The sequence below is a fragment of the Candidatus Nanosyncoccus nanoralicus genome (assembly GCF_004138405.1).
GTDB lineage: Bacteria > Patescibacteriota > Saccharimonadia > Saccharimonadales > Saccharimonadaceae > Nanosyncoccus > Nanosyncoccus nanoralicus.
Genome location: NZ_PRLL01000003.1, coordinates 1 through 44,420 on the forward strand (window position 1 = coordinate 1; position 44,420 = coordinate 44,420).

Annotated in this window: 39 protein-coding genes and 1 tRNA gene; 34 read left to right on the top strand and 6 right to left on the bottom strand. The window is 40.6% G+C overall.

Annotated features, from left to right (window positions below; translation table 11 throughout):
* Nucleotides 1-191: 191 nt before the first annotated feature.
* Nucleotides 192-1,541, bottom strand: coding sequence for a cell division FtsA domain-containing protein (locus tag G3KMM_RS00760; RefSeq protein ID WP_129604146.1), 1,350 nt, complete (start codon nucleotides 1,539-1,541; stop codon nucleotides 192-194).
* Nucleotides 1,542-1,718: 177 nt separating this feature from the next.
* On the opposite strand from G3KMM_RS00760, the gene nusA reads away from it, so the two are divergent.
* Nucleotides 1,719-2,822 carry a transcription termination factor NusA gene (nusA, locus tag G3KMM_RS00765; protein WP_129604151.1) on the top strand — a complete coding sequence of 368 codons (1,104 nt, stop codon included), beginning with the start codon at nucleotides 1,719-1,721 and terminating at the stop codon, nucleotides 2,820-2,822.
* Between the two features lie 37 nt (nucleotides 2,823-2,859).
* Here nusA and G3KMM_RS00770 read toward each other — a convergent pair whose 3' ends face one another.
* The 3 genes from G3KMM_RS00770 to G3KMM_RS00780 are packed head-to-tail and all read right to left on the bottom strand — an operon-like array spanning nucleotide 2,860 to nucleotide 6,090.
* Nucleotides 2,860-3,543: a pseudouridine synthase gene (locus tag G3KMM_RS00770; RefSeq protein WP_129604157.1), complete on the bottom strand. Its 684-nt coding sequence runs from the start codon at nucleotides 3,541-3,543 to the stop codon at nucleotides 2,860-2,862.
* Nucleotides 3,544-3,570: 27 nt separating this feature from the next.
* Nucleotides 3,571-4,377: a response regulator transcription factor gene (locus G3KMM_RS00775; protein WP_129604162.1), complete on the bottom strand. Its 807-nt coding sequence runs from the start codon at nucleotides 4,375-4,377 to the stop codon at nucleotides 3,571-3,573.
* Nucleotides 4,378-4,386: 9 nt separating this feature from the next.
* Nucleotides 4,387-6,090: an ATP-binding protein gene (locus tag G3KMM_RS00780; protein WP_129604167.1), complete on the bottom strand. Its 1,704-nt coding sequence runs from the start codon at nucleotides 6,088-6,090 to the stop codon at nucleotides 4,387-4,389.
* Between the two features lie 47 nt (nucleotides 6,091-6,137).
* Here G3KMM_RS00780 and G3KMM_RS00785 point away from each other — a divergent pair, with 47 nt between their 5' ends.
* Genes G3KMM_RS00785 through obgE form a run of 4 tightly spaced genes read left to right on the top strand, consistent with a single transcriptional unit; the run spans nucleotide 6,138 to nucleotide 12,056 of the window.
* Entirely contained in the window at nucleotides 6,138-7,871 is a 1,734-nt protein-coding gene (locus tag G3KMM_RS00785; RefSeq protein ID WP_129604173.1) for a hypothetical protein, read from the top strand.
* 9 nt (nucleotides 7,872-7,880) lie between these two features.
* On the top strand, nucleotides 7,881-9,560 hold the full coding sequence (mltG, locus tag G3KMM_RS00790; RefSeq protein WP_129604178.1) for an endolytic transglycosylase MltG: 1,680 nt from the start codon (nucleotides 7,881-7,883) through the stop codon (nucleotides 9,558-9,560).
* 19 nt (nucleotides 9,561-9,579) lie between these two features.
* On the top strand, nucleotides 9,580-10,698 hold the full coding sequence (locus G3KMM_RS00795) for a CHAP domain-containing protein (RefSeq protein WP_129604183.1): 1,119 nt from the start codon (nucleotides 9,580-9,582) through the stop codon (nucleotides 10,696-10,698).
* 20 nt (nucleotides 10,699-10,718) lie between these two features.
* Entirely contained in the window at nucleotides 10,719-12,056 is a 1,338-nt protein-coding gene (obgE, locus tag G3KMM_RS00800) for a GTPase ObgE (protein ID WP_129604188.1), read from the top strand.
* 72 nt (nucleotides 12,057-12,128) lie between these two features.
* Here obgE and G3KMM_RS00805 read toward each other — a convergent pair whose 3' ends face one another.
* Nucleotides 12,129-12,503 carry a hypothetical protein gene (locus tag G3KMM_RS00805; protein WP_129604193.1) on the bottom strand — a complete coding sequence of 125 codons (375 nt, stop codon included), beginning with the start codon at nucleotides 12,501-12,503 and terminating at the stop codon, nucleotides 12,129-12,131.
* A 50-nt stretch (nucleotides 12,504-12,553) separates the two neighbouring features.
* Here G3KMM_RS00805 and G3KMM_RS02785 point away from each other — a divergent pair, with 50 nt between their 5' ends.
* The 7 genes from G3KMM_RS02785 (at nucleotide 12,554) to G3KMM_RS00845 (ending at nucleotide 18,797) form a co-directional block, all read left to right on the top strand.
* The gene (locus tag G3KMM_RS02785) at nucleotides 12,554-13,594 is read left to right on the top strand and encodes a hypothetical protein (RefSeq protein WP_164998458.1); all 1,041 of its coding nucleotides are present in this window, start codon (nucleotides 12,554-12,556) and stop codon (nucleotides 13,592-13,594) included.
* A 300-nt stretch (nucleotides 13,595-13,894) separates the two neighbouring features.
* A complete protein-coding gene (gene trmD / locus G3KMM_RS00820; RefSeq protein ID WP_129604199.1) occupies nucleotides 13,895-14,572 on the top strand; it encodes a tRNA (guanosine(37)-N1)-methyltransferase TrmD in 678 nt (225 codons plus the stop codon).
* Between the two features lie 32 nt (nucleotides 14,573-14,604).
* Nucleotides 14,605-16,686: an ATP-dependent DNA helicase RecG gene (gene recG / locus G3KMM_RS00825; protein WP_129604202.1), complete on the top strand. Its 2,082-nt coding sequence runs from the start codon at nucleotides 14,605-14,607 to the stop codon at nucleotides 16,684-16,686.
* A 20-nt stretch (nucleotides 16,687-16,706) separates the two neighbouring features.
* Nucleotides 16,707-17,525, top strand: a complete 819-nt coding sequence (locus tag G3KMM_RS00830; protein ID WP_129604205.1) for a hypothetical protein — start codon at nucleotides 16,707-16,709, stop codon at nucleotides 17,523-17,525.
* A gap of 20 nt (nucleotides 17,526-17,545) precedes the next feature.
* The gene (locus tag G3KMM_RS00835) at nucleotides 17,546-18,121 is read left to right on the top strand and encodes an RsmD family RNA methyltransferase (protein WP_129604208.1); all 576 of its coding nucleotides are present in this window, start codon (nucleotides 17,546-17,548) and stop codon (nucleotides 18,119-18,121) included.
* 93 nt (nucleotides 18,122-18,214) lie between these two features.
* Complete coding sequence (locus G3KMM_RS00840) at nucleotides 18,215-18,691, top strand: hypothetical protein (protein WP_129604211.1); 477 nt, start codon at nucleotides 18,215-18,217, stop codon at nucleotides 18,689-18,691.
* A gap of 22 nt (nucleotides 18,692-18,713) precedes the next feature.
* A tRNA-Leu gene (locus tag G3KMM_RS00845) sits at nucleotides 18,714-18,797 on the top strand.
* Between the two features lie 99 nt (nucleotides 18,798-18,896).
* Here G3KMM_RS00845 and G3KMM_RS00850 read toward each other — a convergent pair.
* A complete protein-coding gene (locus tag G3KMM_RS00850; protein ID WP_129604214.1) occupies nucleotides 18,897-19,394 on the bottom strand; it encodes a GNAT family N-acetyltransferase in 498 nt (165 codons plus the stop codon).
* 97 nt (nucleotides 19,395-19,491) lie between these two features.
* Between G3KMM_RS00850 and G3KMM_RS00855 the strand changes: the two genes are divergently transcribed.
* From G3KMM_RS00855 to G3KMM_RS00960, 22 genes are all read left to right on the top strand, one after another.
* Nucleotides 19,492-20,076, top strand: a complete 585-nt coding sequence (locus G3KMM_RS00855) for an alpha/beta fold hydrolase (RefSeq protein ID WP_129604217.1) — start codon at nucleotides 19,492-19,494, stop codon at nucleotides 20,074-20,076.
* A gap of 251 nt (nucleotides 20,077-20,327) precedes the next feature.
* Entirely contained in the window at nucleotides 20,328-20,993 is a 666-nt protein-coding gene (locus G3KMM_RS00860) for a hypothetical protein (RefSeq protein WP_129604220.1), read from the top strand.
* Between the two features lie 67 nt (nucleotides 20,994-21,060).
* The gene (locus G3KMM_RS00865; protein WP_129604223.1) at nucleotides 21,061-21,396 is read left to right on the top strand and encodes an ASCH domain-containing protein; all 336 of its coding nucleotides are present in this window, start codon (nucleotides 21,061-21,063) and stop codon (nucleotides 21,394-21,396) included.
* Nucleotides 21,397-21,415: 19 nt separating this feature from the next.
* Nucleotides 21,416-23,491, top strand: a complete 2,076-nt coding sequence (locus G3KMM_RS00870; protein ID WP_129604226.1) for an excinuclease ABC subunit UvrB — start codon at nucleotides 21,416-21,418, stop codon at nucleotides 23,489-23,491.
* A gap of 87 nt (nucleotides 23,492-23,578) precedes the next feature.
* The gene (locus G3KMM_RS00875) at nucleotides 23,579-24,355 is read left to right on the top strand and encodes an ABC transporter ATP-binding protein (RefSeq protein WP_129604229.1); all 777 of its coding nucleotides are present in this window, start codon (nucleotides 23,579-23,581) and stop codon (nucleotides 24,353-24,355) included.
* Nucleotides 24,345-26,537 carry an FtsX-like permease family protein gene (locus G3KMM_RS00880; protein ID WP_129604232.1) on the top strand — a complete coding sequence of 731 codons (2,193 nt, stop codon included), beginning with the start codon at nucleotides 24,345-24,347 and terminating at the stop codon, nucleotides 26,535-26,537. The genes G3KMM_RS00875 and G3KMM_RS00880 overlap by 11 nt, the downstream gene beginning before the upstream one ends.
* 14 nt (nucleotides 26,538-26,551) lie before the next feature.
* Nucleotides 26,552-26,662: a UvrB/UvrC motif-containing protein gene (locus tag G3KMM_RS00885; RefSeq protein ID WP_129604235.1), complete on the top strand. Its 111-nt coding sequence runs from the start codon at nucleotides 26,552-26,554 to the stop codon at nucleotides 26,660-26,662.
* Entirely contained in the window at nucleotides 26,662-27,336 is a 675-nt protein-coding gene (locus G3KMM_RS00890; RefSeq protein WP_129604238.1) for a response regulator transcription factor, read from the top strand. Before G3KMM_RS00885 ends, G3KMM_RS00890 begins: the two co-directional genes overlap by 1 nt.
* A gap of 2 nt (nucleotides 27,337-27,338) precedes the next feature.
* Nucleotides 27,339-28,424, top strand: a complete 1,086-nt coding sequence (locus G3KMM_RS00895; protein ID WP_129604241.1) for a sensor histidine kinase — start codon at nucleotides 27,339-27,341, stop codon at nucleotides 28,422-28,424.
* Between the two features lie 52 nt (nucleotides 28,425-28,476).
* Complete coding sequence (locus G3KMM_RS00900; protein ID WP_129604243.1) at nucleotides 28,477-29,244, top strand: ABC transporter ATP-binding protein; 768 nt, start codon at nucleotides 28,477-28,479, stop codon at nucleotides 29,242-29,244.
* Nucleotides 29,245-29,272: 28 nt separating this feature from the next.
* Nucleotides 29,273-31,396 carry an FtsX-like permease family protein gene (locus tag G3KMM_RS00905; protein ID WP_206660626.1) on the top strand — a complete coding sequence of 708 codons (2,124 nt, stop codon included), beginning with the start codon at nucleotides 29,273-29,275 and terminating at the stop codon, nucleotides 31,394-31,396.
* Nucleotides 31,397-31,481: 85 nt separating this feature from the next.
* Nucleotides 31,482-31,829, top strand: a complete 348-nt coding sequence (locus G3KMM_RS00910) for a hypothetical protein (protein WP_129604248.1) — start codon at nucleotides 31,482-31,484, stop codon at nucleotides 31,827-31,829.
* A gap of 7 nt (nucleotides 31,830-31,836) precedes the next feature.
* Nucleotides 31,837-32,124, top strand: coding sequence for an Asp-tRNA(Asn)/Glu-tRNA(Gln) amidotransferase subunit GatC (gene gatC, locus G3KMM_RS00915; RefSeq protein ID WP_129604251.1), 288 nt, complete (start codon nucleotides 31,837-31,839; stop codon nucleotides 32,122-32,124).
* A 47-nt stretch (nucleotides 32,125-32,171) separates the two neighbouring features.
* Nucleotides 32,172-33,584 carry an Asp-tRNA(Asn)/Glu-tRNA(Gln) amidotransferase subunit GatA gene (gene gatA, locus G3KMM_RS00920; protein ID WP_206660627.1) on the top strand — a complete coding sequence of 471 codons (1,413 nt, stop codon included), beginning with the start codon at nucleotides 32,172-32,174 and terminating at the stop codon, nucleotides 33,582-33,584.
* Entirely contained in the window at nucleotides 33,584-34,003 is a 420-nt protein-coding gene (locus G3KMM_RS00925; protein WP_129604255.1) for a hypothetical protein, read from the top strand. The genes gatA and G3KMM_RS00925 overlap by 1 nt, the downstream gene beginning before the upstream one ends.
* Nucleotides 34,004-34,014: 11 nt before the next feature.
* Nucleotides 34,015-35,475, top strand: coding sequence for an Asp-tRNA(Asn)/Glu-tRNA(Gln) amidotransferase subunit GatB (gatB, locus tag G3KMM_RS00930; protein WP_129604258.1), 1,461 nt, complete (start codon nucleotides 34,015-34,017; stop codon nucleotides 35,473-35,475).
* A gap of 126 nt (nucleotides 35,476-35,601) precedes the next feature.
* Nucleotides 35,602-36,663 carry a methionine adenosyltransferase gene (gene metK / locus G3KMM_RS00935; protein WP_129604260.1) on the top strand — a complete coding sequence of 354 codons (1,062 nt, stop codon included), beginning with the start codon at nucleotides 35,602-35,604 and terminating at the stop codon, nucleotides 36,661-36,663.
* Nucleotides 36,664-36,720: 57 nt separating this feature from the next.
* Nucleotides 36,721-38,865, top strand: a complete 2,145-nt coding sequence (locus tag G3KMM_RS00940; protein ID WP_129604263.1) for an ankyrin repeat domain-containing protein — start codon at nucleotides 36,721-36,723, stop codon at nucleotides 38,863-38,865.
* Between the two features lie 139 nt (nucleotides 38,866-39,004).
* Nucleotides 39,005-41,107, top strand: coding sequence for an elongation factor G (fusA, locus tag G3KMM_RS00945; protein WP_129604265.1), 2,103 nt, complete (start codon nucleotides 39,005-39,007; stop codon nucleotides 41,105-41,107).
* A gap of 132 nt (nucleotides 41,108-41,239) precedes the next feature.
* Nucleotides 41,240-42,430, top strand: coding sequence for an SPFH domain-containing protein (locus G3KMM_RS00950; protein ID WP_129604268.1), 1,191 nt, complete (start codon nucleotides 41,240-41,242; stop codon nucleotides 42,428-42,430).
* Nucleotides 42,431-42,439: 9 nt separating this feature from the next.
* Nucleotides 42,440-43,936, top strand: coding sequence for a TFIIB-type zinc ribbon-containing protein (locus G3KMM_RS00955; RefSeq protein ID WP_195157071.1), 1,497 nt, complete (start codon nucleotides 42,440-42,442; stop codon nucleotides 43,934-43,936).
* 129 nt (nucleotides 43,937-44,065) lie between these two features.
* A partial coding sequence (locus tag G3KMM_RS00960) for a GTP-binding protein (protein WP_195157072.1) occupies nucleotides 44,066-44,420 on the top strand: 355 nt, incomplete at its 3' end.

The following is a 44,420-nucleotide window of genomic DNA, read 5'->3' on the forward strand; positions in this document are numbered from 1 at the left end:
TTTCTGTTTCTTAAATTTATATATTAACTACGAGTATCAAAATAGTTGATGTATATCTAAAAGTTTTTTGTATTTTTCTTCTCTTTGGTGTAATTTTTTGGACAGTTGGTTATATTATCTTTGGAAAGATATTAAAAAAAATAAGGTTTAGGAAAATTATAATTTATAAAATCAAGATTTTATAAACAATACTAATTCTGTAATAGTTTTGCTAATTTTGCTCTTAATCCAGTAGGTTCATCTGTTCCCGCCAAAGTATCAATAGCGACTCTAAGCAAGCCAAAAGCCGTAATGAATGAGTAGTCAAGGTTTTCTTCTGTGGAATTCTCTATCCCGGGAATATCAACGTCATCAAGTAGATGCACAAGTGGTCGCCTTGAAAAAGGTAAATCGGTATACCAATCACTTGTTGCAAGTTCTTCCTGCAACGCAGATAATCCAGCCCCACCACCGCAGAGTAAAATTTTTGTTGGTAGTGCTTCTACCAGGGGGAAATCCTCTAATGCTACCGTAACGCCACCTAGCCACACTTCAATATTATCCGCAATTGCCTTGTTAATTTTTCTAGATCGTTCAGGCGTAGATAGGATTGTCTGAATTTCATTCCTGTGTTCTGCTTCCGCTACAGTCTCTTCACGGTGTCTCAAAGTTAATTGATCTAACGAAACTCCCCCAATCTGTAGTTTTATAGCCTCTGCAGTATCATAATCAAGGCCAGTCTTCGTAGCAATTTGATGGGTAAAGCTGCGGCCGCCAATTCCAAACATTTTTGTTCCTTCGACACCGCCATCATCAACTACTGCAATATCAGTGGTTCCACCACCAATGTCCATCACAATTGCCGAAAAATTTGAGTCTAGTTCATTCCCGAGACAGGCACGACATACTGCAAAAGGTTCTACTGCGACAGCTAAGAGATCCAAATTAAGCTCCGCACAGACCTTTTCAATCGCTGAAATATGTACAAGCGGTGCAAATGCTGTATAAAACTGAATCATTAAATCAGATCCCTTAAAACCAATTGGATTTGAAACCTTATATCCGTCAATTGACAGGGAAACAATCGCAGAATTAATTAGTCGAACCTCAACTTCAGGATTATCGGTCTCAAGCGCAATTTCTTGTCTCGCCTGCTCGCCGGCCTTATCCTGAACCTTTTGAATGATCTGTTGCATTTCATTATCAGAGATTGGCTTATTGCTGTCTTTGCGCTTATATCTCACTGTCCTGGTATTACCTTTAATTAGCTCCCCAGCAATCCCCACTACGCAAGTCCTTGAAACTACGCCGGCCATTTCCTCGGCACGAGATAGGGCTTTTTCGCAAGTTGAAACCACTGCTTGGATATCGGCAATTGCCCCTGCATACATATTTCCCATACTCTGGTGCTCTTTAGCTACACCAATAATATTTAGATTGTCGTCGCTAGTTTTTTCGGCAATCACAGCCTTCACAAATTCTGTACCAATATCAAGGGCCAACAAAATATTCTCGGGCTTAATTTTATGCGCTGTTGTTGTCTCTTGTTTAGTACCTTGCATAACTCTCTTTATTTAGTTAATCTTATTATACCACAAGCAGAATATTTTCTGTTTGCTATTCTGAGTGAAGTTTGCTATAATAAAAACATACTTGAATATTCTATCCGGCCGAAAGGTCGGATATTTTAGACTCAAGCTCGATAGATAAATAATTTATATGAAAATAGAAAGGATTAAATGGAGGGATTAGATCTTAAACAAATGTCCTCAATGGTCAAAGTCATCTCAGAGGAAAAAGGCTTACCAGAGGAGGTAGTCTTAAATATTATTGAAACCGCTATTGCTGCCGCTTGGCGCAAAGAAGAAGGTGATAAGGATATGAACGTTCGCGCTGTCCTTAATCTTGACAATGGTGAAGCTGAAGTATATGTTGCTAAGGAAGTCATTGAAGATGGTCTAGCATATAATCCAGCCACCGAAATCCCAGCCGACCTTGCTGGCGGTAAGGAAATTGGCGAAATTGTTGAAGAATCACACAAGGTTACCACCTTTGGTCGTGTTGCTTCTATGACCGCCAAACAAGTCATCGTTCAGCGTCTTCGCGAAGCAGAGCATGACGCTATTCTCACTGCTTATGAAGATAAAGTTAATACTCTTATTAATGGTACAATTTCCCGCGTCGAACCACGCCTTGTTCGCGTAGATCTTGGTAAGGCTACTGGTTTAATGCTAAAGCAAGATCAGATCGAGGGTGAATATTATAAAGTAGGTTCACGCATTAAAGTTCTCATTAAGGCTATTGAGCGCAATGAACGTGGCGCTGACTTACTGGTTTCTCGTGGTTCATCTGAATTCATTAAGCAGCTTTTCGTACAAGAAGTTCCTGAAATTGAAAATGGTACTGTTGAAATTCATGCCATTGCGCGTGAGCCGGGTCGTCGTACCAAGATTGCAGTTTCTTCATCCGTCCCTGGCGTAGATCCTGTCGGTACCTTCGTGGGTGGTCGTGGCGTCCGTGTTCAGGCTGTGATGAATGAAATTGGTGATCGTGAAAAAATTGATATTGTCAACTGGAGCGATAATATGTCTGAATATATTCGTGAAGCACTCAGTCCAGCTGAAATTATTAAGGTCGAGCTTGAAGATAAGCGTGCCAAGGTTTATGTCTCAGAAGACCAGCAGTCGGTAGCTATTGGTCGCCAGGGGCAAAACGTACGCCTTGCTTCTAAGCTAACTGGTATTGAGCTTGATATCGAACTTGCAGAGGCTCCAAAGAAGAAAAAGCGTGGCAACGCTGAGGATTCTCTCCTTTCTGCCCTCGAAGACAGTTCTGAAGAGTAATCAAATAGACCCCTAACGGGGTCTATTTTTTTGATCATTATTTTTTAACTTCCAGGTATTGACCAGGCTTCAAATCACCAAGTTGATATTTACCAAATTCAATACGGTGAAGCGTTGTAACTTCATAGCCAAGCGCCGCAAACGTGCGACGAATTTGGCGATTCCTACCTTCACTCATCTCAACCTGAAGATTTTTCCCAGTTATCTGGCCACTCTCATCCGGAAGTTTGGTTAAAAATAACTTACTTACTCCGTCTGGCAATGTTATACCAATGTCAGAAATCATCTGCTGATGTAACGGGGCTATTGCGTGATCAAGCTCCACGATATAGGTCTTAATTTTGAAGAATTTTGGATGCGTCATCTCAAACGCGAAGTTACCGTCATCGGTTAAGAGTATTAATCCAGAACTATCCTTGTCAAGTCGTCCGACTGTCTTTAAAGCTTGCCATTTCTCTGGTAATAATTCGTAGAGAGTGGGGGTATTGCCTTGTTGTCTTCTAGAAGAGACATAACCGCGTGGCTTATTCAACATCAAATAAGTGTATTGATGGGGAAAATCCACCTTTTTATTGTCCACTAAGATATCCTGCGCCTCGAGAACTTGCATTCCAAGCTCGGCGATTCTCTCATCAACCTTAACTCGTCCAGAATTAATCAGATTATCAGCATCTCTTCGTGAAATCCCCAGTCGTTCTGCTAAAAATTTATTTAAACGCATATCGTAAATATATCATATATGTGATATTTATATAGACCCCATCCCACCCAAAATTTGGTCCATCTGATCTTTAATATTCATTCCACTTTCATCCGTGACTGAATTAATTGAGTAGGCGTCATTTTGTGGGTTAGGTGCCTGTGTATTCTGAGGTACTGGAGTTTGGACTTGGTTAAAAGATGGACCTTGAGAAGTAGATTGTTGTGTAAAGGCTGTATTGGGCTGTTCGTAAACTGGTTGATTAGAAAAATCAGGAGTAATTTGTTGTGTAGCAGTCTGTTGTGTCACCGGTTGCTGCATTACCTGTGGCTGATTTTGTGAAACAGTATACTGTTCTGCTTGTGGCTGATTCTGCGGAATTGTATATTGTTCTACCTGTTGTTGAACCTGGAATACACCACTACCATCTATAGGTTGGTTAAAACCCGACTCAGTACTCATTGTGCTAGATGTCCCTACTCCAGTATTTTGATCCAGGACTTCATGCACTGCATTTACTACATCCTCGATGCCAACCTGAGATTTAACCAAAAAACGGTCAGCCCCCAAGCTCTCGCCGCGCTCCCTCTGGTCATCTGAAGAAAGTGCGGTCATCATAATCACCTTAATATCCTTTGTCTCAGGAGTCGAACGCAGAATGTCTAGCATATCAAATCCTGAAATCTTTGGCATCATAACGTCTGATATGATTAAATCTGGTCTTTCGCGTACCGCAACGGCTAATGCCTCCTCGCCATCTCCAGCTGGTACAATCTCATAGCCTTCCGCTGTTAAGCGAATTCCATAGATTTCTCTTAAGCTTTGATCATCTTCGACAAGTAATATTTTTGCCATATCTATCCTTTAATTATTATTTGGTAATTGTTGATTATCGCTTGTAGGTTGCGGGTTATTTAATGGCTGCGTTGCTGCCGTCTGTAAAGGCTGATGCGGAGACTGTAAAGGTTGTTGCGGAGGTTGTAAAGGCTGCATGTTTGGCTGTGATAACTGTACTGGTTGTGACAAAGCCGGTTGCTGCATGGCGGGCGGCTGCTGTGTCACCGGTTGTGAGAACTGTGTCATCGCTGACTGCTGTATAGTCGGCTGCGCAACTGATTGTAATCCTTGGGGTACTACTGGCTGTGATGACTGTATTGGAGTAGTCTCCTGTATTGAAGGCTGTGGGGTCTGTTGTGTAGGTGATTGTATGGTCATAGGTTGTGGGGTTTGTTGTATGGGTGACTGTACAACCTCAGGTTGCGTCGTCGGCTGCATCATTGGTTGAGAAATAGCCGCTTGTGGATCCTGCATCGTTGGTTGAGTAGGAAGCGTTTGTGTGTTCTGACTCATTGCCTCAATATTAGAGGCAATCTGTTTTCGACGTTGATATTCTTCAGCTGTAATGCGAGGGAATGAAAGGTAAAAGGTGGAGCCTTCACCAAATGAACTCTCCGCCCAAACCTTACCCCCCATTGCCTCAACTCTCTGTTTAACCAGATAAAGTCCAAGACCAGTTCCGCCCACTGTTCGAGTTTGCGAATTATCTGCACGATAAAATTTCTGAAAAACATGCTTAAGGTCATCTGGGGAAATCCCGATTCCAGTATCGGTTACATTAATTAAAACACGGTCATCATCCCCACGTACATTCACCCAAATCCCTCCACCAGAGGCCGTATACTTAATTGCATTTTCCACCAAGTTATTTACAGCTTCACGTAGAAAATCAATGTCAACACTTGCGTAAACTTCCTGATTAACTACCCTAGTTGTATTATCTGATCTTGCCGCATTGGCGCCAAAGGTGTAATGAATACCTTTTTCACTCATCATTGGCACTTGACCATTGGCAATCGATCGCACCGTTGAGGCCATCTCAACAGGGGTGAGCTGTACTCGGATTTTCTTATCATCCAATTTTGTAACATCGAGCAAGTCCTTAAATAATCGACCTAAGTGTTTCGACGACGCGTGGGCTTCCTCAAGATATTTTCTAGCACGTTCATCGATTGTTGCAGTTTTAGGATTTAAAGCTAACCCCAAATATCCCTCAATCGAAGCAACTGGCGTGCGCATTTCATGCGACGCTGTCGATATAAAGTCTGCCTGCTCGCCTTCTTCCTCGAGTTCTCGCGCAATGTCACGCAGTGTGATAATTCGCTCATTTTGGCCAGTGGTGGTACAAACTACAGAAATTGCTACCGGCCTCCTCTGTTCCTGAACACTCACTAATATCAGATCGCGAGTCTCAAAATTTTCACCGTTCATCACGGCTCTGAGTACGGGATTAACATCATCTTCAATTTTCGCACCTTCAGAGTTTTCAAGATTGAGAATTGAAGCAAGTTGTAGATTTTCGACCATATTTGGGTCACTCGTCCCAAGCAGTCTCATCGCAGCTGGATTGACTAATACAACAATTCCAGAAGAGTGAACAATCATTACGCCTTCGTCGATCGAATTCAATACTAAATTAGCAAGATTAGCCGACTGCGCTGTAGCCGGATTTTGTGGTGCCTGTCCGTTGTTAATTGGCTCCTTTTTCTTAATCAAGTTAAAAATACTCATTGCCTAAATTTTAACATAAAAACTATGTAATGTGATAAAATCGGAGCATGAATAAGGACACCTACTATATAGAGCCAGAGGATGATATTACCGATATTATCAATCATCTTAAGTCGTCAAAACAAAAAGTGGTCGCTCTCGTTCCGCCCAAAAAACTTAGCGTTCTGCGTAGTGCTATTAATCTAAAATTAATCGCAAAAACAGCAAAAAATCTCGATAAAGCCGTCGTCATCGTTACGCTTGATCCAGTATTGATGAAATTAGCAGCCGTATCTGGCCTACCTTTTTCCAAAAACCTTCAATCTAGACCAGTTCTGCCAAGCGAATATAAAGATGCTCCAATTTCTAATAAATCGAGCTTAAAGAGTCAGGATATCAGTGAGCTTGATGATGTAGAAGAGTCTGAACAAGGTGTCTCCCAGGCTTCAAAAACTACTGAGTCTCAACCAGTCAAAAAAGCTGAACCAAAAGACATTACAAAAGATAGCTTGACCTCAGCGAACAAATCGAAGTCAAACCTAGTAGAAGATCTAGATTCTAATGAACTTGAGCAACAAACAGAGGAAAGTGGTGAAAAATCCGTCAAGAAGATTCCGACTTTTGAGTCCCTTAGGAAATGGATCATATTAGGCGTTGCTCTGTTCATTGTTTTAATTATTGGTAGCGTCTGGGCCTTTGTCCTTGCACCAGCCGCTAAAATTATGGTAAAGATTAAAACCACACCAGATAATTTCTCCGAGAATATTACACTAGTTGCTGCAGCTGACCAAGCTGTTAATAAAGAAGGTAAAATTCTGCTTGAATCAGAAACGCTTGAAAAAGAAAGTCCCATTGAATTTGAAGCCACCGGTGAACGCAATGATGGTGAAAAAGCAAGTGGTAAGCTGACCCTCACTGCCAATTTCAGTTTTTCCACCTCAACTGCTTCGCCAAGTAATCCTGACCGTATTTCGGTGCCAATTGGCAGCGCCTTTGCGAAGGGAAATCTTAATTATCTCACCATTGTTAGTACTGATTTTAGTTGGGATGGTTCCACTACTAGCTGTACTGTGCGTACCACTAATACCTGTCAGATTCGTAAGACCGTTGATGTGGTTGCCTTTGAAGGGGGTACTAGATTCAATATTGACCCGGTTGCTTCTGGTTGGCAGTCTTCAGTCGAAAAAGTTGACGCCTTTAATTCCAGTGCCTTCACTGGTGGTACCGATAAAATTGTTAAAATCGTTACCGCAAGTGACGTTGAAAAGGCTAAGAATCAGGCCAATCAAATTGACGACGGTAAAGAGGAATTATTTGCCAAGGTTAAGGAAACCGAACTGAAGATAGAGGCAAGCTATAAAAAGACTCTTGGCGATGCTACTTCTAGCCCTGCCATCGGGGAGGTCGCTGCGGAAGGAAAAGCTAAGTTGCTTGCAAAAGTTACTTATAAGGTAAATGTCCTTGATAAGTCAGCAATTGAAGAATATATCCGCACTCTTGTCAGTAGTCGCCTTGGGGAAGACCAGAAAATTTATGAAATCGGTTCATTATTCATTGAGCGCTTCCAAGAAAATAATGCGACCTCCGCTAAGCTTAAAGCCATTGTCAAAACTGGTCCAGAAGTCACGGAGAAAACTGTTCTTGATAAGTCCCTTGGCAAGAAAATTGGCGAAGTTACTACCTTAATTAAGTCCATCAATGGCGTTAGTGAAGTTAAGGTTGACACTTCCTTCCCATGGGTGCGCAGCATTCCAGAAGATATTAATAAAGTTAGTGTAAATATTACAATTGAAGAAAACTAAGGTGGTGAGATGAAAATAATTGGACTGGATGTTGGCACAGTGCGCATTGGCGTTGCCCGTGTTGATACAACGACTAAAATTGCTATTCCTGACGGCTACATTAATGTAAACGGTCAAGAAATTTCGGAAATTCAGCGCAAGCTAAGTTTTCATAACTCAAACGTACTCGTTATTGGCATGCCGCGCAGTAATGACGGTAATCAAACAGCGCAGTCGGACTTCGTAAAGTCTTTTACGGAACGCATTGCAGCTACAATTCCTGGCTTAAAGATTTATTTTCAAGATGAGTCTCTCACCTCTGTTGAGGCTGAAAACCGCCTAAAAAGTCGAAAAAATAATTATCAGAAAGGCGAAATTGATGCCGAGTCTGCTGCCATTATTTTGCAGGACTTTGTAGAGCGCCTGCAATCTGCTCTTAATAATCAGCAAACGCTCGCACCAGTTGAATTTACTCCTGCTGGAGTCATTGAAGGTGAACAGACAAACTTAAAATCTCAAGAACAAGATGAAAAAATGCCTAAAAAAAAGAATTCCTTTATTAAAAAAGTAGTAATTAGTTTATTTATTATTTTTGTGCTAGGAGGAATAGGTATAGGCGGGGCGTATCACTGGTACCAGCAACAATTATTGCCCGTAAAAAATCTCAACTGTCTCTATAATTCTCCAGCCGAAGCAGCTGTTGGAACCGAAGAAGAGAAGGAAGCAGATTGTCGTTATCAAACTTTTGAAATCAAAACCAATGAGACGATTAACGAAATTTCTGCACGTTTAAAAACGCAGAATTTGATCCGTTCAAGCGAAATCTTCAAGTTTTATTTAAAACTGAATCAAAAGTCTTCAAAGATTAAATCCGGCATCTATCACCTACGTACTAACATGTCCATGCCGCAAATTGCAGATCTACTTGAGCAGGGTGCAGTTTCTAATAATGTTTTTAATCTCACTGTCCTGCCTGGCGAGACAATCACTGACATTCGTCAGAAATTAATCAAACTCGGTTATCAAGACACTCAAATCGATGCTGCCTTGGCAAAACAATATGATAGTCCAATCTTAAAAGGCCTATATAGTTCTGAAGGACGTTTAGAAAACCAATTGCAGCCGCAGAACGTTGCACTCGAAGGTTATCTATATGGAGAAACTTATCAATTTTATCAAGGTGAAACGGTAGAGCACATTTTTAAAACCATGATTGATCAGCTAAATAATATTGCTAATCTAAATAAGCTAGAAGAGAAGTTCAAAAAGCGCGGGCTCACCTTAAGGGAGGGGATTATCCTCGCCTCAATTATTCAAAAAGAAGCCCATACGGAGGATATGCCGGGGGTTTCAATGGTCTTCCAGAATCGTCTACGTCGTGGCTGGAGTCTTGGTTCGGACGTTACTGCTACTTATGCGGCCGACCTAGTCAACCCGAATCGCAATAAAAACGATCCTAATAATAATCTTGTCGTCCTTGAAACCGATAGTCTATATAATACTAGAAAGCATACAGGTCTGCCTCCAGGTCCCATCTGTAGTCCATCTATTTCAGCACTTTTAGCAGTTGCTGAGCCAGATGAAAATATGAAATCTATGTATTATTTCTTGACAGGAGACGATGGAAAGATGTATTATAGTGTAACCGATACTGAGCACGAGCAGAAAAAACGTGACTTTTGTCAAAAACTCTGTAACGTAGGACTCTAGGTGGAAATATCGGCAAGTTATGACAACGAAAAAACAGAATAAACGCAATAAATTAAAAAGTAAATTGAAGATTATTCCATATCTCTTCGTTTTTCTAGCAACCATGGGACTTATTAACTATGGCTCAAAGAATAAACATATAGACGAATCGATAAATAATCTAAATCTTCAATCGATCTCGAAAAAAGACTATGCTGTCTCTACTGACCAGCTTTCCGAATTTTATGTCGTCTCCGAACTTGCCAGTAATCTTAGCTTAGCTTCATCAGAAGTTGTTAATGTTAACTATAACTCCCTCACTACTCTTCGTGATTCCGGTCAGGTTTCTACTGAAAAAATGGAGAAACCAATTGCGCCTCTCGCTACTAGTTGTCTCAAAGTTGGTGCAATTGCTTACACTGTTGTCGAGGGTGACACAATTGCCTCGATTACTGGAAAATATGCCGCTTGTGGTGTTACTGAAACTATGGTCCGCTGGTCCAATAACTTCAAGAATACATATGAACCAAAAGTGGGTGAGGTAATTTATCTCCCATCTCGTGCTGGTTTCGTCTATAAGATTAAAAGTGGCGATACCGTTGAATCAATTGCTGGTAAATATGGAGCAAAAAGTGATGAGATTATCGCCGCAAATAACCTTGAGTTGAACCAAAGTCTTGCAGTAGGTACCTCAATTCTTCTTCCAGATGGTAATCTTCCAGAAACCGAGCGCCCAGATTATGTTGCTCCTCGCATAACCAACTCTCAATCGCAAAGCTATACACAGTCTGTCTATTATCGTACCTATTGGACTTCTGCCAACCAGATGCCATGGGGTTGGTGTACTTGGTACGCCTGGCAACGTCGTTATGAGCTGGGTGGTGGTTATGTCCTTCCAGGTGGTCTTGGTAACGCTAATACTTGGGACAATGCTCTAATTTCCAGCTTCCCATCTAGCCGTGGTACCAACCCGCAAGCCGGTGACGTTTTTCAAACCGACTCTGGTTATTATGGTCACGTCGGTATTGTGGACTCCGTAAATGATGATGGAACTATTACTATTTCCGATATGAATGGTATCGCTGGTTGGGGCCATGTTGGTCGCAAAACCGTCCCTCAAAGTGTCTGGTCCGGCTACCTCTTTATTCATAGTCGCTAAAATGGTAAAATAAGAGTGATATGTTTTGTGATACTGCAAAAGTTAGTCTAAAAGCCGGCAAAGGTGGCGATGGTGCCGTATCTTTTCGCCACGAAATTTATATTAATAAGGGTGGTCCTGACGGTGGTAATGGTGGTAAAGGTGGTTCCATTATCTTTGTAGCCGATAAAGATACTAACACCCTAATTGATTTTCGTTTTAACCCGATTTTAACTGCAGAAAATGGTGGTAATGGCTCTGGTACTCGTAGTGCAGGTCGTTCTGGAAAGGATCTTTTAGTTGAGGTCCCTATCGGAACTGTCGTTAAGCGCGATGGGCAGGTCATTGCTGATCTTACTCATGACGGCGAAAAGGCCGTAATTGCTAAAGGTGGTGATGGTGGTTTTGGTAATGCTCACTTTAAGTCAAGTGTACGCCAAACTCCAGTCATTGCCGAGGTTGGTGAGCCAGGCGATGAATTTGAGGCTGAGTTAGAATTACGTCTGCTTGCAGATGTTGGTTTGGTTGGCCTTCCAAACGCCGGTAAATCAACCTTTTTGTCAGTCGTAAGTAACGCTAAGCCAGAAATTGCAGATTATCCATTCACTACGCTAACTCCAAATCTTGGTGTTGCTACGATAGACCGTCACGATATCCTTATTGCAGATATTCCAGGCCTCATAGAAGGTGCTGCAGAAGGCAAGGGTCTAGGTCACGATTTTTTGCGTCATGTAGATCGTACTGCAGTTCTTCTGCATCTTATAGATGTTTACAACAACGACGCCGGTGAAGCCTATCATATTATTCGCCGTGAGCTCGACAAATATTCAGACTTAAAGAACCGTCCTGAAATTGTTGCTCTCACAAAATGTGAGGGTGTGGATCAGGATATTATTGAAATGCAGATCCAGTCTATTAGACAGCATAATCCTAGCGCAAATATCCTCTCTATTTCTGCTGCCTCTCATCAAGGAGTTGATGATTTGCTTCGCCTCTTATGGCAGGAAATTAAAAAATCTAAAGAGCAGAAAGGCCGAGAGACTCAAGCCTTATCTCAAACCACTGAAATTAATCTAGGAGAAAATCGTCCTGAAGTGCAAAATAGCCAAGCAGGTTTACCGGTCATTTCTCTGAGTACTCAGGAACTCCGTAACACTTGGTCTGTTACCCTGGACGATAATGGTGTCTATCATGTGACTGGAGAAAAAATTGAAAAGTTTGCACGACGTACCGACCTCTCTAATTATGCCTCTGTCAACCGTTTACGTGATATTATGAAGAAACTTGGCATTCGAGCCGAGCTCACTAATCAGGGCGCTGGCCCAGATTCTCTAATTGAAATCTCTGGCAAGACCTTTACTCTCGTTGAACAGTATTAATTGAAAAATATCAAAAATCTAAAACTTGGACAAACTAAAAAACACGGACTTAAGGGTCCGTGTTTTTATATCTTATTTACAATCGGCACCAGTAGTTTTCTTGTGCCAAGACTTAAATTGTTTAATATATTCCTCGCTACCGAGTTTGGTGAATAATTTATTTTGCTCCTCAATGTTAAGTTCCATTCCATTGGACTTATAATCGGTAATTTTACTGTGATTATAGTAAATTGTAATGTCGCCCTTGTCAGAACTACAGATCAGACTGGATTGTTTAAAAAAGACTGACCATATAAAAACTGAGACTAGTGCAACTGTGAGAACAGAAATCACGATCACTATTGCTAGGACTTTCTTATTCTTTGGTTTTTTTGAGGCGGCAGCCTGCGTCTCCTGTGTAACCTGATTCCTTACATCTTGTATAAAAGCGCTCTCATAATCATTCATAAAGTAAGCATAACATATTCCCATTAAAAAGTTTATGCTATACTTTAGGTATGAAAAATCGTTCTGTAACTGTATTTTTTGCAAGTATTATTGCGCTTTTCTTATCCGTCCTCACATTATCTTTGGTTTCGCCAATAGTTGAAGCTAAAGGCAGAGACTATTTTGCGGCGACTGTTATAAAACGGAATTCAAAAGCGGCAAAGAAGCAGAATAAACAGAATAAGCAGAATAAGCAGAATACGGATGACGAATCTGATGAATCTGATGACTCCGGTGTTGGTGCTGAGTACTCAGGCAACAAGGGGCAGTCTGGCTGGGTTCAAGAGGGGCGCTCTTGGTTTTATTACGTTAATGGTCAGCCTGTAAGTGAGGGATGTCGCACTATTAATGGCACTATTTATTGTTTTGAGGGGGACGGTGAATTAATGACCGGTGAAGTTAAGCGAGGGGGTAAAACATATTATTATACGGAAGATGGTACTGGGCAACTTCTTAAAAACGGCATCACACCCAATGGGCAAAAAACTGACGCAACAGGCATGATTTATGAGGAGGCAGACGGTAGTTCGACTGGTAGTACTCCAACCTTTGATACTTCATCCGTATCCGGCGCTTCGAATGCGTCTCCTTCCGCCAGCTATACAGATAAAAAAGCCTCTTCTTCTAGCTCTGGTTCTTCAGGTGGCTCTTCCTCTGGTTCCAGCTCTTCAGGTAGTTCTTCTTCCGGTTCCAGTTCTTCAGGTGGCTCTTCTTCCGGTTCTTCAAGTGGCACCTCTGGCTCCTCCGGCTCTTCGGATGAAAAATGCATCAAGCTGGCCATCATTAAAATCAAGGGTAAGGACTGTATTGAAAACAGCGAAGAGGCTATCTTTGAGATTCTTGGTATGATCCTTAATATTTTCACTTTTGGGGTCGGGATTGCCGCCACAGGTGGTTTTATCTTCTGTGGTTATCAGTATATCACCTCCAAAAACGAGCCTGCAGTTATTGTTAAGATTAAGACTCGTATGCTTAATATTGTCATTGGTCTAATAATCTATTTTATGTTCTGGGGACTTATTGGACTCTTACTTCCAGGCGGACTCTGGTAATTGGCAACTTGCTTTTGTTACTCCAATACGCCTTCTTTAGTCCATTGCAAAAAAATACCCCCGAAGGAGTACTTTTCTCACTGATGCGCGCCCACCCTGGGGCACATTGTTTTGTTTTAATTCGCTTTTTGTTTTTAATGAAATCTCCACACTCCACTATTTTTTGAAGCGGAACCCCGTGAAGCGTATCAGCTTATGCTTACTATATCCAAAATCCCATAAACTGTCAAGATTTTATGGATAAAATATGAGAAAAGTCAGTCAAAAAAGCATAATTCATACTGTGATATAATTAATCAAATGGCAAAAGTTAAATTCACAATCATTACACTCTTTCAGGACGCCCTAGCGCCCTATTTGTCGACCTCGATGATGTGGAAGGCTACCAAAAATAATATTGCTGAATTCTCTTTTGTTGACCTCCGGGATTTTGGTCTCGGTCCACATAAATCCGTCGACGACACCCCTTATGGTGGAGGTGACGGTATGTTGCTCCGCTGTGAGCCGGTATTCGCAGCGATCGAAAAAATCAAACAAGATGACCCCACGGCAAAAGTTATTCTTCCCACCCCAGCTGGTCAAATTTGGTGTCAATCACTCATCCGTCAATTTGCTGAAAAAATAGAATCACAGGAAGAAAACCACTTCATTATTCTTTGTCCACATTATGAAGGTTATGATGAGCGTATCCTGACATTGGTTGATTATCAGGTCAGTCTCGGCCACTTTGTTCTAACGGGCGGGGAATTGCCAGCCCTTATTATAATTGATAGTATCGTTCGACTCCTTCCTGGTGTTTTAGGTGGAGAAAGTTCCGCTATTATTGAAAGCTTTTCCGAAGGAAACACTATTGAGTATCCGCAATATACGAAGCCTGCCGATTTTCGCGGTATGAAAGTCCCAGAAGTCCTATTATCTGGTCATCACGGCAAGATTAAAGAGTGGCGCGAGTCTCATCAACGCCCCTCTCAATCATAATTCTCATATCTTCACATGCTATAATTATCCTAATGATTTTATCAGCAGGTTTGGAAGAGATAAAAGGAGTTGGTCCTAAAACTGCCGAAGCGCTCCAAAAACGAGGTTTTCGTACTATTAAGGACCTACTCTATTATTTTCCACGCAGTTATGAAGACTATCAGTCTCAAACCAATATTGCCGACATTAAACCCGGCCGTGTGATTTTGCGTGGAAAAATTCGGAATCTCCGTAATCTTCATACCAGACGTCGCAATTTTGTCATTACTCAGGGTGAGATTTATGATCAAACTGGGGCGGTACGCGTTGTTTGGTATAACCAACCCTACCGCATTAAAAACTTTGACGAAAGTACCACCTATTATTTCACCGGCCAATATGATTTTAAATATAATCGCTATCAAATCACCGCTCCGTCTGTCGTTACTGCCGACGAAATAGAACAGAAAATCGAAGGATTTCAACCGATTTATGTAGCTAAAGGTAGCCTTAACTCCGCATGGTTTAAAAAGCTTTTTGAAAAACTTCAACCTCTTTTACCTCAAATTCCAGATTTACTTCCTCTTGAACATGCACCAAGCTATCTTTTTCAGGGTGCTCGTCGTCAAGCACTGACAAAAATTCATTTCCCCAAACAGCCTGAAGATGTAGAACAGGCTAAGCAATATCTGGGCTACGAAGAATTATTTGAGTTAATTCTTGCCAGTCAGCTTAATCGACAGGAGAATCAGAAGTTAAAGGCGGAGCCTTTAGCTTTTGATCTGAATCTCACTAAGCAATTCCTTTCCTCGCTCCCCTTTACTCTCACCGACGCTCAGAAAAGCGCTGCGTGGGAAATTCTTCAAGATCTCACCAAAACAACACCGATGAACCGTCTTCTGCAAGGTGATGTTGGTTCGGGCAAAACGATTGTCGCCGCTCTTGCAGCCTTCCAAGCTATTAAACAGGGTGCGCAGGTGGCAATACTGGCCCCAACCGCCATTTTGGCCTCCCAACATGCCGAAAATCTTGAACGCCTACTTACCCCCTTCGGTATTCGTACCGCTCTACTTATTGGCGCTACTAAGCAGAAAGATCCACTCAAACAACAAATCAAAGATGGCGAGATCGACTTAATTGTAGGCACACACGCTATTTTAACTGACGACACCCAATTTTCTCGTCTCGCGCTCTGTATTATTGATGAACAACATCGCTTTGGTGTGGCGCAACGTCAAAAGCTCTTAGAAAAAGTTGCTCTAAATTCCCATCCAAGCACCGTTGACGGACAAAGAATCACTGCCCCGCATTTTCTTGCAATGACTGCAACTCCAATCCCTCGCTCCTTGCAGCTCACTATTTTTGGTGACTTAGACGTTTCTCTCATTCAGCAAATGCCAAAAGGTAGGCAGCCGATCATTACAAAAATTATTAGCGAAACTAATACTCGCGAGCTTCTATATCCAGAAATTAAAAAGCACTTAGAGGCTGGGGAACAGGTGTACTGGATCTGCCGACTTATCGAGCAGGACGAAGATGAGCCACTAGAAAAGGATCAACACACGGTTAAGGAAGAGATAAAACGTTTAGCTAAAATTTTTCCTGGATATAAACTCGCCATTTTGCATGGTAAGATGAAGCCACAGGAAAAAGACCAGGTCATGAACGACTTTAAAGAACATCGGATCGATATTTTAGTCTCCACCACTGTTGTTGAGGTTGGTGTTGACGTTCCCAATGCTACGCAAATCGTTATCATGAACGCCGATCGTTTTGGTTTGGCTCAGGCTCATCAGCTAAGGGGGCGTGTTGGCCGTGGGCAAAAAGCTAGCCAGTGTTTCTTGATTACCACCGGTGACAACCCTCCCACTACTCGCCTAAGGGAACTAGAAAAGTCCAATAATGGTTTTTATTTAGCCGAAGTTGACCTTAAATTGCGTGGCCCAGGTGAGGTTTATGGGGCAATGCAGCACGGCGAACTGGATTTACGTATTGCTAGTCTTGCTGATACAGAAATGATTAAAGCTGCAAGAGCTCAAGCGCTTAATTTTGCTTCCGATCCGCAAAATATGCTAAAATACAAAGAGCTTAGTCAGTCTATCCAGAAATATCAGCAGCTGACTACTCTAAATTAGTTTTACATCAGAAAGTTATTATGTATTCAACTCTTGCTCTTAACAACAGTAAAAGATCAGGCAATATTGTCGGTACGCATCAAAAGCTCGATAAGATTGCTCGTAAAATATTACAAAAAAGCCTACCGGCGCGTGTCTATTTTCCCGATATCAAGGAAATTCTGCTTTTTGAAGGCATGGGTGGCCCAGACGGTTTAAAAAGAAAAAGCCCTGGCGTTGATGAACCGATGCACTTTATTATCCCAGGCCAAGATGACGGTAAACTCATTCAAATGATTCTAGACCACCAGTATAATCTGAGAAAAGCACTTGCTACAGATAACAAGGTCCGCGCTGCCTTTGAAGCCGGTTGGATGGCACACGCCATTACTGACGGCTTAACTCCAGCCCATCACTTTCCGCTCACTGAGGCGCAGGGTGAGTTGATGACTGAAAAAGAATTTATTAAAATTTTTGGTATTCCGGTCAAGGGAATCATGCGTGGTCGTAATTCCTTGGAGACCTTACGCAATAACTGGCTTTATTGGGGGGTCAATGGTTATATGAGCAAACATGTCGCCTTTGAATATGGCGTTGCCATTACTATGACAGCCCTGCCTGAGAGAGTTGTTACTCCTAAGCTAGACAAAAAAGAATTAAAAAATGTCGACTTAAAACAGGCTTTTTATCAATCTCTTGAACGTGTTGCTTCTCTAAATATGTATACTAGGTTTCTTGAACAAGGCTGGAATACAGATTTAGCCTTTGAAACTAAAAACATTCTTTTGCCGGAGATTGCACGTGCGATCGCTCTCTGTTGGGCGTCCTCCATTCCTGAATTGACCGATCCTGCCAAATAGCTTTGTGGTAAAATAAAAACATGAAAAGTGCACGCGAAATCTTCCACCAGGGGAAATTTACTAATGTTAAGATCACTTCCGGGCTCTTCCGCGGCCGTGAACTTAAGGCTCCGCAAAATGGTGTTACACATCCGATGGGTTCTCGCGAGAAATTAGCCCTTTTTAATTCGTTAAGCGATAAAATTAAAGATAAGATTATTCTCGACGTTTTTGCTGGCACCGGTGCGCTTGGACTTGAAGCTCTTTCCCGCGGCGCTTCACACGTTACCTTTATTGAGGCTGATAAAAAAGCTGCCGAAATCTTAAAGCAGAACGCCATTGTTCTTGGTGTCTTTGAGCAGGTGCGCATTTATAATACAAAAGCGGAAAAAATTGACTTCGATAGCCCATTTGATATCGTTATTGCAGATCCGCCTTATGAGTATTTTCATGACCTGCCATTGTCTGTCCTTGATCGTCTTGCTAAAACCGCCAGGGAATACTTCGTCTTATCTCATCCCTCCGATTTTGACCCTCATGCTATTGATGCTGAGTTGCTTTCGACCAAAGCCTACGCTGGTTCTCGTATTACAATTTTTCGCCCCCACGAAGCTTAGCCCCTCTTTACAATAATCTCTAAATATCGTATAATATCAATCAATAAATTGTAAAAAATCTCGAGGTGGTGTCGAAGATTGTGGAGAATTATTATGCGAAATCAAGACGCTAACCGCCCACAGCGTATCAAAATTATTATCATCACTATTATTGCTGCAATCATCATTTTTATTTTTGGCGCATGGTTGATTACTTCAGCTATTAAAAGCGTAGAAAAGAAACAGCAAGCTAGTTCGGAGCAGAACACAACCGCTCAGAAAGATGAGAAGAATACTGCAGATAATAAAACTACCGAACAGTCTAGTTCAAACAATGGTAAGACTACTGGTAATACATCAAATTCTACTAGTACCGGTACTGCCTCAAATAAGCCGGCTACAAGTACCACTTCCCCTGCTGCACAATATCCTGTTAGCCAGCAAACTAATACCTCAAATACTGCTACTACCGATCTTCCTACTACTGGCCCTGAAGATCTTCTTCCCACCGCCCTCCTTATCGGCGTTGCCAGCTTCCTTTTCTTCAAGAATCGCGAAATCAAAGCAAAATTAGCTCTCCAAAATTCATAAGATTGTGTTATAATTAACACAGGCCCGAGTGGTGAAATTGGTATACACGTATGCCTTAGGAGCATATGCCTCGTGCGTGCTGGTTCGAGTCCAGTCTCGGGCACCATACTGGAATTTTTTAGTTCAAGTATTATTTAATGGATAGTTTATAGGGTCTCTTTCATCTGAGAGGGCCCTATTTTCTTGTTGTTAATTTATACCTTGCTTATATTTTCATTACCATTTCTAAATCGTGGGCCATAAATCCACTCTTTTTATAAAAGCCTATAGCATTAATATTGTCCGATAAAACCAATAGCTTGATGCTGGTACATCCCTGGGCTATGAAATAATCTTTCATTCTGTCTAATAACTCTTGTCCTATGCCGGATCCTCTGAATTCCGACTTCACGAATAATAGACCGATCCAGCCGTCCTTGGATGGCTTACGTGACAGATCATAGATCTCATCATCACCCTTTTTATGCTCAATTATCACGCCCTGAATAAAACCAATAACTTGGCCGTTTTCTTCTGAAACGAAAACCTTACCGTTCATATTCTTGACGTCATCTAGCATTTTCTGCATATAGTGATGGGCGTCGTCCATATCTTTATAGGGTAGTGATTCGTGTGTTTGATCGATTTCTGAAAAATACTTCTGAAGTTCGAATTGCATTTTATCTATGTTTTCTCGATCCTTGATGTCCATTTCTCTTATCATTTTCTACTCCTACTTTAAAATTGATGGTACGCTTACTCAAGGTATTTTTCAAGAGTAGAAGTTTTTATATTCAATATATGATACTATTTGGATAGATATGCAAGGACTTACGTATAAATATTATAGAAAAAATGGGACCAAAACAATTTATATAATCCTGCACGGTGGAGGGGCAGTTGGGGTAGAGACCGATTTTATTTCTTCTATTTTTGATGCCATTGCGGCCACTAAAAATAGTGTCCTATGTTTTAATTTTCCGTACTGTGAGAGAGGAGAAGAATCTTCAAGTGGACCAAAATTAAAAGAAGAGGTAGATGCGCTCAAGCAAGCTGTCGATTTTGCTCATCTTGAAGGATTTCACAAAATTATAATTGTTGCAAAATCGCTCGGCGGTATTATTGCTAGCTACTATCTTGAGCAATATCCAGATAGTCAAATAGAACTTTCAATTCTTGGATACATCCCTGGAGAAATTAAGCAAAGAGCTATTTTAAACAACTTAAAACTAGTTATCCAGGGTACAAATGATCGTTTTGCGTCTCCGGTTGAAGTCAGAAAGATGGTCGGTGATTTAGCTGAAGTAGTTGAAATTATAGATGCGGACCATAGTTATAGAAATAGTCAAAAGGAACCAGTCTATCAAGAGATCGCTATTAAAGAGTTGATAAAATGGATTAAGTAGACATATAAAGAAGTTTAAGATGTCTTAACTAATAAAATTCGGTTTAAGTTGGTTGCACAAATAGAAAATTATGTTATAATTTGAAAGCTATACAAATAAGTACCTTACAAAAGTCTAGTCTCTATTCTTCTTTACTTCTGTGACGGATTATCTCTACTAATAAACTTATCCTAGTAGGTATAATCAGTCGCAGAAGAAAAAGCTTCTTCTGCAAATTTTTTGGCGGTATAAAGCCGCAGAAGGAGAAGATTATGAAGAAGAAAATGATAGGCATGGTCATTGATTTAATAGAGAAACAAATCTATGGCTACAATAAAAAAGGCAAGAGCTATGCATCTAGAAGATATAATGTCTTCTTTGATGATGGCTCTATTCTCAGCCTTTGGGAGCAGGATGATACTAGTCCTTCTGGATGCGAGGCGTGTACCTACGGGTACTGGTCCTGGCACGAGAGCATAAACATGAAATTTAATTGGCAAATGCAGCCAATTGAAGTAAATATCTTCGAAGCTCTCAGGGAGGACAAGGAGGCTGTCAAAGTTATCCTTGGCAATGGTGATTTAATCGCCTCTGCTGATAAATATGGATCAGACGAGTATTATCCAGAAGGATTTGCTCAAGCCGGTTTTGAAGCAAGAAGGCCAAAGAAACTTGCCTGGTTTATTGCTGACTTGGAAACCTTTCAGGAACAGAATAAGCCAGTAGCCCAGCCAGGTTATTATGACTTATCATTGGCAGGACGACTTGCTGATGATGAAGAGTTCGTTAGAGCTGAATGTCAAAACACTTTGGCTGATGCCCAGTCGGTGGTTACTATTGGAAAGGAGGCGGACTTTAGAAAAGTCGAGACAACCTTGGGTAGTGACGTGCACCTCATCGAGGTCAAGTGCGTAAACCAAACTCTTGTCTTTGATTAATTTTATACCCAGGGTAAAATCCCTGGGTCTTTTATTTGAAATAGAAAATTTAAATTATAATACATACATGACAACACATTATATGAATCTTCAACCCCGTTATTTTAACTACATAAAAAACGGCACCAAGCGTATCGAGCTTCGACTTAATGATGAAAAGCGTAGACAGCTTCAACTTGGCAATACATTAGTTTTTACTAGCTCCGAAGGGGAATCACTTTCAACCAAAATAACTGGCTTATTGTACTATCAGGATTTCGTATCTCTATTTCAAGATTTTCCTATCGAACTTCTTTCAGATGCTACAATGTCTAAAGCTGAACTGCTAAATGTCCTCAATGAGTTCTATCCAGCAGAAAAACAGCGTCATTACGGTGTTCTCGGAATCAGAATCGAACCGTAACTAATGATATAATAAAACCATGCCCGCATTTGAGTTACAGAGTAAATATGCCCCTACGGGTGACCAGCCGACTGCAATCCGGCAGCTTACTGATGGTCTTAAAAAAGGCATTCGCGAGCAGACCTTACTTGGCGTGACTGGTTCTGGTAAAACCTTCACTATGGCAAATATTATCCAGAATCTCCAGAAGCCAACTTTGATCTTGGCTCACAATAAGACTCTAGCGGCTCAACTCTACTCTGAATTTAGAGAATTCTTCCCGAAAAACGAGGTACATTATTTTGTCTCTTATTTCGACTATTATCAACCTGAAGCCTACATTGCCAGTACTGATACTTATATTGAGAAAGATTCGGCAATCAATGATGAAATTGATCGTCTTCGTCATGCTGCCACAGTCGCTCTCTTGACTCGGCCAGACACTATTATTGTGGCCTCGGTTTCTTGTATTTATGGTATCGGTTCTCCTGATCACTACGTTGAAATGTCACTCCCCTTGATCAAAAAACAGGGGATTTGGCAAATCATGGAACTTAGTGAGCTTGCTAAAGCTTCTCTCGGCCGTCTCCATTCGCCATCGCTCGTTAATACCACCACGCAAAGTGCAGGTTCTCTCAATCAAACCAATTTTATCATCTACCTCATTGCCATGCAGTATCACCGAAATGACCTCGCCTTCGAACGTAGTAATTTTCGGGTTAAAGGCGATACTATTGATCTCTTTCCTGCCTCTGGTGAAGTGGCTTATCGTTTTGAGTTCGATTTTGATAACCTAGAATCCGTTAAAATTATTGACCCGCTTACTGCTGAAGTCCTTGAAAAACCCGAACAAGTTCATATTTTTCCAAACACCCATTACGCAACTCCTCGTGATCAACTCTCTCGGGCTATTGATACAATTGAGGCTGAATTTGACAGTAGGCTAAAATATTTTGAGGCAGAACATAAATATCTGGAAGCGCAACGTTTATCTCAGCGCACCAAGTATGATCTAGAAATGCTCAAAGAAACCGGTTTTGTTAAGGGGATTGAAAATTATTCAAGACATCTGGACGGACGTAAGGCTGGGGAGCCGCCAGCGACGCTTTTAGACTTTTTCCCAGATGACTTCCTCCTTCTCGTTGATGAGTCACATATGACTCTGCCCCAAGTTCGTGGTATGTATAACGGAGATCACGCTAGGAAAACCACACTCGTTGATTATGGATTTCGTCTACCAAGTGCCTTAGATAACCGACCACTCACTTTTGATGAATTTGAAAAACATATTCATCGCGCAGTCTATGTTTCAGCCACGCCAGGTAAATATGAACTAGAAGTTTCTCCTACTCCAGCCGAGCAGGTGATTCGCCCCACAGGCTTGCTCGATCCTGAGATTGAAGTTCGTCCCACGGATGGGCAAATTGATGATCTGATGGTAGAGATCGAAGCTCGCATTCAAAAAAATCAGCGCGTCATTGTCACAACTCTCACAAAGCGCATGGCCGAGGATCTTTCACAACATCTCAAGGACCACGGTATAAAAACTGCCTACATTCATTCTGAAATAGATACATTAGAGCGAGGTGATATTTTAAGAGATTTACGCACGGGTGTTTATGATGTTCTAGTCGGTATTAATCTTCTACGTGAAGGGCTTGATCTTCCAGAGGTTTCACTAGTTGCTATTCTGGACGCAGACAAAGAAGGCTTCTTGCGTTCTGAATCTGCCTTAATTCAAACCATTGGTCGTGCGGCTCGTCATGAAGAAGGCCACGTGATTATGTATGCTGATAATATTACCGAAAGTATGGAACGGGCCATCACCGAAACCGATCGTCGTCGCGATATTCAGATGAAATATAATCACGAACACAATATAGTTCCGCACAGTATCAAGAAGGAAATTTCTTTGGGGCTTCGTGCAATTATCCCAGAAAAGGCCAAAGAAAATAAATTAGATCTCAAAAAGGTTCCAAAATCAGAATTTAAGATCCTGGTTAAAGAATTATCCGAGCAAATGCAGCTAGCCGCAGCCAATCTTGAGTATGAAAAAGCGGCAGAAATTCGTGATATGATTCAGCAGATTAAAGATGCTGAAGAAGGCCAAAAATAGAGATCTAATTATTTTATCTAAATATCAATCACCGAAAGATTGTTGTGGTAAAATAGAAAAAATATATTTTCTAATCTAAGGAGGTAAATGGCAAAAGCGGAAACTATTCTTGCCGTTGAAAAAGTTACAAAGACTTTCGGTAAGGGGGCCAGTCTCACGAAGGCTGTTGATAATCTATCTTTTAAAGTCAAAAAGGGTGAGTTTCTTGCCATTATGGGTGCCTCTGGGTCTGGTAAGAGTACTACTCTAAACTTAATCTCAACGATTGATCGTCCGACTGAGGGAAAGATCCTAGTTGATGATACTGATATTACAAAACTAAAAGGCGAGAAGCTCAATGCCTTTAGGCGTGAATCTCTCGGATTTATCTTCCAGGATTTCAATCTACTAGATAACCTAACCGCCTATGAAAACATTGCTCTTGCACTCTCAATCCAGAACGTCAAAGCAAAAGAAATTGATGAGCGTGTAAAGGCGGTCGCTAAGAATCTTGATATTGAGAAGATTCTCGACAAGTTTCCATACCAGCTTTCTGGCGGCCAGAAACAGCGTGTCGCTTCTGCTCGTGCCATTGTCACCAATCCAAAACTTGTTCTAGCTGACGAGCCAACCGGCGCACTTGACTCAAAATCTTCAAAGTTATTACTCGAACGTTTCGATTACCTTAATCAGGAACTTGAAGCAACCATTATCATGGTAACCCACGATGCCTTTTCGGCTAGCTTCGCTTCACGTATTATCTTTATCAAAGATGGTAAAATCTTTAACGAAATTCATCGTGACAACAAAACACGCAAAGAGTTCTTTGATGAAATTATTCGTGTAATGGCCACACTTGGTGGAGGCGACTCTGATGTTATTTAAACTTTCGTTTCGAAATATCACGCGTAGCGTCAAGGATTATGCGATTTATTTCTTCACGTTAGTACTCGGCGTTACTCTCTTTTATGTCTTCAACTCAGTCGGATCTCAAGCAGCGGTCCTCGAACTTAATAATGCCAAGAAGTTGATTGTCGAGTTACTTAGTAAAATCCTTTCCGGTATGAGTATTCTCGTGGTGGCTATTCTTGGCGCCCTGATTATCTATGCCTCGCGTTTCTTAATTAAGCGTCGCAACAAAGAATTTGCTATCTATCTGACATTGGGGATGAGTAAACGTAAAATCTCGCGCCTCCTTTTCTTTGAGACCCTGATGATCGGTATCATCTCACTTGCCGTCGGACTTCTCATTGGTATCGGTGCTTCGCAGTTGATCAGTATTCTCATCGGACGTCTATTTGAGGCAGATATGAGTAAATTTCAGTTTGTATTTTCTGAAAAAGCTTTCTTTGATACTATCCTTTATTTTGGTCTCATCTACCTCATTGTTATCGTATTTAATACGATAATCGTTGGTCGTCTTAAGATTATCGATCTTCTCCATGGTAGTAAGAAATCCGAGAAGGCATTCCTAAAGAACCCACTACTTCGTGCTATTGTTTTTGTTCTTTCTAGTTTTGGTCTAAGTTATGCTTATTGGTGGGTTACTAATGATAAGGTTTCAATGATGGACCGCATAAATAATCTCCTCTGGCCAGTTGCAATTGGTGTGATTACAACTTTTCTGCTTTTCTGGTCATTTTCAGGCTTAATTATGGAAGTCCTTACCAGAAGTAAAAGATTCTACTATCGTGGTCTCAATTCTTTTATCTTTCGTCAAGTCTCCAGCAAGATCAATACAGCAGTGGTCTCCATGTCTCTAATTAGTCTTCTCCTCTTTTTGACTATTAGTATTCTTTCACTCTGTTTTTCAATTAACGAATCTATGAAAAAAGAGTTAGCCTATAACACTCCGGTTGACGCCTTCATTGAGCTTACCGATTATCAGGCCGTCTTTGGTCCAAATCGCCCTGGCTACGGACCTTTGGCTGACAGTATCAACCCAGATTTTGATGCGCAGATTAAAGAGTCACAAAAGTACATGCAAAGGCCTATCTACCAAAGATTAACTGAGAAAGATAAGGAAATTGCAAAAAGCATTAAGGAGTATCTTGAGGTTAATGTCTATGCCGATCATACCTTTACCTTTAAGCAAGCCCTCCAAGCGGAGTATCTTAACGGCTTAGTGGGTGAGTTTATGTCAAAAACTGCGGTACCAATACTTCGTGTTTCTGACTATAATAAAATAGCAAAACTCTACCATCGCGAAGAAATCTCTCTGGCTGACAATCAATATCAGATGCTTGCAGACTATAAACCCATGAGCGACTCTATTGATAAATCATTGGCTTCAGGTTTTCAGATTAATTATCGAGGACAAACTCTAAGTCCAGTTGCAAAAAAGCATCTCGAAGGTTTTGTAACTTCCTCTGGTATGAAGTCTAATACTGGTATTCTAATTGTGCCAGATAAAATCGCTTCCGAGCAAGCTATTGGTAGCCGTGTTTTACTTGTAAACTACAATACTAGTGCGGATCATACTGCTCAACAAATCGATAATGACATACGTAGAATATATGACCTCGGTAATTTATCTATTGAGATTCATAGCTCTGCAGACGAGACGGCACAAAAATCGAAACAGAATAGTAAAAAAGAAGAGCAGCGTCCGAGCGGTGTCTCCTTTAGCTATATGACTAAAATTCTTATTTATACTTCCTCAATTGGTCTGCAGGCCATCGCTACCTTTGTCGGTTTTTACCTTGGTATTATCTTCTTGATTTCTTCTGCCGCAATTCTTGCTCTCAAACAGCTTTCTGAGTCATCTGATAATATTGAAAAATACGCTGCTTTAAGACGTCTCGGTGCCAGTAATAAAATGCTGAATCATGCTCTCTTTATTCAAATCGCCATCTTCTTCGTCTTCCCGCTTCTTGTCGGTATTCTCCATTCTGTCTTCGGTATTAAATTTGCCTCCAGCATCATCGAAGTATTCGGTTCTGGTGGACTACTCGCCTCAATCCCAATCACCGCTTCCATGCTCATTCTGATTTATGGCGGTTACTTCCTCTTGACTTACCTCAGTAGTAAACGTATTATCTCTGAAAAGCAATTACGCCGCGACTAATACAACTATCAATAATGTCCGAGCAAATGCAGCTTGCCGCAGCTAATTTAGAGTATGAGAAGGCTGCTGAGATTCGTGATATGATAGAAAAAATCCGAGACGAAGAAGAAAAAAGGAAGAGCTAATGTTTAAAATTTTAATTATTGAGGATGATAAAGGCATCAGGGAAGGGCTTTCGGAGCTTTTACTAACCTCAAATTACTTGCCTTTGATTTTGGATATGAACAACATCTCGGTGGAAAAGATCCAAGAACTCTCGCCAGATCTTATTCTGCTGGATATCAATTTACCGGGTATTAATGGTCGTGATTTTGTGCGTGAAATTAGAAAAATTCTAAATACACCAGTCATTATGGTCACTAGTCGTAATACCGAAATGGATGAAGCGCTTGCTATTAGTTATGGTGCGGATGATTTTATTGCTAAACCCTACAACCCAACAATCTTATTGCTCCGTATTGCGGCAATTTTAAGACGATCAAACCTTGCTTCAGAAATTAAAACTTATCGAAATCTACAAATCGATCTCAAGAAAGGAACCATCTCTTCAACAAAAAGCAATAGTAAAGCTATTGAACTTACTAAAAATGAGCTCCTAATCTTTCGTACTCTTTTATATAATCAAGAACGCATCGTTTCACGTAATGAACTGATGACAGAGCTTTGGGATAACTGCGAATATATTAACGATAATGCGCTTACTGTTAATATTAGTAGACTTCGTGACAAATTAGAGAAGTTAGGCGAAACATCAACTATTGAAACTAGAAAGGGTCTAGGCTACATCCTTGCCAAATAACTATGAAATTTAGGGAATACATCGCGGATAATCTGAATATTCTTCTAGCTAATCTTTTTGCAATTGTTCTAACCGAGTATCTTCTTTGTGTATTTTCAACCTCTCTTGAATTTAATATCTTTATCATTTTTATCAATCTCTTTACTTTTATTGTTTGCTTCCTCCATGCCTATTTTAGGAAAGCGCGTTTTTACAAGAAAATTCATCGAGGAATCGATGCCCTCGATCAAAAGATCTTGGTGCATGAACTAATCGACCCGATAACCAACGAAGAAAAGCTCCTTCATCAGGAAATTTCCGAACTCAATCGTTATATGATTGACCAAATTAATCAATATAAAATCAAATTTGAAGATTTTAAAGAATATCTTGAGCTTTGGGTCCACGAGGTAAAATTGCCTATCTCTGCTCTTCGGTTAAACCTCACTCAAACAAAATATAAAAATAACCAATTACTTCTTTCGGAAATAGATAGACTGGACGACTATGTTAATCAGATTTTGTATCTAGTCAGATCTGAGCACGTAGAAAAAGATTATCAAATTTCAGAGTCCAGCCTTTCGGAGATTATTAAGCGTGTTGCTCTTAAAAATCAGAGCGCTCTCATAGATAGTAGGATTGACTTTCAAGTTGAGAATGTGGAGAAAACTATTGAAACCGACTCAAAGTGGTTAGAATTTATCTTAAATCAAATCATTGCCAATAGTATAAAATATCGTAAAAAGAAATCACCTCAAATTAAAGTTTACAGCGAGGAGACGTCAAAGGTACTTGTTTTACATGTATATGATAATGGTATTGGTATTCCAACGTCTGATCAATCTCGCGTCTTTCAAAAGGCCTTCACTGGACAAAATGGTCGTCCCTACGATTTTGATAAGACTAAAATAAATCTCATGGCAGATACTAGCGGTAGTAAGAGTACTGGCATGGGGTTGTATATCGTTAAAAAGTTGATTGATAAATTAGGACATCGAATTCTAATCAGTTCGACTGAATATCAATATACGGATGTTATGATAGTTTTTGCCAAAAATGATTATTACAAAAATGTAAGAAACTGTAATATTAAAAGCACGACAGAGTAATTGAAATTCTATAAACTTGAGATAACAAGAACTTCTTGTTGGAAAGGAAAAAATGAAAGAATTACTAAAAATTGAGAAAATCGAGAAGTATTACGGGAATCGTTCAAGCATCACGAAGGCGGTTGATAATATATCTTTTGAGGTGGATAGTGGTGAATTTGTAGCTATTATGGGTGCAAGTGGTTCTGGTAAGACTACACTTTTGAACCTTATCTCCACTATTGACAAAGTCACCTCTGGACATATTTATGTAGCAGGTACCGATATTACGAAACTCAAGGGTAACGCACTTAATCGCTTTCGAAGGGAAGAGCTCGGATTTATTTTTCAGGATTTTAATCTGCTTGATAATCTTACTGCCTACGAAAATATTGCACTTGCTCTTTCTATTCAAAACATTAAAGCCGTTGATATTGAACCGCGTGTTAAAAAAGTTGCCACCGATTTGGATATTCAGAATATCTTGCAAAAATACCCGTATCAGCTCTCTGGTGGACAAAAACAGCGTGTGGCATCAGCCCGTGCCATTATTACTGATCCAAAACTAGTTCTAGCTGATGAGCCAACCGGTGCGCTCGATTCAAAATCCTCTAGAATGCTACTTGAACGTTTTGATTACTTAAATCAAGAGCTCGGTGCCACTATTCTGATGGTCACCCACGACGCTTTCACGGCAAGCTATTCTTCTAGGGTAATTTTTATCAAAGATGGTAAGATTTTTAATGAAATTAATCGTGGTAAGAATTCACGAAAGGAATTCTTTGACAAAATTATCAATGTCATGACTCTATTAGGTGGAGACCTTAACGATGCTCTTTAAATTATCTTTTCGAAATATTATTCGTAGTATGAAGGACTATGCCATCTATTTCTTTACTCTCGTCCTTGGCGTTGTTATTTTTTATGTCTTTAATGTTATCGGTACGCAAACGTCCATGATGGAACTAGGCAGCTCCACTAAAGATGTAGTTAAACTCCTTGTAAATGTTTTGTCGGGCGTAAGTTTAATTGTTGATGGCATTCTTGGCTATCTTATCATTTATGCTTCAAGATTTCTCATTAAACGGCGTAATAAAGAGTTCTCTATCTATCTCACTCTCGGTATGAGCAAACGCAAAATATCTCTACTACTTTTTCTTGAGACTCTCTTTATAGGGCTACTCTCTCTGGTTGCTGGTCTCTCTCTCGGTATTATTTTGTCACAACTAATGAGTGTAATGGTCGCCAATCTATTTGAGGCCGATATGTCAAAATTTCAATTTGTCTTTTCCGGTGAAGCCTGTCTAAAAACTATTGCTTATTTCGGGATAATTTATCTTCTAGTGATTGCCTTTAATACCGTCATGATTAATAAACTTAAGATAATTGATCTAATCCAAGCTAGTCGTAAGTCCGAAAAGGTCCGCCTAAAAAATCCTATTATCTGTACAGTTATCTTCTTTCTTGCTGCTACGATTCTAGGTGTTGCCTACTATCAAGTTACCGTCAATTATCTCAAGGTTCTCTCAGAAATCGCACTGTTTTGGCAAGTAATTGGTGCTGGAGTCATCGCAACTTTCTTGCTTTACTGGTCATTATCAGGCCTCATAATGAAGCTGATTGTAACGCGTAAAAAACTCTATTATAAAGACTTAAATAGCTTTACATTTAAGCAGATTAGTAGCAAGATTAATACTACCGTTGCTTCAATGAGTATTATCTGTCTCATGCTCTTCATTACTATCTGTACTTTGTCTAGTTGTTTATCTATCCGTGAAACTTCCAAAAAACAACTTGAATATGCCACTCCTGTCGATGCTGTTGTTTCATATCGGAATAACTATAATTCAAGATGGGAAGAATCCAATTCTGAAGAAGAGAAAGATAGTCCAGCCGTCAAGGCTTGGAAGCAAGAAATGGCAGTTAGGAACGAAAACGACTCTAGAGCGACTATCGAGGATATTATTAAGACCAGCTCAAGACTATGGAATAACCTCAAAGATCAGACTTCGTTTGATACATACATACTCTCCAAGAAGATAGAAGACGGCGGGCTTGACCTTAACGCTGTTTTGAATCAAAAATCTCTTCAAAAGATAGCTGAAATGACTAACGGTCACGCTAATGGAATGTATGTCTTAAGGATCATCTCAGTTTCAGATTACAATAAGATCGCCAATTTATATCACTTCGATCAATATAAATTAAACCCCGATCAGTATTTTATTCTGTCTGACTTCAAAAAAATGGAGGAAATTTACAATATTTCCCTGAAAGATGGACATAAAATCAAGATAAACGGAAAAACCTTATCACCAAAATTTGATCATAACAAGCAAGGCTTTATCGAGCCATCCAATACAAATGGCAATATGGGAATCCTCGTTGTCTCTGATGAAGTTACTAAAACTTTAGTAAAATATGAGAACTTCATGGCCGCAAACTATAAGACTAATGATAAAAATAAAAATGAACAGTTGGATAAAGATTTGCGTCGCATCATTACTGGTAACGAAAATGATTATATAAAAATTACTTCCCCGCGTTTTTATAATATACAGACCAAAAATCAGATAATCGCCATGTCGGTAGGTCTTCAGGCTATTGCTGTTTTCCTTGGCTTGTATCTTGGCATCATCTTCCTCATCTCTAGTGCTGCGATTTTATCACTTAAAGAATTATCTGAATCATCTGATAATCGTGAAAAATATATGACATTAAGACGCTTAGGTGTAGATGAGAGGATGATTAACCGTGCACTCTTTCGTCAGATTGCTATTTTCTTCGCTGCTCCGCTCTTTCTAGCAATCATTCATTCGATCTTTGGTCTGACATTTGCTATAAAAATTCTTAGCTTTATTGGCACTGATGGATTAGCTCCATCAATAGTCATGGCTGTAATATTTTTGGTAACAATTTATGGTGGCTACTTCCTCTTAACCTACCTCAGTAGTAAGCGTATTATCTCTGAAAAGCAATTACGTCGCGATTAATAGTCCTATTGACGAAAACGCGGACGAAACGGATGGCAAAAACATCTAGCCCCTCATAGGAGGGGCTTTTTGTTATACTAATATCATGAATTACAAAATAATTCTCGCAAAAAATATAAAATATTCTGACGTTCAGTCAGAAAACAAAATCGTATTTCTATTGGATAATAAAAATCAACTTCCTACTTTCAACCCCCAGGGAGGTGTAAGGCAGCAATTTGAAGAGCTTTTTAAGGCAAAAATTCGTTTCGGCTATATTTTTTCTCAAGCAAAAAACAAAAATGCTATTTTTGCATCAGCAAAGATAAAAAAGCTTCCAAAAAATTGGCACTATGTCCCATATTCAAAACTAACTAAGAGTTATTGTGATGATTTTGACATAATACATCGCGCCATGCAGAAGCTCGGCTATGTCTCTGATTTTCTGATATAATTAAGCTATGAAAAATACACGCGAGGACATCTTGCATTTAGCAAAACTTTCTAATTTATCCCTCGAAGAGACAGAAGTAGAGAGCTTGCAGCGAGATTTAGATAATATTGTTAACTATATTTCACAACTAGATGAGTTAAATACTGATGGTGTTGAACCGACTTATCAGGTTTTTGAAATGGAAAATGTCTGGCGAGAGGATGAAGTAAAGCCACAAGATGCTTCGAGAGAGCAGCTTTTAAATCTAGCTCCTGCATCAAGGCAAGACATGATTCAAGTGCCAAAAGTACTCTAAATTATTTAAAATCTAATATCTCAGAAATTAAAAAAAGGAAGACCAAAATGAAGATTGCAAATAAGCAAATTTCTGCCGTTAGTCTGGTGAAGGAAGCCTTTGAAAAAGCTCGCCAGTTTGCAAAATATAATGTCTTCGTTTCACTAGCAGACGAAGAGAAAGCTTTGAAGAAGGCTGAAGAAATTGATAAGAAGATTGCCACTGGCGAAGAAGTTGGACCGCTGGCTGGCGTACCTTATGCTTTAAAGGATAATTTCTTAAGTAAAGAGGGAAACACTACTGCCTCCGCAAAAATCCTTGAGCCATTTCATTCTCCAATCGATTCTACCACCGTCAAGAAGCTCGAAGAAGCTGGCGCCATTATGATTGGTCGCACCAATCTCGACGCCTTTGCTCAGGGTTCTTCGACCGAAAATTCCTACTTTGGTCCATCCCATAACGCCAAGGATTTTGATCGTGTGCCTGGTGGCTCTTCCGGTGGTTCCGCCGCAGCTGTTGCTCTTGACATTGTTGAATTTGCTACGGGTACAGATACTGGCGGTTCCATTCGTCAGCCAGCCTCGTTTAACGGCGTTTATGGTTTTAAGCCAACCTACGGCACGATTTCTCGTTATGGTGTTGTGGCCATGGCTTCTAGTACCGACTGTATCGGTTTCTTTACTAAAAACGCGGAGGATATGGATCTTTTAATGTCGATCTGTGCCGGCCAAGATGAAAAAGATCTCACTACTTTACCTAGTTTCTATAATCACGAAGAGCAAAAATATTTTGTTCCAGAAATTGCTCCTAAAAGCGCTAAGATTGGTATTATCAAAGACTTTAGAAATGACTCGATTGATCCCGAAGTCCAACGTGTTTTAGATTCTCAGGTTGAAAAACTTAAATCAGCTGGACACCAGATCGTTGAGTTAGATATGCCGACCCTTAAGTACGCTCTCGCCGTCTATTATATTGTTGTACCAGCAGAGGTTGCTTCAAATCTTTCACGCTATGATGGTATTCGTTATGGCTACCGCTCCGAACATGCTAAGAATCTAAGTGAAGTATTCGGTTTCTCACGCAACGAAGGATTTATGCCAGAGAACAAGCGTCGTATCATGATCGGTAACTTCGTCTTAAGCTCCGGATTCTATGATGCTTACTTTAAAAAGGCCGAGCAGGCACGTACTCTGATCATTGAAGAATATCAAAAAGCTTTTGAAAAGTGCGACTATCTCCTCACGCCTGTTTCGCCATCCCCAGCCTTCAAGCTTGGCGAGAAAGTCAGTGATCCAGTTGCAATGTATTTTGAGGATGTTATGAGTGTACCAATTAATCTTGCCGGACTCCCAAGTCTCGCCTATCCTGCTGGTGAAAGTCAGGATACTAAGATGCCAATTGGTCTGCAACTGATCGGCCAAAGAAGAAGCGATAAAAGTATTCTAGATTTTGCTAAATACCTCGCTAAGGAGTTAAATTAATGCCATACTCAACTTTAATCCTCCTAATCGCGATTTTGATTGTCGGCGTCTTTGTCTTTATCGCCATTTCTTCCACTGGCCGCCGAAACCACCGTTTTGATGTTGAGGATTATCAAACCAGGTTTTTAAAAATTGAAAACTCACTAACTCGTGATAATAAATTATCTTATAACGCAGCTGTCATTGAAGCGGACAAACTACTCGACCGTGCGCTTATGGAGCTTGGAGTGCCAGGAAAAACTATGGGAGAAAGACTAAAGGCTTCCAGTACACGCTTTACTCAGCTCAACTCTGTTTGGTATGCTCATAAACAACGTAATCAAATTGCCCATGAGCAAGATTTTAATTTAGAGTATAATCAAGCTAAGCATGCCTTAGCGAGTTTTCGTCAGGCCTTAAAAGATCTAGGAGCAATTTAATTGGAGAAACTATGACTGAACAAAAATATGAAATCACCGTCGGTATCGAGTGTCATGTACAGCTCGCTACCAAAACCAAACTCTTCTCTGAGGTAGATAACGATGCTCGTGGCAAAGAGCCGAACTCTTGTGTTTCACCTGTAGAATATGCTTTGCCGGGCATGTTGCCACGTTTAAATCGTGAAGCTGTTAATATGGCAGTACGTGCCGGACTTGCGCTTAACTCCGAAATTAATCTTCTTTCACGTTTTGATCGCAAACATTATTTCTACCCAGATTCTCCAAAGGGTTATCAGATTACCCAGATGTATCAACCAATCATCGGTGCCGGCTATGTTGAGCTTCCAAACGGTAAGCAGATTCGTATCGAGCATGCTCATCTTGAAGGTGATGCTGGTAAGCTAAATCATTTTGATAATTATTCTCTCGTAGACCTTAACCGTGCTGATACTCCGCTTATTGAGATCGTCTCCATGCCAGATATTCATACTGCCCATGATGCTCATGACTACTGTAAGGAGCTTTGGCGCCTAATGACCTTTGCCGGAGTTTGTTTTGGCGACCTCTATAACGGTAATATGCGTTTTGACGTCAATATTTCTCTAGCCGAGAAGGGAAGTAAGACTCTTGGCAAACGTGCTGAAATCAAAAACTTGAACTCCTTCCGCTCGGTTGAGCGCGCTATTGAGTATGAATATGAACGACAAAGCAAAATGCTTGACGCTGGGGAAGTCATTACTCAAGAAACTCGTGGTTGGAATGACGCTACAGGCAAAACCACTTCTCAGCGCTCTAAAGAAGAGGCTCAAGATTACCGCTATATGCCAGAGCCAGATCTTCCACCAATCCGATTGACAGAGGAACAGGTAAAAAAGGAACGTGAAGCTATGCCGCTTCTTCCAGCCGACTATCGTAATACTCTCGGCATGATTATTTCTAAAGATATCTTGGAAATTCTCCTTGATTACAAACAGTTGGTCGATCGTCTAGCTGACCTTAAGACCGAATATGATATTCATGGCATCGATAAAGAAATCAGCAAAGCTGCCATCCTAAAAATCTCCAACCTCTTTACTTCCGTGCTTCTAGCTGAAGAAAATAGTAGCCTCTTGAACGATCCAATGCCAAGCGTTAAACAATTAATGGATCTAAGTTCTATGATTGCAAAAAATGAACTCTCAAGCACCAGCGTCAAGGAAGTCTTCCTACGCTTCTTTACGCCAGAGATGCGTTTCAAAGAAACTCGCGCAATTGCTAAAGAATTAAATTTGATTCAAGAAAACGATCTCGGTGCCGTTGAAAAAATTGTCGATGAAGTTCTCGCCGATCCAAACAACGCTCAGGCTGTGGCTGACTTTAAGGCTGGCTCTGAAAAAGTACTCGGTTTTCTAGTCGGACAGGTCATGAAAGCTTCTCGTGGTAAGGCTAATCCAAGCATGGCGCAAGAGATTCTTCGCAAGAAGCTACAGTAAGACTTTTAGAGTGGTTAAAGCCATTATCAATCAAGCTCAAGGTGATTCTTAATATAAGTATTCTAACCTTGAGCTTTTTATGCTATTATTAAAGAGTAAAAATTAGGGACCACAAGAAAGCATTGTATGAAATTATATACTAATGAAACTGTTTTTCGTGGTCATCCTGACAAGGTCTGCGATCAAATTAGCGACGCCTTACTTGACGCTTTTTTGCAAGGAGATAAGCATTCGCGTTGTGGTATTGAAGTTATGGGTGGTAAAGGTAAAATCTTTATTACTGGAGAAGTAACCTCAAACTCTGAGGTTAACGTCGAAGAAATTGTTATGCGCGTATTAAAAGATGTTGGCTATATTGACCAAAATAATCGTGCAATCAATGTTATCGAATCAGGAGATCCAAAGGATATTGAAATTATCAATAATCTAGGTAAGCAGAGCCATGATATTGCACTCGGCACCAATGACGAAGTTGGTGGGGCGGGTGATCAAGGTATGATGTTCGGTTTTGCCTGTAATGACACACCAGAATATAAGCCAGTCGCCATGCATTTATTGCAGGAGTTTTCAAAGTTCTATGATGAACTACGTCAAAAAGACCAGAGATTTTTACCTGACGGCAAGGCTCAAATTACTGGTATTTATGATCGCAAAATGCACCTTAAGAAGATCAAAGACTGGACCATTAGCTATCAAAACACCGAAGAAGATCGTACTGAAACTGATCAAATCTTGATCGACAAAGCAAAAGAATTAGCTGCTCAATTTGGTTTAAAAATTGAAAAATTCTGGGTCAATCCGACGGGTAAGTTTTTAATTGGTGGTTTCCAAGGTGATGCCGGTCTCACTGGTCGTAAGATTGTGGTTGATAGTTATCAGTCATTTGCCCCGGTCGGCGGCGGTGCTTTCTCAGGTAAAGATCCATCCAAGGTAGATCGTTCGGGTGCTTATAAAGCTCGCGAAATTGCCATTCGCTATCTCAAAGAGCATCAGTTATCTCGCTGTGAGGTCCAGCTCTCATATGCCATTGGTATTGCTGAACCTTTAGCTATCTATATTCTAGGTGATGGTAAAAGTCTTGAGCCAGAAAAATCCTTGTATGCCGAATGTACGCCAAAACAAATGATTAAAGATCTCGGGCTGTTGAATAAGCACTTCGAAGATACCGCCAAGTTTGGTCATTTTTAAAATGCATATGTTAAAATATTGACAATAAAGATTTAATATTGGGGTAATAGGAAGAGTATGCCGGAGCATAATCAAAATCAATACGCAAACAATTTGAATCAGTTCAGCGATAATGAAAATACTGCAGAAAACGTAAATCAACAAATGGAAAAAAGGGCCGCCTCTCGCCTTCAAAACGAAATCGGATCCAAAGTTCTCTCTCTGGTTAACTTCGAATCTAAGTATAAAAACATTGTCGAATCCTCATTCAATAAAGCCCGCAATAACAAAGAAAAGCTCCCAGGCAAAAATAACGAACGCAGAAACTTCGCTTATCTCTCCCGTCTAGATCGCATGATCGAAAAACATGGAGACGCCATAGAACAAAAACTCTGGGCAGCCTCTGCCGAAAATCTCGTCATGGACTATGAAGACATCCCAGAAGCCTATTGGAAACAACAAGAACAGATCCTAAGAGACAATGGCCAAGGCAGAGAACTAAGTAGATATGAAAAAGAAATTCTAGCTGAAGATCTCATCGATAAACAACGCCAATCTATCACTTCTTGGACTAACTATCTAGGCGATAAAAACTGCCCCTATCCTCTCTGGTTCAAGGTCTATGCCTTCGATGGCATCTCCAAGATGAGCAATACTCTCAATCTTGATGATGCAGATTATAACAGACGTGACAATACTACAGCCCTCAGTTTCCCAAAACTTAACGCCGAGATCCTCGCCAAGGTTTATCGTCAAATTAATGATTTCTATGGTGTAGATAAAGAGAACTGGCTAGCGCAACATTCAGATGATGAAAAACTAGTCTCTCTCGTTAAATCCGCCAACTTCCCTAAACTCTACGCTAAAGAACTGGTCGATACTAAAGTTATTCTCAAAACCCCAGAACGTACCGAAGATGTCCATGGTGATTGGTTTGAATATAAGTTAGGCGATGAAGAAGAGATTGCCAGCCTCGCCGAAGGTACCCGCTGGTGTGTCGTGGACCCTAATGTTGCACACAATTATCTAGTATACGGCGAATATGGACACTCTAAAAGTACGGGGTCAGATAAAGAATCTAATTCAAAAGCCAAATTCATCATCTTCAGACTAGAAGACCCTAACTCTCCTGGAGTCTATGCCTCTAATGGCTCCGCCTCTATTCGCCTCGACCCAAATGGTATAGTTGATGAAGTCTCAGGACTAAACGATGGGCAAGCTGTTGAAGACGCTCTTGTTCCTATTGTTAAGAAAAAAGCATTGTCTCTACCAGGCGGCGAAAAGTATTTACAAAAGTTTGATGATAAGCAAGCTCTAATCCGCTTAGATAAAAAGATGGAAAAAGGGGAAGATCTAACCAAAGAAGAATTAAGCTTTCTTTATGAACTAGATCGCCCCATCGCGACATTAGACACCTATAATGAAGAAGATCCTAGAATCCCAGAATTAAAAGAAAAGTATGGCATAGAATATGCTTTAGAAAAAGGGGTAGATGCCAATAAAATGGTTGCAAGCTTAGACTCATGTGATATTGCTAAAAATCTAGACTCTTTCCTCAAACAAGGTGCAGATATTAATAATACTGTAAATCACATGAAAGCCTACGATATTGCCAAAAACCTAGACTCTCTCCTCAAACAAGGTGCAGATGTTGATAATATTGTAAATAATATAAATTCATACCATATCGCAGAAAATCTAGACACTCTTCTTAAATATAGTGCCATTATTGATGTCAACGAATTAGTTTCAAGCCTAGAGTCACACGGTATTACCAGAAACCTAGACAAACTTCTCAGAAATGGTGCAGATATTGATCTTGTCGTAAATAGAATGCGGTATTCCGATATTGTGGATAAATTAGATTATCTCATCGAACACGGAGCAAACATTGATGTCAACGAATTAGTTTCGAGGCTAAACTCATTTGAAATATCAGATAATCTAGATACCCTCCTTAAGAATGGTGCAGATATTAATAATATTGTAAGCAATATGAATCCAAGAGATATCGATTACAAACTATCTACTCTCCTCGAAGATGGTGCAGATATTGATAATATATTAAGCAACATGAAACCAGACCGTATCGCAGATAATCTGTTTATTCTCCTCGAACATGGTGTAGATGCTAATCTCATAACAGAAAAATTGAGTAAGAAAGAAATTGAGGATAACATTTATATCCTCCGAAAATACGGCGCAAATCTTGATATGTATTAATAAAACAATTGATACTTAATTCCAAAATACAACTTTATTTTTAACAGATAGCATGGTAAAATATCACCAACGTCTTTTTGCCGTAATTTAATTGGCAAAACACCGAAAAGACAATAATAATAACTAAATAAGGAAATTCATGGCTACTGACAATCATGATTTATCAAAGCTTCGCAATATTGGTATTATTGCCCATATTGACGCAGGTAAAACCACAACCTCTGAAGCAATTCTTTACCGTACAGGTTTGAAACATAAAATCGACCTTGTAAAGGGTGACACTGGTGGTGCAACAACTGACTGGATGGAGCAGGAAAAGGAACGTGGTATTACTATTACTTCCGCTGCTGTAACTGCAACCTGGAAAGGTTATAAAATTAACATTATCGACACCCCAGGCCACATCGACTTTACCGCTGAAGTAGAGCGCTCTCTTCGTGTTCTTGACGGTGCTATTACTGTCTTCGATGGCAAGATGGGTGTTGAAGCTCAGTCCGAAACTGTATGGCGCCAGGCCACTAAATATGGTGTCCCTCGTATTTGTTTCATCAATAAAATTAACCAAATTGGTGGCGACTTCTACAAATCACTTGAATCTATCCATAAGCGTCTTTCCAAGAATGCTGTTGCAATTCACCTCCCAATCGGTTTCGAGAAGGATATTTGCGGTGTTGTTGACCTTGTCGATATGAAGGCCTACACCTACAAGGAATATGCCGATCATTCACTAACCGTTGGTGAAATTCCAGCTGATATGCTTGATAAGGCTAAGAAAGCTCGTGCTCTTCTTGTCGAAGAAGCAGTTGCTGCTGATGAAGATCTAATGAACAAATACTTCAACCAGGGCGAAGAAGCTATTACTGAGGCTGAACTAAAAGCTGCACTCCGTAAGCGTGTTCTATACGGTGACTTCTTCTTAGTAACTGGTGGTGACGGTCGTGGTGTTATTGTCGAGAAGGTGCTTGACCTCTGTGCAGATTATCTTCCATCTCCACTTGATCGTGATCTTGGTCAAACTGTTGGTACTGATCCAAAAACTGGTGATCATGTTGTTCGCAAAGCCGATGTTGCTCAGCCACTCACTGCTCTTGCCTTCAAGATTGCATCTGACCCATTCGTTGGAAAACTTGTCTTCGTACGTGTCTACTCTGGTACTCTTAAATCTGGTTCCTACATTCTAAATGCCACAACCGGCAATAAGGAACGTGTTGGTCGTCTCGTCCGCATGTTCGCAGATAAGCGTGAAGAAATTACCGAAGTTGCTGCTGGTGATATTGCTGCCATCGTCGGTCTTAAAGAAACCACAACTGGTACCACACTTTGTGATCCAGCCCATCCAATTCTTCTTGAGTCTATTGAGTTCCCAGAACCACCTGTTTCTATCGCTGTTGAGCCAAAGACTAAGGCTGATCAGGAAAAAATGGGTCTTGGTCTCGCAAAACTTGCTGAAGAAGATCCAACCTTCCGTGTTCACACCGATGAGGAAACTGGTCAAACCATTATTTCAGGTATGGGAGAGCTGCACCTCGAAATTATTATCGATCGTTTGAAGCGCGAACATAATGTTGAAGCAAATACTGGTGCTCCTCAGGTTGCCTACCGTGAAACTATCCGTGGCATAGCTGAAGCTCAAGGTAAGCACATCAAACAGTCTGGTGGTCGTGGTCAGTATGGTGATGTTTGGATTAAGTTTGAGCCAAACGAAGCTGGTAAGGGCTTTGAGTTCATCGATATGATTAAAGGTGGTGTAGTTCCACAGGAATACCGCAAGCCAGTCCAGCAAGGTGTTGAAGAAACCCTTAACGGTGGTGTTATTGCTGGTTACCCAGTAGTTGATATTAAGGCTACTCTCTATGATGGTTCCTACCACGATGTCGACTCTTCCGAACTTGCCTTCAAGCTCGCTGGTAGCCTTGCAACTCGTGAAGGTATCAAGCGCGCTAAGCCAGTTCTTCTTGAGCCAGTCATGAAGCTTGAAGTCACTACTCCAGAAGAGTTCATGGGTGACGTCATTGGTGATATCAACTCTCGTCGTGGTCGTATTGAGTCTATGGAAGATCTTCAAGGTGGCGCAAAGCTTATCACTGCCTTTGCTCCACTAGGTAACCTCTTCGGTTACACTTCAGATCTCCGCTCTATGAGCCAAGGTCGTGCTGCATCTTCAATGGAACTTTCTCAGTATGAAGAAGTACCACCAAACGTAGCACAGGAAATTATTGAAAAACGTAACAGTTCTAAATAATTAACTAATAGAAAAAGAGGTCACTAGGCCTCTTTTTTATTTCACAAAATTTCTTTTTTACCGAAGCGCTCAGCTTATATTCTAAAAAACTATCATCTAGTGTATACTAAATAAAATAACTAAAGGAGGAATATGGGTTTTATTAAAGCCTTTGCCGGTGCTATTGGCGGTACATTTGCTGACCAGTGGAAAGATTTCTATCAACCAATTTCAGGAGTTCCCGCAACCGCAGGTCTCTTTCCAGGTGAAAAGGTTGGCACAAATAACGGTCGTGGTTCAAACACACAAGGATCTGCTAATATCATCTCTAATGGTAGTAAAATCCTTGTTCCTGAAGGTACTGCTCTTGTTACTATGCAAGATGGTGGCATCACTGGCTTTATCGCTGAACCAGGTGGTTTCATTTATAGCTCTGAAGATCAAAACGCCCAGTCTATCTTTGCGGGCGACGGCTTAATCTCTTCAATCGTTAAAACTAGCTGGGAACGCTTTAAATTTGGTGGTATGCCAGGCTCCAGCCAAGCGATTTTCTACGTCAACCTAAAAGAAATTCCAAACAACCGTTTTGGTACTCAATCTGAAATCTACTGGGACGATGCCTTCCTCAATACTCAGGTTGGTGCTATCACACGTGGTACTTACAGTCTAAAGATTGTTGATCCGCTCGCCTTTATCAAGAACTTTGTACCTGTATCATATCTCAATGATCAAGGAGTCTTTGATTTTGCCGATATGGACAACGACGCTGCCTCTCAGCTCTTTACTGAAGTTGTTGGTTCACTTTCTGCTGCTTTCTCAAACTACACCAACGACCCAAGCAAAGGCAATCGCATGGCAAAGATTCAAGGCGATCAAATTGGCTTTGCCAAGTCTCTTTCACAGGCTGTCGAAGATGGTTATCAGTGGCGCTCAAACCGTGGTCTCGAAATCGTTAGTACCGCAATTCTCGCTATTGAATACGACGAAGATACTAAGGAGTTAATGAAGGACGTTAAGAAAGCAGATGCTCTTGCTGGCGCTCGTGGCAACTCCTTTATGCAACAGTCTATCGCTCGCGGTATCCAGGCCTCTGGTGAAAACGGTGGCGGCGCTGCTGGCATGGCCTTCATGGGTATGGGTATGAATGCGGCTGGTGGTATGATGAGCAATCTCCAGCAACCAGTCAACCCTGCTCCTGTTACCAACCCTACTGCCCCTACTGCTAACCCAGCCCCCGCAGAAGACCCAACTGAAAAACTCATGAAGATGAAACAACTTCTTGACGCAGGTGCTATTTCTCAAGAGGATTACGATAAAGTAAAAGTCCAGATTCTCGGGTTCTAGAGATTTATAATGGCTGAAACTGAAACACAAGATCAAGCCTATGTGGACAACGGAGTAAAAGTTGTTCAGACTGATGTTGATAATAAAGACGGACAGGTTAAATGTCCAAAATGTGGCTCCACGGATATTTCCACTAATGCAGCAACAGGGCAGCTCCGTTGCAACTTCTGTCGTTTTGAATTTGAGCCACAAAAGCTTGAAATGGAGACTGATATTTCAAAGCTCTCTGGCACAACCATCGGCTCGGGCGCTCAAGATATTGTTGCCGACACGAAAGATCAAATAACTTTAAAGTGTTCGAGCTGTGGTGCTGAGGTGGTTATTGACACCGCCTCAGCCAACCAGGCGCGCTGTCACTGGTGTCGTAACACTTTATCGCTAAATCAGCAAATCCCTAATGGCGCAATACCAGACATGGTACTTGCCTTTAAGGTGAAAAAAGATGAGGCGAAAAAAGCAATCGAGGACTTTGTTGGAAAGCGCAAATTTTATGCACATCCAAAGTTCCGACAAGAATTTACTACCAATAATATTATGGGTGTATATTTTCCATACATGGTAGTTGACTTAAATGCACACAGTCATCTTACGGGGCTTGGCGAACATCAAACTCGTTCCTATTCCGAAGGTAGTGGGGAACATCGTGTAACCTATTATGATGCTGACCTTTATCAAGTTGGTCGAGATTTTGATCTCACAATTCATGGTCTCTCTATTGAATCAAATAAGGATCGCCTAGATACGACTAATAAGACTAAAACAAACAATATCATTAATTCCATCATGCCGTTTGATGTTGAAAACAGTGTAAAATACGATTCAAATTATCTGAAGGGTTTTACCTCCGAGCGACGTGATAGTAATATTACTGAACTAACGCCGATCATTACAGAGCGTGCAAAAGATATTGCTAGATTCTCGGCAAATGCTAGTCTTAAAAATTATGACCGCGGAGTCTCTTGGCAGTCCGAGCAACTTGATATTAAAGGACAGCAGTGGAAGGCAGCCTACCTACCAGTTTGGCTCTATAGCTATCAGGAGGATAAAGGTGATCGCAAATTGCTTCATTATGTCGCCGTTAATGCTCGTACCAAAGAATCAATGGGTAGTGTTCCTATCTATCTTCCAAAACTCTTCCTCTTTGCCTTCCTAGTAGAGCTTTTAGGTGTTTTTGGGTTTATCAAGTTAGATTTTGATTATGACTTTCTACTTCTACTCGTTGGTCCACTTTACTTCTTTTATATTTACACCAAATATCGCAACCAAAATGCGCGCGATCAATATGAAACTGAAACCAAAACTAATGTCACAAACCTTAAAACTATGGATCAATTCGTTGAACACCGTACAAGATTAAGAAATTCGAAGATTGAAAACCAAAATAACACCACTGTTCGCGGCGCTTCGATGAATCTAAAAAAGAAAACTGGACTTGGTCTAGATCTCGATTTGAAGAACTTTGCTGCCGATCAGCTCTCGAGCATCACTGATCAGTTCTTGAAATAAAAAATATACTAAAACCCACATAGAGTCTTTACTTTAGGACCTTCATCATCTAAAATATAAGATATAGACTTTTGGGCTGGTTAATATTAGTGCCTAAAAGAAATTAATATTAAAGGAGAAAAATTTAGAATGGCAAATTTCGACCGTTCCAAGCCACACATCAACGTTGGTACCATGGGTCACGTTGATCACGGTAAAACAACTCTTACTGCTGCTATTACAACAGTTCTATCAAAGCGTCTTCCATCTGACGTTAACAAATCTGTCGCTTACGACCAGATCGACAACGCTCCAGAAGAGAAAGCTCGTGGTATTACCATTGCTACTTCTCACCAGGAATATGAATCAGAAAAGCGTCACTACGCTCACGTTGATATGCCAGGTCACGCCGACTACATCAAGAACATGATTACCGGTGCTGCCCAGATCGATGGTGCTGTCCTCGTAGTTGCTGCTAACGATGGTCCACTTCCACAGACTCGTG

Excerpts from the sequence above, each read along its gene's own strand:
- G3KMM_RS00760 (WP_129604146.1), bottom strand. The coding sequence starts at position 1,541 with ATGCAAGGTACTAAACAAGAGACAACAACAGCGCATAAAATTAAGCCC.
- nusA (WP_129604151.1), top strand. The coding sequence starts at position 1,719 with ATGGAGGGATTAGATCTTAAACAAATGTCCTCAATGGTCAAAGTCATC.
- G3KMM_RS00770 (WP_129604157.1), bottom strand. The coding sequence starts at position 3,543 with ATGCGTTTAAATAAATTTTTAGCAGAACGACTGGGGATTTCACGAAGA.
- G3KMM_RS00775 (WP_129604162.1), bottom strand. The coding sequence starts at position 4,377 with ATGGCAAAAATATTACTTGTCGAAGATGATCAAAGCTTAAGAGAAATC.
- G3KMM_RS00780 (WP_129604167.1), bottom strand. The coding sequence starts at position 6,090 with ATGAGTATTTTTAACTTGATTAAGAAAAAGGAGCCAATTAACAACGGA.
- G3KMM_RS00785 (WP_129604173.1), top strand. The coding sequence starts at position 6,138 with ATGAATAAGGACACCTACTATATAGAGCCAGAGGATGATATTACCGAT.
- mltG (WP_129604178.1), top strand. The coding sequence starts at position 7,881 with ATGAAAATAATTGGACTGGATGTTGGCACAGTGCGCATTGGCGTTGCC.
- G3KMM_RS00795 (WP_129604183.1), top strand. The coding sequence starts at position 9,580 with ATGACAACGAAAAAACAGAATAAACGCAATAAATTAAAAAGTAAATTG.
- obgE (WP_129604188.1), top strand. The coding sequence starts at position 10,719 with ATGTTTTGTGATACTGCAAAAGTTAGTCTAAAAGCCGGCAAAGGTGGC.
- G3KMM_RS00805 (WP_129604193.1), bottom strand. The coding sequence starts at position 12,503 with ATGAATGATTATGAGAGCGCTTTTATACAAGATGTAAGGAATCAGGTT.
- G3KMM_RS02785 (WP_164998458.1), top strand. The coding sequence starts at position 12,554 with ATGAAAAATCGTTCTGTAACTGTATTTTTTGCAAGTATTATTGCGCTT.
- trmD (WP_129604199.1), top strand. The coding sequence starts at position 13,895 with ATGGCAAAAGTTAAATTCACAATCATTACACTCTTTCAGGACGCCCTA.
- recG (WP_129604202.1), top strand. The coding sequence starts at position 14,605 with ATGATTTTATCAGCAGGTTTGGAAGAGATAAAAGGAGTTGGTCCTAAA.
- G3KMM_RS00830 (WP_129604205.1), top strand. The coding sequence starts at position 16,707 with ATGTATTCAACTCTTGCTCTTAACAACAGTAAAAGATCAGGCAATATT.
- G3KMM_RS00835 (WP_129604208.1), top strand. The coding sequence starts at position 17,546 with ATGAAAAGTGCACGCGAAATCTTCCACCAGGGGAAATTTACTAATGTT.
- G3KMM_RS00840 (WP_129604211.1), top strand. The coding sequence starts at position 18,215 with ATGCGAAATCAAGACGCTAACCGCCCACAGCGTATCAAAATTATTATC.
- G3KMM_RS00850 (WP_129604214.1), bottom strand. The coding sequence starts at position 19,394 with ATGATAAGAGAAATGGACATCAAGGATCGAGAAAACATAGATAAAATG.
- G3KMM_RS00855 (WP_129604217.1), top strand. The coding sequence starts at position 19,492 with ATGCAAGGACTTACGTATAAATATTATAGAAAAAATGGGACCAAAACA.
- G3KMM_RS00860 (WP_129604220.1), top strand. The coding sequence starts at position 20,328 with ATGAAGAAGAAAATGATAGGCATGGTCATTGATTTAATAGAGAAACAA.
- G3KMM_RS00865 (WP_129604223.1), top strand. The coding sequence starts at position 21,061 with ATGACAACACATTATATGAATCTTCAACCCCGTTATTTTAACTACATA.
- G3KMM_RS00870 (WP_129604226.1), top strand. The coding sequence starts at position 21,416 with ATGCCCGCATTTGAGTTACAGAGTAAATATGCCCCTACGGGTGACCAG.
- G3KMM_RS00875 (WP_129604229.1), top strand. The coding sequence starts at position 23,579 with ATGGCAAAAGCGGAAACTATTCTTGCCGTTGAAAAAGTTACAAAGACT.
- G3KMM_RS00880 (WP_129604232.1), top strand. The coding sequence starts at position 24,345 with ATGTTATTTAAACTTTCGTTTCGAAATATCACGCGTAGCGTCAAGGAT.
- G3KMM_RS00885 (WP_129604235.1), top strand. The coding sequence starts at position 26,552 with ATGTCCGAGCAAATGCAGCTTGCCGCAGCTAATTTAGAGTATGAGAAG.
- G3KMM_RS00890 (WP_129604238.1), top strand. The coding sequence starts at position 26,662 with ATGTTTAAAATTTTAATTATTGAGGATGATAAAGGCATCAGGGAAGGG.
- G3KMM_RS00895 (WP_129604241.1), top strand. The coding sequence starts at position 27,339 with ATGAAATTTAGGGAATACATCGCGGATAATCTGAATATTCTTCTAGCT.
- G3KMM_RS00900 (WP_129604243.1), top strand. The coding sequence starts at position 28,477 with ATGAAAGAATTACTAAAAATTGAGAAAATCGAGAAGTATTACGGGAAT.
- G3KMM_RS00905 (WP_206660626.1), top strand. The coding sequence starts at position 29,273 with ATGAAGGACTATGCCATCTATTTCTTTACTCTCGTCCTTGGCGTTGTT.
- G3KMM_RS00910 (WP_129604248.1), top strand. The coding sequence starts at position 31,482 with ATGAATTACAAAATAATTCTCGCAAAAAATATAAAATATTCTGACGTT.
- gatC (WP_129604251.1), top strand. The coding sequence starts at position 31,837 with ATGAAAAATACACGCGAGGACATCTTGCATTTAGCAAAACTTTCTAAT.
- gatA (WP_206660627.1), top strand. The coding sequence starts at position 32,172 with ATGAAGATTGCAAATAAGCAAATTTCTGCCGTTAGTCTGGTGAAGGAA.
- G3KMM_RS00925 (WP_129604255.1), top strand. The coding sequence starts at position 33,584 with ATGCCATACTCAACTTTAATCCTCCTAATCGCGATTTTGATTGTCGGC.
- gatB (WP_129604258.1), top strand. The coding sequence starts at position 34,015 with ATGACTGAACAAAAATATGAAATCACCGTCGGTATCGAGTGTCATGTA.
- metK (WP_129604260.1), top strand. The coding sequence starts at position 35,602 with ATGAAATTATATACTAATGAAACTGTTTTTCGTGGTCATCCTGACAAG.
- G3KMM_RS00940 (WP_129604263.1), top strand. The coding sequence starts at position 36,721 with ATGCCGGAGCATAATCAAAATCAATACGCAAACAATTTGAATCAGTTC.
- fusA (WP_129604265.1), top strand. The coding sequence starts at position 39,005 with ATGGCTACTGACAATCATGATTTATCAAAGCTTCGCAATATTGGTATT.
- G3KMM_RS00950 (WP_129604268.1), top strand. The coding sequence starts at position 41,240 with ATGGGTTTTATTAAAGCCTTTGCCGGTGCTATTGGCGGTACATTTGCT.
- G3KMM_RS00955 (WP_195157071.1), top strand. The coding sequence starts at position 42,440 with ATGGCTGAAACTGAAACACAAGATCAAGCCTATGTGGACAACGGAGTA.